This window comes from Ensifer sp. Root278 (assembly GCF_001429285.1).
In the GTDB taxonomy this organism is placed as follows: domain Bacteria; phylum Pseudomonadota; class Alphaproteobacteria; order Rhizobiales; family Rhizobiaceae; genus Ensifer.
Genome location: NZ_LMJJ01000010.1, coordinates 55073 through 112405 on the forward strand (window position 1 = coordinate 55073; position 57333 = coordinate 112405).

Annotated in this window: 52 protein-coding genes and 4 pseudogenes (2 of these 56 only partly in view); 24 read left to right on the top strand and 32 right to left on the bottom strand. The window is 59.4% G+C overall.

The genetic code is table 11. The annotated features are described in order from the left end of the window. The 4 genes from ASE60_RS10685 to ASE60_RS10700 form a co-directional block, all read right to left on the bottom strand. Positions 1–193 carry the 5' portion of a PepSY domain-containing protein gene (locus ASE60_RS10685; protein WP_057250042.1) on the bottom strand. The gene continues 128 nt to the left of window position 1, outside the view, so 193 of the gene's 321 nt are visible here — the first part of the coding sequence; the start codon lies at positions 191–193; the stop codon falls past the left edge of the window. A gap of 193 nt (positions 194–386) precedes the next feature. Next, positions 387–641: a hypothetical protein gene (locus ASE60_RS10690; protein ID WP_057250045.1), complete on the bottom strand. Its 255-nt coding sequence runs from the start codon at positions 639–641 to the stop codon at positions 387–389. Positions 642–952: 311 nt separating this feature from the next. Continuing rightward, complete coding sequence (locus ASE60_RS10695) at positions 953–1252, bottom strand: PRC-barrel domain-containing protein (RefSeq protein WP_057250048.1); 300 nt, start codon at positions 1250–1252, stop codon at positions 953–955. Between the two features lie 168 nt (positions 1253–1420). Then, the gene (locus tag ASE60_RS10700) at positions 1421–2641 is read right to left on the bottom strand and encodes an FAD-binding oxidoreductase (protein ID WP_057250050.1); all 1221 of its coding nucleotides are present in this window, start codon (positions 2639–2641) and stop codon (positions 1421–1423) included. A 298-nt stretch (positions 2642–2939) separates the two neighbouring features. Between ASE60_RS10700 and ASE60_RS10705 the strand changes: the two genes are divergently transcribed. Beyond that, a complete protein-coding gene (locus ASE60_RS10705; protein ID WP_057250052.1) occupies positions 2940–4022 on the top strand; it encodes a putative zinc-binding metallopeptidase in 1083 nt (360 codons plus the stop codon). An 85-nt stretch (positions 4023–4107) separates the two neighbouring features. Here ASE60_RS10705 and ASE60_RS36190 read toward each other — a convergent pair. From ASE60_RS36190 to ASE60_RS10715, 3 genes and pseudogenes are all read right to left on the bottom strand, one after another. Then, positions 4108–4306, bottom strand: a pseudogene (locus ASE60_RS36190) (pyridoxamine 5'-phosphate oxidase family protein); the annotation flags it as partial. A 35-nt stretch (positions 4307–4341) separates the two neighbouring features. Beyond that, positions 4342–4749, bottom strand: coding sequence for a hypothetical protein (locus ASE60_RS35145; protein ID WP_057250055.1), 408 nt, complete (start codon positions 4747–4749; stop codon positions 4342–4344). A gap of 7 nt (positions 4750–4756) precedes the next feature. Further along, positions 4757–5614: a TIGR02587 family membrane protein gene (locus tag ASE60_RS10715; protein ID WP_057250154.1), complete on the bottom strand. Its 858-nt coding sequence runs from the start codon at positions 5612–5614 to the stop codon at positions 4757–4759. A 528-nt stretch (positions 5615–6142) separates the two neighbouring features. Here ASE60_RS10715 and ASE60_RS10720 point away from each other — a divergent pair. Beyond that, the gene (locus ASE60_RS10720; protein ID WP_057250057.1) at positions 6143–6634 is read left to right on the top strand and encodes a ferritin-like domain-containing protein; all 492 of its coding nucleotides are present in this window, start codon (positions 6143–6145) and stop codon (positions 6632–6634) included. 130 nt (positions 6635–6764) lie between these two features. On the opposite strand, the gene ASE60_RS34520 is transcribed toward ASE60_RS10720, so the two are convergent. Together ASE60_RS34520 and ASE60_RS10730 are read right to left on the bottom strand one after the other, a co-directional pair. Next, the gene (locus tag ASE60_RS34520) at positions 6765–7097 is read right to left on the bottom strand and encodes a hypothetical protein (protein ID WP_156414625.1); all 333 of its coding nucleotides are present in this window, start codon (positions 7095–7097) and stop codon (positions 6765–6767) included. A 149-nt stretch (positions 7098–7246) separates the two neighbouring features. Continuing rightward, positions 7247–7765 (bottom strand): sigma-70 family RNA polymerase sigma factor, encoded by a 519-nt coding sequence (locus tag ASE60_RS10730; protein ID WP_057250062.1) that lies wholly within the window; start codon positions 7763–7765, stop codon positions 7247–7249. A gap of 305 nt (positions 7766–8070) precedes the next feature. Here ASE60_RS10730 and ASE60_RS10735 point away from each other — a divergent pair, with 305 nt between their 5' ends. Together ASE60_RS10735 and ASE60_RS10740 are read left to right on the top strand one after the other, a co-directional pair. Continuing rightward, on the top strand, positions 8071–12450 hold the full coding sequence (locus tag ASE60_RS10735) for a PAS domain-containing protein (protein WP_057250063.1): 4380 nt from the start codon (positions 8071–8073) through the stop codon (positions 12448–12450). Further along, complete coding sequence (locus ASE60_RS10740) at positions 12440–12778, top strand: response regulator (RefSeq protein WP_244495591.1); 339 nt, start codon at positions 12440–12442, stop codon at positions 12776–12778. The genes ASE60_RS10735 and ASE60_RS10740 overlap by 11 nt, the downstream gene beginning before the upstream one ends. A gap of 52 nt (positions 12779–12830) precedes the next feature. Here ASE60_RS10740 and ASE60_RS10745 read toward each other — a convergent pair whose 3' ends face one another. The 12 genes and pseudogenes from ASE60_RS10745 to ASE60_RS33650 all read right to left on the bottom strand — a co-directional run bounded on the left by ASE60_RS10745 (position 12831) and on the right by ASE60_RS33650 (position 25132). Further along, a complete protein-coding gene (locus ASE60_RS10745; protein ID WP_057250065.1) occupies positions 12831–13052 on the bottom strand; it encodes a helix-turn-helix transcriptional regulator in 222 nt (73 codons plus the stop codon). Between the two features lie 948 nt (positions 13053–14000). Continuing rightward, a pseudogene (locus tag ASE60_RS35610) lies at positions 14001–14145 on the bottom strand (short-chain dehydrogenase); the annotation flags it as partial. 85 nt (positions 14146–14230) lie between these two features. Further along, positions 14231–15328: a PHB depolymerase family esterase gene (locus ASE60_RS10760; RefSeq protein WP_057250071.1), complete on the bottom strand. Its 1098-nt coding sequence runs from the start codon at positions 15326–15328 to the stop codon at positions 14231–14233. 351 nt (positions 15329–15679) lie between these two features. Continuing rightward, positions 15680–17791, bottom strand: a complete 2112-nt coding sequence (locus tag ASE60_RS10765) for a catalase (protein ID WP_057250158.1) — start codon at positions 17789–17791, stop codon at positions 15680–15682. A 423-nt stretch (positions 17792–18214) separates the two neighbouring features. Next, a complete protein-coding gene (locus ASE60_RS10770) occupies positions 18215–18595 on the bottom strand; it encodes a hypothetical protein (RefSeq protein WP_057250072.1) in 381 nt (126 codons plus the stop codon). Positions 18596–20106: 1511 nt separating this feature from the next. Next, positions 20107–21195: a YihY/virulence factor BrkB family protein gene (locus tag ASE60_RS10780; RefSeq protein WP_057250076.1), complete on the bottom strand. Its 1089-nt coding sequence runs from the start codon at positions 21193–21195 to the stop codon at positions 20107–20109. Positions 21196–21287: 92 nt separating this feature from the next. After that, positions 21288–21620 (bottom strand): hypothetical protein, encoded by a 333-nt coding sequence (locus ASE60_RS10785; protein WP_156414626.1) that lies wholly within the window; start codon positions 21618–21620, stop codon positions 21288–21290. Positions 21621–21812: 192 nt separating this feature from the next. Beyond that, the gene (locus ASE60_RS10790) at positions 21813–22592 is read right to left on the bottom strand and encodes a hypothetical protein (protein ID WP_057250080.1); all 780 of its coding nucleotides are present in this window, start codon (positions 22590–22592) and stop codon (positions 21813–21815) included. Continuing rightward, complete coding sequence (locus tag ASE60_RS10795) at positions 22579–23886, bottom strand: hypothetical protein (protein WP_057250082.1); 1308 nt, start codon at positions 23884–23886, stop codon at positions 22579–22581. The genes ASE60_RS10790 and ASE60_RS10795 overlap by 14 nt, the downstream gene beginning before the upstream one ends. Positions 23887–24094: 208 nt before the next feature. Continuing rightward, positions 24095–24322, bottom strand: coding sequence for a hypothetical protein (locus ASE60_RS35615; protein WP_057250084.1), 228 nt, complete (start codon positions 24320–24322; stop codon positions 24095–24097). A 20-nt stretch (positions 24323–24342) separates the two neighbouring features. Further along, positions 24343–24684 (bottom strand): hypothetical protein, encoded by a 342-nt coding sequence (locus ASE60_RS34525; RefSeq protein WP_156414627.1) that lies wholly within the window; start codon positions 24682–24684, stop codon positions 24343–24345. A gap of 142 nt (positions 24685–24826) precedes the next feature. Beyond that, complete coding sequence (locus ASE60_RS33650) at positions 24827–25132, bottom strand: DUF982 domain-containing protein (RefSeq protein ID WP_082615807.1); 306 nt, start codon at positions 25130–25132, stop codon at positions 24827–24829. Between the two features lie 615 nt (positions 25133–25747). Between ASE60_RS33650 and panD the strand changes: the two genes are divergently transcribed. After that, a complete protein-coding gene (gene panD / locus ASE60_RS10810) occupies positions 25748–26200 on the top strand; it encodes an aspartate 1-decarboxylase (protein WP_057250088.1) in 453 nt (150 codons plus the stop codon). A 70-nt stretch (positions 26201–26270) separates the two neighbouring features. On the opposite strand, the gene dinB is transcribed toward panD, so the two are convergent. After that, on the bottom strand, positions 26271–27356 hold the full coding sequence (dinB, locus tag ASE60_RS10815; RefSeq protein WP_057250090.1) for a DNA polymerase IV: 1086 nt from the start codon (positions 27354–27356) through the stop codon (positions 26271–26273). Between the two features lie 7 nt (positions 27357–27363). Beyond that, entirely contained in the window at positions 27364–28035 is a 672-nt protein-coding gene (locus tag ASE60_RS10820; protein ID WP_057250092.1) for an SOS response-associated peptidase, read from the bottom strand. Positions 28036–28265: 230 nt separating this feature from the next. Here ASE60_RS10820 and ASE60_RS10825 point away from each other — a divergent pair, with 230 nt between their 5' ends. From ASE60_RS10825 to ASE60_RS10835, 3 genes are read left to right on the top strand one after another with little or no spacing between them, the layout of a single operon-like run. Then, a complete protein-coding gene (locus ASE60_RS10825; RefSeq protein ID WP_057250094.1) occupies positions 28266–29027 on the top strand; it encodes an ImuA family protein in 762 nt (253 codons plus the stop codon). Then, complete coding sequence (locus tag ASE60_RS10830) at positions 28942–30465, top strand: DNA polymerase Y family protein (protein WP_057250160.1); 1524 nt, start codon at positions 28942–28944, stop codon at positions 30463–30465. Before ASE60_RS10825 ends, ASE60_RS10830 begins: the two co-directional genes overlap by 86 nt. Next, on the top strand, positions 30462–33728 hold the full coding sequence (locus ASE60_RS10835) for an error-prone DNA polymerase (RefSeq protein ID WP_057250096.1): 3267 nt from the start codon (positions 30462–30464) through the stop codon (positions 33726–33728). The genes ASE60_RS10830 and ASE60_RS10835 overlap by 4 nt, the downstream gene beginning before the upstream one ends. A gap of 164 nt (positions 33729–33892) precedes the next feature. Here the strand turns inward: ASE60_RS10835 and ASE60_RS36195 are convergent, their stop codons facing one another. The 3 genes and pseudogenes from ASE60_RS36195 to ASE60_RS10840 form a co-directional block, all read right to left on the bottom strand. Next, positions 33893–33985 carry a PAN domain-containing protein gene (locus ASE60_RS36195; RefSeq protein WP_348272223.1) on the bottom strand — a complete coding sequence of 31 codons (93 nt, stop codon included), beginning with the start codon at positions 33983–33985 and terminating at the stop codon, positions 33893–33895. Beyond that, positions 33982–34113, bottom strand: a complete 132-nt coding sequence (locus ASE60_RS36030; protein WP_280137707.1) for a hypothetical protein — start codon at positions 34111–34113, stop codon at positions 33982–33984. The genes ASE60_RS36195 and ASE60_RS36030 overlap by 4 nt, the downstream gene beginning before the upstream one ends. Before the next feature lie 244 nt (positions 34114–34357). Next, a pseudogene (locus tag ASE60_RS10840) lies at positions 34358–34652 on the bottom strand (DUF982 domain-containing protein). Positions 34653–35002: 350 nt separating this feature from the next. Here ASE60_RS10840 and ASE60_RS10845 point away from each other — a divergent pair. Continuing rightward, the gene (locus tag ASE60_RS10845) at positions 35003–35479 is read left to right on the top strand and encodes an Hsp20 family protein (RefSeq protein WP_057250097.1); all 477 of its coding nucleotides are present in this window, start codon (positions 35003–35005) and stop codon (positions 35477–35479) included. A 485-nt stretch (positions 35480–35964) separates the two neighbouring features. Here ASE60_RS10845 and ASE60_RS33665 read toward each other — a convergent pair whose 3' ends face one another. The 4 genes and pseudogenes from ASE60_RS33665 to ASE60_RS35620 all read right to left on the bottom strand — a co-directional run bounded on the left by ASE60_RS33665 (position 35965) and on the right by ASE60_RS35620 (position 38605). Next, on the bottom strand, positions 35965–36213 hold the full coding sequence (locus ASE60_RS33665) for a hypothetical protein (RefSeq protein WP_082615809.1): 249 nt from the start codon (positions 36211–36213) through the stop codon (positions 35965–35967). A gap of 628 nt (positions 36214–36841) precedes the next feature. After that, positions 36842–37447 carry a general stress protein gene (locus ASE60_RS10850; RefSeq protein WP_057250099.1) on the bottom strand — a complete coding sequence of 202 codons (606 nt, stop codon included), beginning with the start codon at positions 37445–37447 and terminating at the stop codon, positions 36842–36844. Positions 37448–37476: 29 nt separating this feature from the next. After that, positions 37477–37766 (bottom strand): annotated as a pseudogene (locus tag ASE60_RS10855) (PepSY domain-containing protein). Between the two features lie 653 nt (positions 37767–38419). Beyond that, a complete protein-coding gene (locus ASE60_RS35620; RefSeq protein ID WP_082615811.1) occupies positions 38420–38605 on the bottom strand; it encodes a hypothetical protein in 186 nt (61 codons plus the stop codon). A 611-nt stretch (positions 38606–39216) separates the two neighbouring features. On the opposite strand from ASE60_RS35620, the gene ASE60_RS10860 reads away from it, so the two are divergent. The 7 genes from ASE60_RS10860 (at position 39217) to ASE60_RS10890 (ending at position 46374) form a co-directional block, all read left to right on the top strand. Then, on the top strand, positions 39217–39819 hold the full coding sequence (locus tag ASE60_RS10860; protein WP_348272224.1) for a hypothetical protein: 603 nt from the start codon (positions 39217–39219) through the stop codon (positions 39817–39819). 229 nt (positions 39820–40048) lie between these two features. Beyond that, a complete protein-coding gene (locus ASE60_RS10865) occupies positions 40049–40357 on the top strand; it encodes a DUF982 domain-containing protein (RefSeq protein ID WP_082615812.1) in 309 nt (102 codons plus the stop codon). 348 nt (positions 40358–40705) lie between these two features. Next, positions 40706–41629, top strand: coding sequence for an ArsR family transcriptional regulator (locus ASE60_RS10870; RefSeq protein WP_057250101.1), 924 nt, complete (start codon positions 40706–40708; stop codon positions 41627–41629). A gap of 102 nt (positions 41630–41731) precedes the next feature. After that, positions 41732–43240: an alpha-N-arabinofuranosidase gene (locus ASE60_RS10875; protein WP_057250103.1), complete on the top strand. Its 1509-nt coding sequence runs from the start codon at positions 41732–41734 to the stop codon at positions 43238–43240. Between the two features lie 48 nt (positions 43241–43288). Further along, positions 43289–44563 carry an extracellular solute-binding protein gene (locus ASE60_RS10880; protein ID WP_057250104.1) on the top strand — a complete coding sequence of 425 codons (1275 nt, stop codon included), beginning with the start codon at positions 43289–43291 and terminating at the stop codon, positions 44561–44563. 87 nt (positions 44564–44650) lie between these two features. Continuing rightward, the gene (locus tag ASE60_RS10885; RefSeq protein ID WP_057250106.1) at positions 44651–45535 is read left to right on the top strand and encodes a sugar ABC transporter permease; all 885 of its coding nucleotides are present in this window, start codon (positions 44651–44653) and stop codon (positions 45533–45535) included. After that, positions 45532–46374, top strand: a complete 843-nt coding sequence (locus ASE60_RS10890; protein WP_057250108.1) for a carbohydrate ABC transporter permease — start codon at positions 45532–45534, stop codon at positions 46372–46374. The genes ASE60_RS10885 and ASE60_RS10890 overlap by 4 nt, the downstream gene beginning before the upstream one ends. A 77-nt stretch (positions 46375–46451) precedes the next feature. Here ASE60_RS10890 and ugpC (ASE60_RS10895) read toward each other — a convergent pair whose 3' ends face one another. Continuing rightward, a complete protein-coding gene (ugpC, locus tag ASE60_RS10895; protein WP_057250110.1) occupies positions 46452–47537 on the bottom strand; it encodes a sn-glycerol-3-phosphate ABC transporter ATP-binding protein UgpC in 1086 nt (361 codons plus the stop codon). Positions 47538–47866: 329 nt separating this feature from the next. Between ugpC (ASE60_RS10895) and ASE60_RS10900 the strand changes: the two genes are divergently transcribed. Beyond that, positions 47867–48361, top strand: coding sequence for a ferritin-like domain-containing protein (locus ASE60_RS10900; protein ID WP_057250112.1), 495 nt, complete (start codon positions 47867–47869; stop codon positions 48359–48361). Positions 48362–49662: 1301 nt separating this feature from the next. Here ASE60_RS10900 and ASE60_RS10910 read toward each other — a convergent pair. Continuing rightward, positions 49663–49866: a hypothetical protein gene (locus tag ASE60_RS10910; RefSeq protein WP_057250116.1), complete on the bottom strand. Its 204-nt coding sequence runs from the start codon at positions 49864–49866 to the stop codon at positions 49663–49665. Positions 49867–50430: 564 nt separating this feature from the next. On the opposite strand from ASE60_RS10910, the gene ASE60_RS10915 reads away from it, so the two are divergent. The 7 genes from ASE60_RS10915 to ASE60_RS10945 all read left to right on the top strand — a co-directional run. Continuing rightward, the gene (locus ASE60_RS10915; RefSeq protein WP_057250165.1) at positions 50431–51207 is read left to right on the top strand and encodes a FadR/GntR family transcriptional regulator; all 777 of its coding nucleotides are present in this window, start codon (positions 50431–50433) and stop codon (positions 51205–51207) included. Between the two features lie 39 nt (positions 51208–51246). Next, positions 51247–52230: a D-erythronate dehydrogenase gene (gene denD, locus ASE60_RS10920; protein ID WP_057250118.1), complete on the top strand. Its 984-nt coding sequence runs from the start codon at positions 51247–51249 to the stop codon at positions 52228–52230. Position 52231: 1 nt separating this feature from the next. Further along, complete coding sequence (locus ASE60_RS10925; RefSeq protein ID WP_057250120.1) at positions 52232–53008, top strand: SDR family oxidoreductase; 777 nt, start codon at positions 52232–52234, stop codon at positions 53006–53008. A gap of 98 nt (positions 53009–53106) precedes the next feature. Next, positions 53107–54174, top strand: a complete 1068-nt coding sequence (gene ugpC, locus ASE60_RS10930; RefSeq protein ID WP_057250122.1) for a sn-glycerol-3-phosphate ABC transporter ATP-binding protein UgpC — start codon at positions 53107–53109, stop codon at positions 54172–54174. A gap of 151 nt (positions 54175–54325) precedes the next feature. Next, positions 54326–55642 carry an ABC transporter substrate-binding protein gene (locus tag ASE60_RS10935; protein ID WP_057250124.1) on the top strand — a complete coding sequence of 439 codons (1317 nt, stop codon included), beginning with the start codon at positions 54326–54328 and terminating at the stop codon, positions 55640–55642. A 95-nt stretch (positions 55643–55737) separates the two neighbouring features. Continuing rightward, positions 55738–56670 carry a sugar ABC transporter permease gene (locus ASE60_RS10940; protein ID WP_057250126.1) on the top strand — a complete coding sequence of 311 codons (933 nt, stop codon included), beginning with the start codon at positions 55738–55740 and terminating at the stop codon, positions 56668–56670. A gap of 15 nt (positions 56671–56685) precedes the next feature. Next, a protein-coding gene (locus ASE60_RS10945; RefSeq protein ID WP_057250127.1) for a carbohydrate ABC transporter permease crosses the window boundary here: on the top strand, positions 56686–57333 show its 5' portion. Its footprint extends 252 nt past the window's final position; the window shows 648 of its 900 coding nt (coding positions 1–648); its start codon is at positions 56686–56688; the stop codon falls past the right edge of the window.

Consider the following 57333-nt stretch of genomic DNA (forward strand, 5'->3'; position numbering starts at 1 on the left):
CAACGATGCGTTTCTTGGCCTGTTCTTCGGTGAAGCTATTTGCCCCGGCGACCGGGGCGGTGGGATTGGTGGAGTCCGGCGTCGCGACGGCCGGTGTGTCACCGTTGGTAGTGGCCGGAGGCGTCGAAGTCTGCGCGAGCGCGCCAAAGGTCGTTGCGCCGAGGAATACCGCGGCGAGCAGCAGTTTTTTCATGATGTCTACATCCTTGTTTTCAGCCCGTGGAAGGCACTCCTGGTCAAACTTTGCTCGAGTTTTTTGGTTCCCAAGTTCACGCAGTGATTTCGACTTCTCGAAAAATACGTGTCACCTCCTCGAATTCGGGGTAGGGAGGTTCCGAAATTGGCGTTGCAACGGGTGGCAACAGACGCCTCGAAGCCGCGCCGGCCTACATGGCATCCATGCCCTTAATCGCATTCTCGAGATGCGACTTGCATTTTTCCACGTCATTTGCAGTCATGGCTTCTTTCGCCATGGCCAGTTCCTTGGTGGATTCGATTTTCTTTGCGCCGTCGGAGATTTGCCCGATCTGCTGTTCGGCCTTGGCAACCGAGGCTTCGTCACAGATGACATTCGTCTGTGCAAGGGCGGGTGCAGTGAACGCCGCGATGGCGACGAGGGTAGCGACAGATTTCAAGATCATGGTTGTTTCTCCTATGGCCGGCAAAACACCGGCTTCCACGCTGACTGAACGGGACAACAACGGATCTGTTCCCTCAAACCGGCGCCCGAAATCGAAGTTTTTTCAAGGAACTTTCAGGTATTTGGCGCGTTTGAGGCGCGCGTATTCTGCGCTCTTATAATCGCTGGCCCGGTGGACGCGCCGCCAGCGCACTGACGAAACCAACCCGTCGTCTGCCTGGCGACGGGTAGGCCGTTTCTTTTTTGACGGTAGAAGCCATGTTCATGTTGCCGCCGCATGGCCACATTCCATGATGCAGCTCTGCGCTCGGGTCATGAGTCCAGGTGCTCTGGCATTTCTTTCAGCTGATCCTTCGTCCAGGTGGTGATGGCGTGAACGTCGCCGTCATCGTCACGCATGAAGTCGAGATCCGCCAATGGCACCGCGACCGGTTTCGCGCCAATCCCGAGGAAGCCGCCAACATCAATAATCGCAGTGCTGTTGGCGCCGACGCCGTGAAGGTGATCCACCGTTCCGACCTTGTCATCGTCTGCGCCGTAAACGGTCGCGCCTTCGAGGTTTGCTGGTATCAGTTCCGAAGGATCAAGGCGCACGTGATTGGTATGGTCCATCTCTTTAGTCTCCGGTTATGTCGGACTGAAAGAACCGGCTCAGCGGTAAACGGTTCCATTGATGAAGCAGCTTTCTGTTGGCCTTGGCCTGAGAGAAGCCTCCTCTGCTGCGATAAGTCACAAGACGATTGCGAAGGTGACCCGCGTCCAAGGCGAGGTCGCGCAACCTCAGCGAAACGCAAAAAGTTCGCTGTCCGGATCCTGGTGCCCCAATATTGCTGACGACACGATCTCCGCGGCGATTTGGCTGTAGGTGATGCCGTTTCCGCCATATCCCATCACAGCATAAACGTTGTTGAGTCCTGGAACCGGACCGATTATCGGCAGCCCGTCGGCGGTCACGCCGAAGGCCGCTGCCCATTGATAGGCGGGCTCGGCGATCGGTATTTTCAGGAGCGCCGACAGCTTCGCCCGCAAGGTCTTGGATTTGGACTTGAGTTTGACGGGGTCCTGAAATGCTGTGGGGCTTTCTTCGTCCTCACCTCCGACCATGAGGCGGCCATCAGCAGTCGAGCGAAAATAGAGGTAGGGATCCGATCCCTCCCATAGCACATAATCCTTGAGCCAACGGGGCCTCGGATGATGCGGCCTGGTTGCAAGCGCCCAGGTGGAGAAGATCCGATGCTCTTGGTTGGCCGCGACATCGAGGAACTCGTAGCCCGTGCAAAAGACGACATGCCTGGCCTGTATGATTTCTCCTTTTGATGTCGCGGCGGCGTTCCAGTCATCGAGGCTGCGAACGTCGGTGATCTCAGTATCTCCTACGATCGCCACACCGTCTGCCTGCACCTTGCGCCACACGCCGGCGGTTAATTGTGCGGGGTTTGCCGACGCGGAGATGGTGGACTCGATCGCAGCGGTCCGCTTCAGTCCAAACTTTTCGCGCAGTTGCGCGGCATTGAAAAACACTGCTGAAATGCCAGCCTTTTCGCGTGCTTCCGCCTCTGTGGCGAGCGCTCTTGCACCATAGGCATTTCCAGCGAGGTAGAGCGAATTCTTCCGCTCGAGATGGCAGTCGATCCCAAGATTATCGACAAGCGAAGTTAGCGTTTCCACGGCCTTGGCGGAGCGCTGCCAAGCGCGTCGAGCTTTTGCTTGCCCAAGCCTCGCCGTGAGCCTATGCAACGGCATGTCGATCTCATGCTGGATCATCGCGGTGCTGGCCAGAGTGCTACCTTGCACCGGTTGCCGTCGATCAACGACGAGGATTGTCATGTTTCGTTTGGCAAGGGACAGGGCCATCAGCGCCCCTCCAATGCCGGCGCCGACAATCAGCACGTCGACGACGTTGGCGGGGATGCGCTGTTGAGCCGCGACCTGGATCTTCCGAGTGGTTGCCCATAATGGCTGGAAGGACCGCAGTTTGCGCTTGCGCGTAATTGTCTCCAATTCGTACTCCCATACGCGTCGTACTATGGGCAACAAGCGGCCAAGATCGGCAATGAACTCTCCCCCGTGCCGCGTCAGATAGGGGAGACATGAGAAGGACATGGGTGGGGTGGTCGACTAGTCAAGGTGCTCGGTCAAACGCTCGCCGGTCGAACCCGGCAGAGCTCCGACTTAAGGCTCCCCACCCTGAGCCTTTGCAAATCGGGCGAGGCGCGCGGGAAAAATCTCATGAGTTGCCTCGCCGGATCTCGTTTCTCGCGCGTTAAGCGATGCGGCGACATTGCAAGAGGTGTTTGGCATGCGGCTCTACCAATGCGATATCAGCGGGTTTCCGCTCTATTTCGACAATCATTTCAGCGTCGGGGCCAACAATGCGCCGGTCGGGTTTGTTGCAGACACATTGACGCTGCACACTCTCTTGGAAGCAGGCGAGGGTTTGTGGAGCATTCCCTCACGGCCTGGCGAAACCTGGCGGTTCTGTGCCAACGCAGCCATAGACGGGAGCAACTGGTTGGTTGCGGCCGACGATCCAATTCTTCTGGCAATTCCTGCACGTTACAATCGGCTCATCCCCAACACCAATACCCCGGAGGGCCTCGCAAGGTTTCATAGAATAGGCGCGGCCCAGCGCCATCTGTTCTATTCCATTCTGCGCTTTGGCCTTCCGTGTCCCGGAAGAGACGTCGACCCGGAGGGCGGTCTGGTCTTCGACTTTCTGGAAGATGCGATCAATGAAGGCGGCGGTGTCAGCCCTGCAATGACCGGGCACCGGAGCGGTCTGATCAGTCTTCGAGCGGCCGAGGCCGATGACATCGTTCGCGAGACCGTTCGTGTTTCGATGGGAGAGCCCTACCGAACCCTGCTTGGACACTTTCGCCACGAGATCGGTCACTTTTATTTTCAGCAATTGGTGCGAAAGGGCGCTTTGCTTGAAGAGGCACGTGCTCTCTTTGGTGACGAGCGCGAAGACTACGCAGCAGCGCTCCAAAAAAGCTACGACAACGGGCCAGTTGCGGACTGGCAGGATACCTTCATTTCCGCTTACGCAAGCAGCCACCCGTCTGAAGATTTTGCCGAATGCTGGGCCCACCTGTTTCACATTGTCGATACGCTGGAGACGACCAGATCATTCGGGCTATCCATAGAGCCGTTAAGTCACCACGCCCTTGAGGTCGAGGTCGATTTCGACCCTTATCGGGCGGAGAATGCTCAGCAACTGGTGGACGCCTGGGTTCCGATCAGCCTGGCCCTTAACACCTTCCAGCGATCCATGGGCGAACGGGACATTTATCCGTTCGTTCTTTCGCCACCGGTCATAAACAAACTCGATTTTATCAATCGGCTGATTGCGGAAGCGCGCCTTCAAACAGGTCGCCTTTAACCCGGCTGCAAGGGCCGGGCGGCACGATGCGACGAAACGATATTGAGAGCCATGTTCCTGCGGGATCGGGATTTTTCTTGTCTCCGTCACCATCCCGATACCTGATCTGCTGCGCGCGGACTTTGATCAGCATGAGGCCAGGGTGTGTCCACCCCTTGCGGGAACCAGCGTTCGAGATCGCTCATCCAGTGCTTCTTGAACATCTCTTGGTCCTTGACGAGAGAGGCGTTCCCTTCAATTTCAATGAATGTGCCGGGCTTGCCGAGCAGGCTTGGACGGGGTGAGACCAACCTGGGTTCCCGAACAATGTCGCCATAGGCTACGGTTCGCTAAAGCCGGTGGCAAAAATCCGGGATCGCCCCGCAGGCTCGTTGCGAAAGATCAATCCAGCACGCGTCCTTGAATGCATCGGGACATAGTCGAGTGTAATCTCGACCGTTTCGACAACAGTGTTTCCGGCCGTGATCTCGCCACGCACGACGACGTCGGCGGCAGTCCGGTCGGCCGCGTTTTCGACGTCGAACATGACAAGATATCCGCCGTCCCGGCTTGCGCTGCTGATCGTCTTGACTGACAGGTCCGGCGCTCCATCGCTCTGCGTCGCAGCTTCAAAGCCGACCCACCCGATCAGGGCGATCACAGCGATGGCTGAGACCGACCCGGTAAGCCATTCGATCCAGTGACCTTCGCCACTTTCGATCGAGCGGGATTTCGACGGTTTTGCCATAGATCACCTAGAGAATGAGCCGCGCTGCCGCGGCGCCGATTGCGCTTGGAAATGCAAGCACCACCGTGCTCATGATCGCCTGGGTCAGTTCGATGCCGTCCAGCCGATGAAACGTCCAGAGACAGTAGAAGCTGATCGCAAAGGCGACGGCGTAGCCGGGGAGCGTGAAGCGGATAAGGGCATGCCAAACGGGTGTGCCTTCTTCCAGTTCGTGTCCGCCCGAAAACGACAGCGCGTAGACAAAACCATGCATCAGCACGATGGACGAAACGATGAGTGCGATTGCGTGCCAGGGTGACATCTTGAAGGAAATCAGGATCATTTCCTCGGTCGGGGCGACATTCAATCCGAGAAACAAGGCGCCGACGGCCATCATGAAGAGCTCGCCGCCGTAGCCACTTTGCGCATCATCGTCGAGGGGGTCCTGTGCGTCCTCGTCATCATCGTCGCGCCCGCCCAATTCGCTGCGACCAAGCAACGCACCGATGCTGGCCGGAACCGTCTGAATGGCGATCATGCCTGCCGCCTCGGGTAGAGCGTGCCCGACGCTCAGAACGCCTAGGGCAGACAGCACGAAGGCGCTGGCCAACAGACCCAGGAAATAGGCAATGCTGGCATCGCGCACTGCCTCATGCCAGGTCGAAATATTTTCAAACCCGATCCGGCGCGCCAGGAGGATGAGCAAGGGGATGTTGACGAGGAGCAACAGAAGGAGCCTTGATCGGTCGATATAGAGCCCGAGTTCCCACATCTCCATCGTCAGGAACATGGGCAGCGCAAAGAGCAGTGCGCCAGCCAATCCGCGCGCCAGGCCCTTGGAAAATCGACTGTGGTCGAAATTGACATGCGTTTGCTCGATCGCCATTCCGGTCCCCTTTTCGGCTGCCATCTCAAAACGTCGACAAGCTCCGCAAGTTCCTCGTTTTCCTGATCTGGACCTTGTTCTCCAGCGAATCCAGGATGTCTTCGCAGAAGTCGACATCACAAAGTTTCACGAATGGTCTGAAGCCCGCCGGGTGTAAACTGATCTCCAGCAAAACGAGCACAGCACCTCTCGCTAGTGCCATTGAGGCTCAGCTTGCCGCAATCGTGAAGTCATCGTTTGACGCAATCGTCAGCAGGGATTTTGGGCGGAACCGTGCGGACTTGGTACGGTTCTAAGGTAAGCCCCTTTCCAATCAGCCGACCCCGCAAAGCAAAACCGAATAGGCGCTCGGCTGCGTTGGTTCTCACTCATTTTTCCTCGGGCGCGATCGACGCTCCGCCTGAACCTGTGCCGAGCGAAGGTCGTGCGCCTACGAGCCAAGTCTCCAAACCGCATTTTGTTCCCGTTCGGAACCATTGCAGCTGGGCGATGTTGGAGCGACTCCACCACACCGTAAAGGAGGTTGCCATGCCAGAGAAGACGCTTGAAACGCTGTTTCATGATGGCCTGATGGACATCTACTACGCTGAACGGCAGATCCTGAAAGCGCTGCCGAAGATGGCACGCGCGGCGCAACTGCCGGACAGCAAGGCAGCGTTCGAAAAGCACCGGGACGAAACCGAAGTCCATGTGGAACGCTTGCAACAGGTCTTTGAAATTTTCGGCAAGCGCGCCCAGGGAAAGACCTGCGAGGCCATTCAGGGAATTATTGCAGAGAGCGAGGAGATCATGGAGGAATTCAAGGGGAGCCCCGCACTTGACGCTGGCCTCATCTCGTCGGCACAGGCGGTCGAGCACTATGAAATTTCTCGCTATGGCACTCTGAAGACCTGGGCCAAGCAGCTCGGGCTGCAAGAGGCGGTGTCGCTTCTCGATCAGACCCTGCAGGAAGAAGGCGCCACCGACAAGGCCCTTAGCAAGCTTGCGGTGACGGCGGCGAACATCAAGGCCGCTGCCTGATGGCGTTTGGACGCTTGAGGGCGCCGTCGCCTCCAAGCGTCCTTGCCGCTTCATCGAATATCAGTTTCAACTCTGTAGACCGCCTAAGGCGTAGTGATGAAGCGAGTGGTCCCAGGAGGTCCAGGTCTCGTCATCGAAAGTGACGAACGAGCGCGACCTCGCAACGAAATGTAGGACGAAGATGGCTTCCGGCAAGAATACGAGCGACCACCCCGCGAATAGGTTGGCGACGGACCCTCCGGGCGATCACGTTGGCGCCGGGTACGCGGAAATCGACGATATACCGGATCGTCTGCTGATACTCGCAAACAGGCTGCAAAAAGCCCTCGATTCGCGTCGAGTTGTGGCCAATGCCCAACGCCCAAGCTTCAAGGAGAATCGAGGCGACCAGTGAAGTGAAGCGGATCGAGGATGAGAAATGATACGGGACTTGCAGCAACTGCGGGTACTGGTTGCCGAGCATGAATTCATCGTCGCAAACGATATTGCGCCCCCGGGGCGACCCCACCGATTCCAGCCACCCACAAATCGGGGCGAAACGGTCATGCTGGATTCTGGTATCCTGATCCGAGGTGTTTGTCCGTTCTGTTTAAGGAAGCGGTGGAGGCAATTTCAGGGAAGCGGAACGCCGCTCATCCGGTAGGCAAGCTCCTCGCGCGCTCGGCTGAGCCTGCTCTTGATCGTGCCGACAGCACAGTCGCAGATGTCGGCGGCTTCCTTGTAGCTCAGCCCATATCCAGCAACGAGGATCAGCACCTCGCGATGGTCGGGTGCCATAGTGTCGAGAGCGCTGCACAGTTCCACGGTTAAGACGCACCAGTCCTGCGGTGCCGGCATCGGGATCGGTAGCTCGGCGCAGTTAACGAGGCCCGGGGACTCGCGCCGGCGCAGCTTGTACTGAGTCCGGAAAGCGTTGTGCATGATGGTGAAAAGCCAGGACTTAAGATTGGTTCCCGGTTGGAAACCGTCAATGCCGCGCAGTGCTCGAAAAAGCGTTTCCTGCAGCAGATCATCCGCTTCGAAGCTCGACGACACAAAGGTGCGCGCAAAGGCCCTAAGCGCCGGAATGAGGTCAACAACCTGGCTCTCCAGCGGCCGAGACCGCTGGACGGTTTCGTGGACAGAAGGCATTGTAACTGCCTTTCGCAATAGCTGAATTTGCTCTTTCTAACAATGCGCGGTCGGCACTTAAGTTCCCGCTACAATGCAGAGGGCAGAAGCGACAGGCGCCCTTGCCTCCCGCATTCAGCGGGACAGATCAAAGCCCGGCAAGACCGCGGGTGCTAGAACAAGGCAGCCTTGATCTTCACGCGGGCGACATTGATACACAGAGGTTTGAATAAGCTAGAATGGCATCTATGCAACGGTGGTGCCTGCGCGTGCGCACGCTTTCTCGTCGCGTTCGACCGCTCTGTGCATCATGAACAGGCGTACCCATGGCAAGCAATTCAATTGTAACTGGTCACACAGCGACAGCTGGACGAAGGCGCATCGACGATACGAGCGAGGCAGGTCCCGCCGCTATCGCGGGCATTCCCGTCGTCGGAATCGGCGCGTCTGCCGGCGGCATCGAGGCGTTGGGCAACTTCTTCGACGCCATGCCGGCCGACAGCGGTTGTGCCTTCGTCGTGGTGCTGCATCTCGATCCGAAGCGCGAAAGCGAAATGGCCCGCATTCTGAGCAGCCACACCAGGATGCCGGTGGTACAGGTCGAGGACGGAATGACGCTCGTGCCTGACCACGTTTACGTCATCGCCCCCGACACCGATCTCAATTTGGCGGAAGGGGCATTGAAAGTATCAAGGCCGGCGGAGCCTCGCGGGCAGCGGCATCCCGTCGACGTGCTGTTTGCCTCGATCGCCGCGGAGCAGCGCGAGCGTTCGGTCGCGATCGTGCTTTCCGGGACAGGGAGCGACGGCACCGAAGGCCTGAAGGACATCCGAGCCGAAGGCGGCATGAGCCTGATACAAGCGCCGGAGACGGCCAAATTCGATGGCATGCCGAGGAGCGCGATCGCTGCCGGTCTTGCCGACCACGTTCTTGCGCCGGACAGAATGCCCGCGACCCTGATCGCCTACGTCAACCATGGCTACGTTTCCGATCCCGCCGAGGTAGAGACCGACCGCGCGAACGGGGAAGCGACGATCGAACAGATTCTGAAGGTCGTGCACGCTCGAAACGGGCACGATTTCGGCAACTACAAGCGCAACACACTGAGGCGGCGTATCCATCGTCGCATGGGGTTGAGGAACATCGACACGACCGCGGACTATCTCAACGATCTGCGGGCCAATCCGGACGAGGCCGCCGCTTTGGTGGCGGACCTGATGATCAGCGTTAGCGGGTTTTTCCGCGATCCCGAGGCATGGGAGGCGCTCGCCAAACTTGTGATCGTCCCCCTCGTTGCAGGGCGCGAGAGCGGCGCACAGATTAGGGTCTGGGTTCCTGCCTGCGCCACGGGAGAAGAAGCCTACGCCGCCGCCATGCTGATAACCGAGCACGCCGAAGCTGCCGCAAAGCGCTTCGACCTGAAGGTCTTCGCCACGGACGCACAGGAGGACAATCTGCGCAAGGCGCGTGACGGCATCTATCCCGCCGCCGCCCTGGCAGGCTTTTCGCCCGAACGCCTCCGCCGCTTCTTCGAAAAGCTCGACGGCTCGTTCCAGGTCACCAAGGAGCTTCGCGATACGGTCGTGTTCGCCGCACAGAACCTGCTTCGCGATCCGCCGTTCTCGCGGCTCGACCTCATTTCCTGTCGCAATTTCCTGATTTATCTGGAGCCGGTGGCGCAGCAGCGCGTCATCGCCCAATGCCACTTCGCCTTGCGCCCGGACGGGCATCTGTTTTTAGGCAATGCCGAGACGATCGGGCGGCATGACGATCTCTTCGACACCATATCGAAGAAATGGCGCATCTATCGCCGCACTGGACCAACCCGGCACGATCTCATCGATTATCGGCCGCTGCGTGGATCCGCCAGCACCGGGGCCACGGGCGAGCCGCGCTCGGTACCATCGGAAACGGCGCCACTGGCTGAAATCGCACGCCGGGCCCTGCTGGAGCGCTACGCCCCTGCATCGGTGCTGATCGATCACAAGGGCCGCGTCGTCTATTTCCACGGAACGACACGCGACTACCTGGAGCAGCCCTCGGGACAGCCGACCAGAGATCTCATCGCCATGACGCGGGACGGACTGGGCCTCAAACTTCGCGGCGCGATACGCGAAGCCACGAGGGGCGACAAGACCGTCACGGCACATGCGCACGTACTTCAGAACGGATCTTCCCGTAGGATCGCCATGACCGTGATGCCGCTGCCCGTCTCGCCACAAGGCGGGAAACTGGCTCTGGTCAGCTTCGCGCCGGATGAGTCTGCTGCCGCATCCAACGACCCGCCTGTCCGCGATGCCATGGAAACGACGTCCGGCGAGCGAGCGCTTCAGGAGGAACTGATGTCGATGCGCGCCGAGCTGCGCGACACTATCGAGCACCTCGAGACCGCCAACGAGGAGCTGAAGGCTTCAAACGAGGAAGCGATCTCGATGAACGAGGAACTTCAGTCCACCAACGAGGAGCTCGAAACCTCCAAGGAAGAGTTGCAGTCCTTCAACGAGGAACTGAATACCGTCAACAGCCAGCTCCAGCACAAGATCGTGGAACTGGAGCGCACCACCAACGATTTGAACAACCTGCTGGCGGGCTCGGAGACGGCAACGCTGTTTCTCGACGACGAATTGGCGATTACTTGGTTTGCGCCGGCGATGAAGGAGCTCTTCAATCTCGTGAGTTCCGACATCGGGCGGCCAATTACCCACTTCGCGCGGAAGTTCTCGGACGAAAACCTGCTGTCCGACGCGAAGACGGTGTTGAAAAAGCTCACGACCATCGAGGCCGAGGTTCGTGGTGACACCGGACGCTGGTACCTCAGGCGCATGCTCCCCTACCGCACGCGCGACAACCACATCGCCGGCGTGGTGATCACCTTCAGCGACATCACCGCGCGACGCAAGGCAGCCCAGGCCGTCGACGAGGCGCGGCGCTATGCCGAAGCGATCGTCAGGACGGTAAGGCAGCCGTTGATCGTCCTCGACGCCGAACAGCGCGTGGTCTCGGCCAATCCCGCCTTTTACGAACTGTTCAGGGTTTTGCCGAAAGACACCGACGGCAGGCTGCTCTATGCGCTCGGCAATGGGCAATGGGACATTCCGGCCCTGCGGACGCTCCTCGCGGAAGTGCTATCGAAGGATAAATCGGTAACCGACTACGAGGTCGAGCACGAATTTCGCGACCTCGGCCGGCGCAGCATGATGCTGAACGCCCGCCAACTCTCTGAAGGCGACGGGCGCGACGCGCTGATCCTGCTCGCCATCGAGGACATTACCGAACGCAGGGAGGCGGATGGTACGATTCGCGCCAGCGAGCAGCGCCTGAGGGATCTTGTCGGGTCGCTGCCGGGCGCGGTCTACACCACCGACGCCGCGGGCCGGCTCACCTCCTACAATCCGGCTGCTGCCGAATTGTGGGGCCGCATTCCGGAGCTGGGCACGGATGAATGGTGCGGATCCTGGCGCTTGTATCGACCGGACGGCACGCCCTTGTCGCATGACGAGTGCCCCATGGCGGTCGCACTGAGGGAGAAGAGGCCGATACACGGTGCCGAAGCGGTGGCCGAGCGACCCGACGGCGTGCGCGTGCCTTTCCTGGCTTATCCGACGCCCTTGCGCGATGCTTCGGGCAAGGTCACCGGGGGCGTGAACATGCTGGTGGATATCACCGAGCGCAAGCAGGCCGAGGCGGTGGCGCAGCGCCTCGCCGCGATCGTCGAATCATCGGACGATGCGATCATCAGCAAGTCCCTCGACGGCATCGTCAAAAGTTGGAACAGCGGAGCGGCCCGGCTGTTCGGCTATGCTGCCGATGAAGTTGTCGGCCGATCGATCATGACCCTGGTGCCCCCGGGCCGCCACGACGAGGAGTTGGATATCCTGGAGCGCGTCCGAAGGGGCGAACACATTCAGCACTACGAGACGCTGCCCCAGCGGAAGGACGGGAGTGAAGTCTGGGTTTCGCTGACCATATCGCCGCTGAAGGATGCCGCAGGCATTGTCATCGGTGCCTCCACGATCGCGCGGGACATGACCGAGCGCCAGCGCGCCGACGAACACCGCAAAACGCTGATGGGGGAACTCAACCACCGCGTCAAGAACACGATGGCCGTTATTCAATCCATCGCGGCCCAGACGCTTGGCCACGCATCGACGCTGGAACAAGCCCGCGAGGCTTTCGGGTCGCGGCTGATCAATCTGTCCAAGGCGCACGACGTGCTGACGCGAGAGAGCTGGCAAAGCGCGGACCTGCGCGAAATCGTCGCCGATACCGTCAGGCCCCATGCCGGGGGAGAAAACCGCTTCGAGATCGAAGGGCCGAGGATCCGACTGTCGCCGAGTGCCGCGTTGGCGTTTGCCATGGCACTGCACGAGCTCAGCACAAATGCTGCGAAATACGGCGCGCTCACCTCGGAAAACGGTCACGTCCTGATCGCATGGCAACTCGAGGGCGACGGGGCCGAGCGGCAGCTCGTTCTGCGTTGGCAGGAGAGCGGCGGACCTCCGGTCGTTCAGCCAACACGCAAGGGCTTTGGCTCGCTCCTGATCGAACGGGCGCTGGCGTCGGAACTTCGAGGAGAGGTGCGCGTTCGGTACAAGTCCTCCGGCCTTGAGTGCACCATCGTTGCACCAGTGTCCGCTGGCGAAGAGTTGTTGGGAGGGCGAAGTGGCCAGAGCGGAGGCGAGGCGGATCCTGATCGTGGAGGATGAAGTTCTCGTCGCGCTAAACCTTGAGGACCTTCTCACGGGAATGGGACATTGTGTGGTGGCCTGCGCCACCCGGCTCGACAAAGCGATGCAACTCGCCACTCAAGCGGATATCGATCTTGCGTTTCTCGACATCAACCTGGGCGGCGAAACGTCCTTTTCCGCCGCCGCAATCTTGCGCCGGCGCAACATCCCGTTTGTCTTTGCCACCGGCTACGGCACAGATGGCCTTTCGGATGAATTTCGCGACACGCCCACGTTGCAGAAGCCCTATGAACCCCGAGAATTGAGGCGGGCACTTACGGAAGCTTGCGCGCGTGTGGCTGACTGACGTCGGCAATGCTATCGACACGCCTCTACGACGGATGATTGATCGGAAGTGCTCACTCATTGCGAGCGTCTGCCTTGCGCATGATCGCATGAGGATCGGCGTCGACAGCGCGGCTGACCGCCACGAACGCGGCAATATCCAACCGGCGCTTCCCAAACTCAGACTTGGAGATGAACGTTTGCGGTTGCCCAACGCCCTGCCCAAGCTCGACTTGAGTGATGTTCGCGCGTTTCGGGTTGGAAGCCTTGGAGCCGAATGATGCGATAACTGCCATCACATCCGAAGCCGGCTCGCCGTAGAAAGCCCCAAGTACAGGCCTATGCCGAATCCGAGCAAGCCGGCGGTACTTACAATTGCCGTTGCCGTACCGGGATTGTCGCGCGCGGCCCCTATCGCCCCTTGTCCCTGCTTGCGGACCGTTTGGACTGCGCTCCTGGCGAGTTCTGATGCCTCCTCGGTCGCTGAGCTGACTCGCGCACTGAAAGCTTGCCTCACCTCTTCGATCTGGGAACGCAAGTCGGCGATCTGATCTTCGATCGATTGCTGTGTATTACTAGCCATTATCCACCTGTTGGTTTGCAAACGCAAAATCGCTGGATGGCAGGTTTGTTCCCATCACAAATTCATTGTCCTGATCTTGGGTGTTTGCCGGGATGCCACGACATGGCAAAAACCGATCTTGTCCTAGCTATGATTTCACCCGCGAGCCCGCTAGTGAAATCGTCAAGGACGCAAGTCCGGTGCTGGCTCAACGCGGCGAAGCGCTACAACTCGATCAACCTACACCATTCCGCTTCTGCATTGTGGAGTCCGAATTGTGTTCCAAGGTTAGGTGCGACGCGGCGCCTTGCAGTGAAGAGCTCACGAGGTGCATAGGTAGCCATGTAGGCGGAGAGCCGACATCCAACGGCATCGTCGAGATCGTCTGCGGGTTATGCCCCAGGTTCAGCGTGGCGAGCGAGGACAAGGTGAGCGAAAACAGCATCTTCTTTTCCACGTTTGCAACGACGGTAGCCTACTCTCCGGCAAACCAGGTACCTTTGTCGCCGCGGTCTTCCTGGTTGTCGCCTGGGCCGTATGCGGACCGTTTTTTTTTTGGCTTCAGCGGTACTTGGGGAGATTTATGGCATCAACCAGCGGAACGCCGGCGAGAAAGTCCGGTTAAAGCCTGCGGCAACTAGGAGCTCTTCTACGAAGAGCATCCCGGATCAAACGGGGCAAGCTAAGGTGGGACCCAACCACCGATGATCGCCAAAATCTCACCGGTGATGCAGCTGGAGCATGGGAGAGCCAAAAAAGACGTAGGCAGGAGTAATCTCCTCGGGCTGGGCTGGACGTTTCATCGGCACGTTGGCACCGAACTTCGATCATCCTGCGCCTCCTTGTCGCTGGGGCGGACCCGGCCCGCCCGCGTTCACCCGAATACCCTTTCGGGGAGGGATGCGGGTGCGGCTAGCGCATCAGTCCCGCCGCACGCAGCGCGTCCTCGATGGTCCGCCGAATGCCGTCCGTCGGTCCTGCTTGACGCGGGCTGTCACCATTGCTGCTTGAGATGGGCGCAGGGACGTCAATGTTGGCGCCATGCGGTGCGTGGTTCAAAGCCGGTGCTAAAATTCCGAATGACCGCGCAATTTCCTCGGTCGACGAAATGCCAACGTCGAGCATATATGGCCCCGCCCGCCCGTAACCGCTTTTGACGTCGATTGGCGTGCCGTGGCCCATGCCCTTGACGCGATAGAGCTGAAGGCGTTCCGTCCCGTCAGCATCGACCCAGACCAGGCGTTCAAGCCGTGACCTTGGTTGGTCTGCCCGAGGGGACGCTCTTGTCTGGTGAATGCCCTGCCATTGCTCGACAATCGCGTCTGCGTTGGCGGAGTTGACGGTAGTGTCTTGGGTTCCCTGCCAGACCGATATTGAAGGCCAGGGACCCTTTGATTTGGACGCAGATCGAAGCAGGTTTTGAAGCGACTTTCCGTCGGGCATACCGTGCGCCCGCATACGGTCGAACGCCTGGGGTATCGTGTATGCAGTTCCATAGGGAAGGCCCGCTATGATTGCCCCGCCGGCAAAGACTTCGGGATAGGTCGCCAGCATCACATTCGCCATAGCGCCGCCTGCCGACAGGCCGGTGATATAGACCCGGCTGGCATCGATGCCGTAGCGCGCTTCGGCGGTCACGATCATCTGGTAGATTGAAAGGGCCTCGCCTCGGCCGCGCGCGATATCGTTCGGCTGGAACCAATTGAAGCAGAGATTGGCGTTGTTGCTGCGGGTCTGCTGAGGAAACAAAACGACAAAGCCGTGATCGTCGGCCAATTTGCTCCATCCAGATCCAGTATCATATGTCGCCGCCGTCTGGGTGCAGCCGTGCAACACCACGACAAGCGCCGGCCGCGGAACCACCGTGGATGGCACGTGAACTCTTGCCTCAAGCTCGCCGGGGTTCGATCCAAAGGCTTCGAATGGAGCCAGGAGGCTTTCACCCCGAGGGGCAGCTGGATTTGTGCGGAACTGCTTGAGCAAGGCGAGGGTGTTGGCCAGCGAGCGCATGACAAAATCTCCAGGCCGTAACGGCCAGGATGGCGATCATAGCGGCCTCAGGTAGCTTCAGGAATATATTGCTGCACTGCACAAGATAATGCTGCGGCGCAATGTTTCAATGGGAGATGCTTAAATTTGCAGGTGGCGACCCGGAACGGGGTGCTCAGAAAATGCATCAACCAAGCCAACGGTTGCTAAATGTGAGAGTGGCAACCGAGATCGGTTTCCCCTGCTCACCACCGAGACCGAAATCTCGGTACCATAGCCATCCGGCAGTTCGTCGCGTGCGTCGCACGATCTATTGTGAGGCACAGAGGTTTCCGTATTGATCACATAAGAAGCTCTCGTTGTTGGTTTCGGTTAAAGCTTGACCGCTGTCTCTCGGCCCCAGAGCCGGAGCTCGCGACAGGCCTGAATGAATGAATGAACTGCTTTCGGATCGCTGAGTGCAATCACTCCCTCGTCCAGTTCCGGGTCGACGCCTACGTGTTTCAGGAGCGGAAGCGCCTGGGGCGAGAATGCTATGAACTTGCAGTGGGCGAAGGCGTCGGAAACGAAATCGTGAGCCGCGGCTTCTTTTGTCAGCCGCTCAGCGCCGTTCTCGGAAAGGATCAGTGCTATTGCGTCGAAGAGGACGGACGGTCCGCCGTCGACCATGTGTTTGCCCTCTATCCAGCTGCCATCCGCTGCTTCTACGCCCCCAACCTTCGGTGCGACCACCTCCATGACGGCGCCCTCCTTTTCGATCGCCGACTGCAGTTTCTTAAGAAGTGCCGCGTCTGCGCCGGCAGTGACCAGCACGCCCACTTTCCGCCCGGCGAAGCTCTTGGGCCCGTTCCCAATGATACTGAGGGCCGGAGATGCCGGCAGGTCGTCGCGAGGCGGCACTGCCGCATCGGCAGGCTTAGGAAGCTTCTTGATACCAAGCTTGCCCGCGACCGTCGTGCCGAGCGTTTCATCGATATTGAGGAGATGGGCGACCATACGCTCGCGAATTACCGGATTCTCGCATTTGCTCAGCTCGAACGTAAGCGCCGTCACAATATGGCGTTGTTCCGTTGCGGTCTGACTGATGAAGAACTGCCGCGCTTGGCTATAATGGTCGGCGAAGCTTTGGGGACGGAGCCGGGCCTTCTGGCCTTCCTCTAACTTCGCGAATGTCGGGAATCCCTGTTGTGGACTTTCTCGCGGGCCCTCGCCCCACGAGTTCGGCTGGTAATTGACCCGTCCCACGGGATTGCGCGTGGCCATGTGGCCGTCCTGCTGGAAATGGTGGAACGGACACTTCGGCGCGTTGATCGGGATATGAGTAAAGTTCGGGCCGCCGAGACGCTTAAGCTGCGTGTCGAGGTAGGAAAAGTTGCGGCCCTGGAGCAGCGGGTCGTTTGAGAAGTCTATGCCGGGCGGTACGTTTTGTGTCATGAACGCCACCTGCTCGGTCTCGGCAAAGAAATTGTCGGGCATCCGGTCGAGCACTAGCCGGCCGACTGGTAGCGGCTCAACAATCTCCTCGGGGATGATCTTGGTCGGATCGAGCACGTCGAAGTCGAAGTTATCGGCAAAATTCTGGTCGAACAGCTGAAGGTTCAACTCCCATTCTGGGAAATCGCCGGAGCGGATCGCATTCCATAAGTCGCGTCGATGGAAATCCGGATCAGCCCCATTGATCTTGACCGCTTCATTCCAGACGACCGACTGCATGCCGAGTTTCGGCTTCCAAATGAACTTGACGAAGGTTGACTCGTCCTTCGCGTTGACCAGCCGGAAGGTATGAACCCCAAACCCCTGCATGAAACGGAAGGAACGGGGGATGGCGCGGTCCGACATCACCCACATGATCATGTGCATTGATTCCGGCGTCAGCGAAATGAAATCCCAGAAATTGTCATGGGCCGATTGCGCCTGCGGAAAGGCGCGGTCAGGCTCTGGCTTCACCGAGTGGATGACGTCGGGAAATTTGATTGCATCCTGAATGAAAAAGACTGGGATATTGTTGCCGACGAGGTCCCAGTTGCCTTCCTTCGTATAGAATTTAACTGCAAAGCCGCGCACGTCGCGCGCGAGATCGAACGAGCCTTTGGATCCTGCGACCGTCGAAAATCGCACAAAGACCGGCGTCTTCTCTCCGGCGCGTTGGAAGATGTCGGCGCGGGTGTGAGCCGCTAGCGATTCATAGGTCTCGAAGTATCCGTGGGCGCCGTAACCGCGCGCATGCACGACGCGCTCGGGAATGCGTTCGTGATCGAAATGGAAAATCTTCTCGCGGAAATGAAAATCCTCGATAAGCGCCGGTCCGCGCTCGCCGATTTTTAACGTATTCTGGTCATCGGAAACCGGTCCGCCCTGCGCTGTCGTCAGGATCTCCGCGTCGCCATCGGCGAACTGATGGAGTTCGCCGCCGTTTCCGCGTGCGAGCTTTTGATCATGGATCGTCGCGGGCTTGCCCGATGATTGCCTGGCAGATCTGGCCATCTCCATATTCCTTGAGAATGAGTGAAACGAATTCTGGACGTTCTCCCCAATCCCCAGAGAACGTGTAAGTTCCGAGCAGCCGTGCGTGTTGCGGCCGGCGCGACCTATTTCGCCCCCTACGCGGGTTAGATGGCGCGGGCAGACGATGTCTTTTCCGAACGAGGCCCGCCAGAAGGCCGGCGAGGGAGTCGCCACAGGCCACGAAGCAAGTTCTGGACGCGAAGGCGTGCGGAAGGTCCATCGGTACCGCTTTCTGTGTTTGTGGATTGCCGCCGTATCGCGATAGCCTTGGATCAAAACGACGCTGGTGATCACAATCGCTGCGACCGACAGCGCATAGGTGATGACTTGTGTGAAACCGAACGGCACCAGGTCGGTGCTGCCAGCCATCGACAGGCCGGTTAAGAGCGTTGGCACGCCGCCTCATGTGTCAGGGGCATGACCGCGCAAGTCATGGAACTGGAATGTGGATAGTTGGGATATATCGCTGCCCTCGCCGGCATTTCCGGCTGGAGAGCCCTTCGCCCGAATCTCCTGGATCTCCGTGGCGAGATGATCGAGGTATTCGAGCGCTTCGTGAGTGGTGATCAAAGACGTCATACTGTCGTCCGTGCCGGCACGTGTCAGATCGTTTCTAACTTTCTCCACGAGGTCATGGATGAACCGGTTTGGATCATCGCATTGGTCGGCAGCCCACCGCAACAATTCGCAAAGCAATCTTTCGTTAACGCGCATTGCCGTAACGGCCTGGCTCAACATGAGGTTAATTTTCTGTACCTTCTCATCTTTGATCCTGCGGGCCATCGGAATTCTTCCTGATCTACTTCTGCGCCTGCCTGCTGCCGTTCCAAAGTCCAACGGCGAGGCGAATGCATTTGTTCCGCACCAGAATGCTGCTTGAGCGGCGAAGCTGGTGCCCTCTTCTGCATGGCGGCAGAGCGCCAGGGCGTGTTCCCTAAGTTGCAATAGAATAGCCCCACCTCCGCTTGAACCTCGGAGTTCTACCTTGATCCGAAGGACTTTGGATCATTGGCGAGCCCAACGCGCATGTTCCTCGAAGAGAAATGGCCCCGACGGGGTGTCGGGGCCAACGAGGCTGCATCATGGCATTGATGGGCTCCTACGCGGGGAAAGGGATTACCCCATGAAGCCCGGCTGGATCCTTGGGGGAGGATCATCGCCGGTCCTCAAACCACAGTCTCTAAAAGTGGTTCCCATGCGGAAAAAGAAACGGCCCCGTCCGGGGAGAGCGGGGCCTCGGCACGGAGTAGTGCCAATGGGCTCCATTCTGGGCATAGTGGATGGAGCCTCAGCCTAGATCCGGGGGTAGTGGATCGTAGGCACGCAATGAACGCGCATCGTCAAAAAAGGTTCCGGATGTGGCGTCTAGGCCGGCGGCGGGCTGGATCCCATCTTCGCTCGAAGCGAGGCGGGGTCGCAAACGTCTTGATACAGTTGGATCAGCCGCGACGCGAGAAACTGCGCATCCTCGCAATCAGCCGGAAGTCTGTATTCTCTGAGAACCTCATCAAACACGGCCTGCAACTTTTCAAGGTCGCCAGGAAGCAGCATTCGAGAGTAGGCTGATAGCATTTTAACCCTCCAAGTTAGGGCGAGCGGCCAAACTCGCTCGCTAAGCCGTCCAGGCGGGACACTGCAGGATTGTACCTTTTTGGGTTAATCGCGCGAATCAAAGATCAATGGGCCCGGCTGCTAATTGCCGGCGGCTTGCGCCGTTGCTGGTGCCCGGCGCACCAGTCTAGGGGCCAGGGCATGAAAAGAAATGGCCCGCCGGGGTGACGAGGCCAGAGGCTACCTTCGGACTTCACTCGGGGGATTTGGTGAAGTCTGCCATGATCGCGAGCGGGGGTGGGATCACGACACGCCAAAAACGCACCTCCGACGCAAAGGTTCCTGCTGGCAGGGAGTGGACCGGCCCACAAGGACGACGATGGGGCCAAGCGAGTGCCTCGATGGACTTCGTTAGAGGAAAACGTACCGCTCTCGGAACGGCCACCGTCCCGGAATGTTCTCGTCTGGGACTGAAGTCCCATGGAAGAACCTGTTCCGCCGCGCCTAGGTTTGGGGATGCTCTCGATCCTCGACCCGATCGATCGAGGCGCCTCTGGGCCCCACTGTTGTCATCGGTGTCCCCGCTCGGTGTGGGGCCTATCGAGGTCGGATGCTCGCAGTTCGACCGGCTAGCGAAAGCCGGGCGCTGGTGTTTTTGCAAACCCACGGCCCGTCCACCGTCCCGAGCCTCAGGACTCGTCCCCGAAGTTCGAAGGACGGAGACATCCGCAGCGCACACGCCATCATCTTGCCGCTTTGCCGATAGTGTCGGCCATATGGGCTCCACGAAGGCCCATGGGAAGCGGCCTGCCGGTAGTTGAGTCCTTTGCGGTTTGATGCTCAAGTTCAGCATTGAGCTCCGCACCCACGATCAGCAGGGTCACTGACAACCAGAGCCATATGAGGAACCCGACAAGGCCGCCCAACGCACCGTAACTGGCTGCGTAGTTAGCAAGGTTGTTGAGATACCAGGCATAGCCCAGAGACATCACAATCCACGCGGATGTTGCGAAGACCGATCCCCACGTCAACCAGCGGAGTTTCGCCGGCTGGCGACTGGGACCGACACGATATACCACCGCCGCTCCCGTCAATGCGGCGACGACCACAAGGGACCAGCCAGCCAGGAGGACCACGGTTTCGTTCGTTGGATCAAGGAACGCAACTCGAAGCAGTGTGGATAGCGCGGCGGTGATGACTATCATCAGGATGAGGGCGATCATGGCGCAGAGCGTAAAGACGATGGCAATGAGGTTGAGTCTGACAAATCCTCGCTTTTCGACTTCCTGGTACGCAACATTCATTGCGTCGAACAGCGCGAGCGTACCGTTTCGGGCACTCAAAAGGGCAATGGCGAAGCCGATGAAAAAAGCAAGGCTCAAGGTCGCGTCACGTATCTGCACGAGTGCGCGAACCTGGGTGGCGAGAATGTCGAAGGCCCCCGGGGGGAGGACGTAAGCGAGCGTTCTCAAGTGCTCCGCAATATCGACGGGATCGGCGAGCAGTCCGTAAAGGGCCACGATCGCGCCCAATGCTGGAAACAGCGCAAGAAGCAGATAAAACGTGACTCCAGCCGCGACGAGCGCGACCCGGTCACCGGACACTTCGTGTACGACGCGCCAAAGCACGTCATAGAGCCCCTTTCGAGGGATGTCCTCGGGAACATCGGCGCTGCGGCCGCGACTTTGGTCTGTATCTTCACTCAGAGGATAGAGAGGCTCGTCCTGCCTGGCGCGCAGAGTTCGCCCGTTTGATCGGTTGAGGCAAAGTGCGATCACCGCGATCGCACAAATGCTGACGGCGATTTGACGATCGGTAAATTTCAGGACCATCGAAGGTTCCTCTCGCTTTTCCTTTCTAATGCGCGCCACGCGAAGTGGATGCGGCGAAAACGTCGTGGCCAGTGCCGTCGGACCCCAAGGGCTCAGCGAGGCCGCGCGAGCGCGGTCCAGAGGTACCCCACGACGCCAGCCACAACGATTGCCGGAACGATGTGGCGTCTGAGCTTGTTTTCTACCGCTTGGACGACGACGTTCGCCTCAAGCACGGCCAGCCTCGAGGTTCCGGCCGCGATGGCTGCGAGTTCCGTGCTAAGCCGGATCACGTCTGTTCGCAAAGCCTCTAGCTGCGCCTCTCGAGTAGGATAGTAGGATCGGACGTCAGCGCTGCCTGATGTCGCACGATCACTCTCGTCGCTTGGCGTGTCGGCTAACTGCGATGCTTGGGCAACGCTTTCATCATGTGTCTGATCCGTCATGGCCTGGCCCTCCTCTGGTTCCATTCAACCGAGGAGGATGACCGTTGTTCCACCATCGCGCTCCTGAGCCGCACCGAGCGCGCCGAAACCTGATGCTTTTGAGAGCCACTTTGACCTCGAAAGACCGGACGAGAGAACCCGTCGTTGCTGGCGGAGCCTGGCCGAACGCCCTCTTGGATCGCTTGCGTCGACCTAGTTCTTTTTCTTGGCGCGAGCCGCGGCCTTTGTCGTGAGCCGAAAATCGGCCATTTCCTGCGCCGTCAAATAATAGAGATGATCCGGAGGGGTTTCCAAAGCGTGGAACCAAAGGCCGGCAGAAATACCCATCGCGTCGAGATGGCGCGCGATCCGGGCAGTGGCGGACTGGGCTGCCGACATGGCTTCCTGTGGCGTCGGCCGATCATTGCTGTCGCTGAAGAGCTGATGCACGCCGACGACCGCGTCGGATTCCGCAAGGCGCTCGACTCCGCCTGACAGGATAATCGGGCATGAGGATGCGCACAGTGCTCTCGATGCCACTTTGGTGTTCAGCCGCTTTTCTCGGATCAGCCTGGAGATCGCCAATGCGTCGTCTACCGAGCCCCCCGGCGAGTTGAGCTCTACGGTTTTGATATATTCGCCGCGTTGTTCGACCTCGCGAGCAAATCGCAAGGCTGCGCCTAGGTCGAGCGTTCCTTCAGCAAGCAAGGAGCCCCCTGGACCAAGATTGAACGTCATGGGCTTGGCTAGATCTTCGATTGGGCTTGCCGGGTTTACCGTAGGCCGGTCCGGATCCGCCTTGGTTCCGGCAGGTGGTAAGAAGGGCATCGGGTGGGATGGATCGAAGGTTGGCAGCTGTCTCTTCGTTGCGATTTCGCGAACATCGATAAGGAGAAAGACCGTCGTCAACGCCAATAGCAGCAGGAAGGCCCCCCGCATTAAGGCGCCATCGTCCAGGCGGCTCAGCATCCTGATCGGTTCATCGATCCTCATTCGATCGATCCTTCGGACGTGTTCGTGGATCGAGACTGGTGATGTTGTTTGGTTCCTCTAGCCCTTTCTCCGGTTCCGGCTCCGCAACGGCCTGTTCGAGGTTTACCCCGTTATTCGTCAAGGCATGCCGCACTTCCAAAGCCTGCAAGAGTTCGGCCGCCGTGATGCGCTCCGCAAACGGCATGCTTTCCTCCTGTTTGCGGATTGCGCCATGGACGACGGCCAGAATGAAGACCAAGACGCCGGGCAGGAGATCGATGGAGACGGCGCCTGCCCAGGCGGGAATGAAGTCGGCGGCGTAGCGCAACACCGCTTCTGCAGATGACAATGGCACGAACCGGTGTTCCTTAACCGGTGTGCGCGCAAGGATCTCGTCGGCAGCCTCAGAAAGCACCTTCGACTGAGCCGCCACTGAAGCGCGCACGGTTGCCATTACTCTGTCCTGACGGTCGACAAGGTCTGCATCACCACCGTCAGCAACCGGAGCAATAAAGCCGAGAGAAAGATCGTCGGCCGCGCGACGGATCGAAGGTGCGATGGACGTCTGCCCGAGCGAGGCTATGACGCCTGTGAGCGCTACGACTTCCGAGGAGAATTGATCGGCGCGCGGCTCGATTGCACCGGGCGCGGAGACCAGGGTGCGCATAGCCTCCAGCCGCTTTTGTCCTTGATTGAACAAGGTCGTCACCTGTTCGCGTGAGGCGTTGATCCCGCTTTCGAGATCTTTCATCTGTGCTGACATTTGAGACAGCAGCTGCACGACGCTTCCTGAACCTGTTGTGCCGGTGAGGGCGCCCGATTGCCGTTCAGATTGAGCAAGCTGAGCAAACCGTTCGGATGCGCGCTGGATGTCGGGCAAAAGGCTTTGGGCGGCCAGCGCGTTCTGGTGGGCCTGGTCAAGGTCTGCCGTATAGTCTTCAACGGTTTCTGCAAGATGCTGCTCGAGCGCGGCAGAACCCGCGAGCGCCGCCGCATTCAGCCAGCTAGACATAGCCAGGATCATGGCCGCGCCAAGCGCCATGACGCCGAGCATGGAGGCGCGGCCCCTATGGGTGGTGATATGCGGATAGAAGCGGGCCATATAGGACCAAAAGGCGTAGATTCCGACCGAGACAGAAGCCGAGTAGATGACCGCAGCAAAGAACACCGCAGTCGGCGAGCCATCCAGGATGCTGCGTACACCGAGGTATGTGTAGACGCCTGAGGCAAGGGCAAGAACCGCTACGGCAAACCGCGTCATCGTCTCGACGGCAGCGACCCCGTCGTGCAAACGTTGGGATGCGCCGGTCGCCATGGTCAGCTCTCCGCAAAAGGAATGTATTCCTTAAAAGAGTATGAAGAAACGGGCGGAATAAAGGCCGGATTCTTCGCCGTGACGTCGGGGTTCGCATCAGACCATGAAGAATTGGATGCAGATCTCCTGTCCAAAAACAGGTTAGCAATGCGCGCGAACATTGGGTGAGGCGGTTATGGCCAAGCAGGAAGGGATCCTCGGCCGAAATTCAATCTGTCCATGCGTACACAACAAACAACGCCAACCCGATCAAGATCAGGCCGAGGCCGAGCGCGTTTCTGGGCAAGCCGAGAAAGCGCAAACCCTGCCCTTTGGGTTCAAGTGTCGGCTTTGTGTCCTGTGGATCGCTGAGAGGGCGTCGGCCAAGCGCCGCCCATGCCATACATACGACGCCAAATGTCACACACGCGGCTGCTATCAGGACCGTTATCGACATGTGTGTCGCCTCCCATCGGACTACTCGATCCCGACCGTCCGCCGTTGTTGGAGACTAGTCACCAGCAACGGGTGGCAGGAAGACAGCTTGCGGGGCGCCATCTCCCAGGAGCGCTCCGCCCACGGCCAAATAAACCAGAACAGCACAAAGCCCGAACAGGATGAGCCAAACAGGAAACATCCCGGATGCTCGTTCTTCAGGTGAACCATAGTCGTTTCGTCGCCACATCGCTCTTCCCATTCGTACTGAAGAAGAACGAGGCTGCCAGCGACATGTTCCACGATGCGCAGCGCGCCTTGGAACCAGGAAAACTCGCGAGGCACTCGTCCAGACCCTCTTTCTTCACCGAGATGGCTCGCCACGGGAACAAGGTTTCCAGTAGCTGAGTAACCGGGGCAGAGCGGCTATGTGGTGCAACGAACTCCAATGCCAGGTCTCGATGACTTGGAACCCGACTTTCCTGCTTGTCGGTGCGATGCGGTTTTCGTGCGCAAATTGGCGTTGTCAGGTCAATGGCTTGTTGCCGTGGGGTCCCGAGCGCGCATGGTAGTGGGCAGCAACCGCTGACGTTGCCATGCCAGCCTCCAAACACGCACCGATGAAGGCATCTCGGGCGACCGCTGCTGGAACGGAGCGATTCAACGCACAGCGGCACGTTATCATGGCTCGTTCATAGCCTTGTCCGTGCCGTATCGGCCATTCATGTTCCAGAAAATCCAGCGCGTCGTAGACCGATGCGAAAATGCGGTTCGATCCTGACTGCAAACGAACAGATAACGGGACCGCCCAAGGTATCTCAGGAAGGCGCATAATGTCCTCCTTCCGCAGGTTAACGGATTGAAAAATTAACATAAATTAGAAATGAAATTATATAGCGACAAGCCCCATCCTTCAACGTTGATACAGTAGTCATCTCGGGGGACAGGCCTAGTACATTCGCCGTACGGATTGCGAGAACGCGGTGAGGGAACCTAGTGCCGGCCTCCGGCCATGGGCTATCGCGAGATGTCCGCGGCGGACTACGGAAGGACGATGGAGCTTGTCTGATCGCTGCCGCGCAAACCGCCTCCGGATGCAGGTAAGCAGCGATCAGGAATACTCGGCGCTTTTGTGGCGGGCACCGAGTGTCACGAGATCCGGGGTCGTCATTTGAGCAGGTTGATATATTAGCAAAACCGTACCGGAATTGCCGAAAGCGACCTTCCTTGCGGGGACCTTTGTTCGTATCTGAGTGCATCGGCTCGGCCGATGGAGTTTTTCTTCCCCGCGTTCAGAGAGCCATCTGGGTGCGAACCTTGCCCCGCCTTCCCCGGCGGGGCTTTCTTTTCAATTTCCGCTTGGCGATTGTCGGAGCGCGAAGATCTCCGCGTCGGTCGGCAGCGCCAAGGCGCGAGGAACCTGATCAACCGCGAGGCGTGAAAAAGCATGAGAAAGCTGGTCGCAGGGAAGCTCCATGGCATTTATGTCACCGAGGCGAACCTCAACTATCATGGGTCGATAACTCTTGACCCGGACCACTGTGAGGAGGCCGGCATCTTGCCGATGGAGTTCGTCGAGATCTGGAACAAGAATTCCGGCGCGCGCATCTCCACTTACGTCATCCTCGGTGAGCGCGGATCCAGGTGCTGCATCCTCAATGGTGCGGCCGCAAGGACCTGCCAGCCCGGCGACCAGATCATCATATGCAACTCGGTCTACCTCGACGAAAGCCGGCTTACTTCCTTAAAGCCGAAAGTGCTGACCTTCGACGAGAACAACCACGTGCAGGATCGCCTCTGCTACTCGGTGGGGGTCGATGCATCGAGCAAATACACCTTCGAAATCCTCGACGAGGCTGAGACGGCGTTGCCCATACCGCTCATGGTGTCCGGTAGCTGATGGTTCGCTGAGAGTCCGCAAGCATGTCAGGCCCCGTGGTCTCTGGCGCGGCCGGCCTTTTGCGTCTTCCTCAAAGCGCTAATGAGAACTGCGGCGCGCTTTCGAGTTTGGCTGGTTCAAGCGACGACAGGGTCACGCCCAGCAACCGGATGCCTTTCGGAGCAGGGAAGAGCGGAGACAACAGCATCGTCATGACCGCGGCAAGCTCGGCGGCACTCGCGATCGGTGCTGCAGTTGTCTTGCTTCGCGTGATCTGCGTGAAATCCGCCCACTTTACCTTGAGCGTAGCGGTCTTGGCGCGAATGCCGCTCGCCTCGCAATAGCGCCAGACCTTTTCGATCAGCGGTTCGAGACCGGCTCGCGCGGTTTCAAAATCGTGGACGTCCACTAAGAACGTGTCTTCCGCACCGATGGACTTGCGCACCCGGTCGGCCTTCACCTGGCGCTCGTCGATACCGCGGGCGATCCAGTAGAAGTAAGGCCCTGATTTTCCGAAGTGTTGCTGCAGGAAGGCGATATCGTGAGCCTTCAGATCGGCGCCCGTTTCGATGCCGAGCTTGTGCATGCGCTCGGCGGTTGCCGGGCCGACGCCATGGAATTTCTTGACGGGCAGCGCCTCGACGAAAGCCGGACCGTTCTTCGGGGTGATGACGAAGAGGCCGTCCGGCTTCCTCTGGTCGGAAGCCATCTTGGCAAGGAACTTGTTGTAGGAAACGCCGGCCGAAGCGGTCAAGCCTGTCCTTGCCCTGATCTTTGCGCGGATCTCCTCGGCGATCTCGGTCGCAACCTCCATTCCCTTGAGGTTCTCGGTAACATCCAGATAGGCCTCGTCGAGCGAGAGCGGTTCGATCAATGGTGTGTATTCGGCAAAGACCGCGTGGATCTGCTGTGAGACTGCGCGGTAAGCATCGAACCGCGGCCTCACGAAAACCAGATCCGGGCATTTCCGCTTGGCCGTGACGGACGGCATGGCCGAATGGACGCCGTACTTGCGCGCCTCATAGCTCGCGGCTGCCACCACTCCGCGGGCCTCGCCAAAGCCGACGGCGATCGGAAGCCCGCGAAGCTCGGGATTGTCCCGCTGCTCCACCGAGGCGTAGAAGGCATCCATATCGACATGGATGATCTTGCGCGGCTGCCTGAAAGTATCTGTCACGGCTGGCTCACAGCAATAGTTCCTCGCCCGGCGATGGCGCAGGCGGCTCGACGACAACAAGCATGTTGCCCGGAAGCGGCCGCTGCAGGTGCTTCACCTCATCCCAGGATCCGGTGAGCCACAGGTCGACCTCTTCAGGTGTGGTCAGGATCACCGGCATGGCCTTTTGATGGATCGGCGCGACGATCTCGTTCGGGGATGTGGTGAGGAAGCCGAAAAGCTCATATTCGCGCTCACCATAGCGCACGCGCCTGACACCCTTCCACGGTGTCCAGAAGCCGGCGAAGAACATCAGCGGCCGCTCTTTGTTGCCGGCAAACCAGGCGTTCGGGATTTTCCCGCCGGGAACTAAGCTTGCCGGATCCGGCTCGGCAAAGGAGGTGAAGGGTACGACGCAGCGACTGGTCGGCCCGAGCCAGCGTCTCCAGTGCGGAGAGGTGACGTTTCGGATGTTGGTGACGCCTGGATCGTAGTTCTTCACGAAAGCCGGCGGCGAGGGCATGCCCCAGGTGACACGCGTGATCTCGCGTTGACCGTCGTCGCCGATGCGAACAACCGGCGCCTGGTAGTCGGGATAAACGTCATAGGATGGCTGGTTCCAGCCGGCCTTGTGGCGGAAGGCTTTGGTGAATGCGATCACGGCATCGCGTGTCGTCGTGATGTTGTAGAGATTGCACACGGGCTCTGATCCTCCGCTTTTCTCATCGTCCTTCATACCAGCGCCCGCGCGCCTCTGTCGCCGTTCCCGGCGGCCGACGCATCCGTCTGCGCGAGGCCGCGTCTCCGTGCGGATCGCAATCAACAGGCTCTTTTCTGAACTTCGTTGACTCGCAACCCAAATAGGAACAAATAGAGAACATATCAACAGGAAGCGCTAATGCATAGCCCTGAGGAGTTGTTCCTTCCAAAATGTCCCGTCCAGTCGACAATATCGTCGTCTCAGCACTTCGCGAGCGCATCCAGCGCCTCGAGGGCACGAGCGGCCGTGGACGGCAGGTCCTGCCGTTTGGTGTCGTCGAGATTGATCGGCGCTTGCCGGGCGGCGGGCTCACACTCGGTTCGTTGCATGAGGTCGCCGGCGGCGGCAACGGTGCAATCGACGGCGCTGCAGCCGCCCTCTTTTCGGCGGGCATTGCCGCCCGCTCGAAGGGCAAGGTGCTCTGGTGCGTGACGCGGCCGGATCTCTTCGCGCCGGCGCTGGCTCAAGTAGGTCTTTCGCCGAGCCGCGTCATCTATGTGGAGGCCGGCGACGAAAAGGCGCTTCTCGCCTGCATGGAAGAAGGGCTTCGCCACGGCGGACTTGGGGCCGTCGTCGGCGAACTCGCCCGCCTTTCGATGACCTCTTCACGCCGCTTGCAGCTTGCGGCCGAAAGCTCAGGCACGATGGGTATCGCGATCCGCCGCTGGCGACGACAGGCCGAGGCTTCGGATTTCGGGCAGCCGACGGCATCGGTCACGCGCTGGCGGGTGTCCGTCCTGCCGTCGGCCCCCTTGCCGGTTCCAGGCGTCGGCCGCGCGCGTTGGCTGGTCGAACTTATCCGCTGCCGCGCCGGCGAAAGTGCAGATTTCGAAGTGGAGGCCCCAGATGCCAAGGGTCGTATCGCTCTTCCTCCCGAGCTGGTCCACGGATCGCCTGAGGCGCAAGCTCGGCGACGCAGCGCCACCGGCTGAAACGCCTCTCGTCCTCGTCGGTCGCGAAAAACGCCGGCGCGTGGTGCTCTCGGCGAATGCTGCGGCGATAGCCGCTAACCTGAGGCCGGGCATGGCTGCCACGAAGGCCCAGGCGCTCGTCACAAATCTTGTCGTCATGGACGCCGATCCGGCGGCTGATGCAGAAGCGCTCGAACGCCTGGCGCTCTGGGCGCTGCAGCGCTACGCGCCGATCGTCGCTGCCGACCCGCCCGACGGCTTGGTGATCGACACGACCGGTGCCGATCACCTGCATGGCGGCGAAGACCTGATGCTTTCGGGCATGGTCAACCGATTCTTCGGATCCGGCATCGAAGCACGGGCTGCCGTTGCCGATACGTGGGGGGCGGCCCATGCCGGCGCCCGGTTTCTCGCTCATCCGACGCTTGTCATCGCGCCGTGCGCGCAGGAGGACATCATCCAGAACCTACCGATCGCAGCGCTGCGCCTCGATCCGGCAATCGTTCATGGCCTTCGCGTGCTTGGCTTCAACACGATCGGCGAGGTGGCCGGCGTGCCGCGGGCGCCGCTTGCTCTCCGATTTGGACCCGAGCTTGGCCGTCGTCTCGACCAGGCCCTGGGAAAGACTGTCGAACCGATCGACCCGGTGCGCACGCCCGATCTCATCGAGGTTCGCCGCTCCTTTGGTGAACCAATTGCGGCTGCCGAGACCATCGCGCGCTATACAGCCAAGCTGGTGCTCATGCTCTGTCGGGTACTGGAAGAAAAGGGTCTTGGCGCGCGTCGCGTCGATCTTCTCTTCCATCGCGTCGACAACACCTACCAGGCGATCCGCGCAGGTACCGCGACCCCTGTTCGCGACGCCAAGCGCTTGACGCGGCTTATTACCGATCGGATCGAAACGATCGACCCTGGCTTCGGGATCGAGATCATGTCGCTGACGGCAACCCACGCCGAACCGCTTGTGGCGAGCCAGATCATCTCTTCGCTGGTCGATGAGCCGGACGCCGATGTTTCCGGCCTGATCGACATCTTGGGAAACCGTATCGGCGCACGTCGGCTCTATCGCTTTGCACCGGTTGCAAGCGACGTGCCCGAGCGCTCCATCAACCGCATCGCGCCGATGGCGCCGGACGAAGGCCAGACCTGGCCCGGCCATTGGCCAAGGCCGGTGCGCCTGCTTGTCCATCCCGAACCGATCGAGACGATGGCGCTGCTTCCCGATCATCCGCCGGTCAGCTTCACCTGGCGCGGCGTGCGCCGGCGGGTGAGACGCGCCGATGGGCCGGAGCGCGTCTTCGGCGAGTGGTGGAAACGTGACGCCGAGCTCGTCGCCGTGCGCGACTATTTCCAGGTCGAGGACGACGCCGGCGAGCGCTACTGGATATATCGCGCAGGCGACGGCGAACACAGCGAGACCGGCAGCCACCAATGGTTCCTGCACGGGATCTTCGGATGACGACGCCGCGCTATGCCGAGCTGCAGGCTACCTCCCATTTCTCATTCCTGCGCGGTGCTTCCTCCTGTGAAGAGCTGTTTCAATGCGCAGCAGCGCTCGGCATCGAGGCGCTGGCGGTGGCCGACCGCAACAGTCTTGCCGGCATCGTGCGCGCCCATCAGGCGGCCAAGGATGCTGGCGTTCGGCTGGTCGTCGGCTGCCGCCTCGATCTTGAAGGCGACCTCTCGGTGCTCGTCTATCCGACAGACCGGCCGGCCTATGCGCGACTTTGCCGGCTGCTGTCGCTCGGCAAGAAGCGCCGCGGCAAGGCGAAATGCCGGCTCGACTGGTCCGATCTCGTTGCCTATGGCGAAGGACTGATCGCCGTCCTCATTCCCGATGCTGCTGATGAGGACTGCGCGTTGCGCCTACGGCGTCTGAAGGAAGCGTTTGGCGATCGTTCTTACTTGGCGCTGACGCTGCGCCGCCGGCCGAACGACCAGTTGCGGCTTCACCAGCTTTCCAACATGGCGATTTCGATCGGGGTGCCGACGGTCGTCACCAATGATGTGCTGTTTCATGTGCCCGAGCGCCGCATCCTGCAGGATGTCGTCACCTGCATTCGACACAACATCACAATCGACGAGGCCGGTTTCCGCCGCGAGCGGCACGCCGACCGCTACCTGAAGCCGCCCGAAGAAATGGCGCGCCTCTTTGCGCGCTACCCCGAAGCCCTGGGCCGCACCATCGAGATCATGGAGCGGTGCCGCTTTTCGCTCGACGAGCTCGCCTATCAATATCCAGAGGAGCGATCCAACCCGGAGCTGACGGCGCAACAGACGCTGGCGCAACTCACCTGGGAGGGCGCTGCCTGGCGCTATCCCGAAGGGTTGCCGGCCAAGGTCCGAAAGAACCTCGAGCACGAACTTCGACTAATCGAGAAGCTTCAATATGCGCCCTACTTCCTGACGGTGAACGCGATCGTACGTTTTGCCCGTTCAAGAGACATTCTCTGCCAGGGCAGGGGATCGGCTGCCAATTCGTCCGTCTGCTATGTGCTTGGCATTACTTCGATCGACCCTGACATAAACGACCTTCTCTTCGAGCGCTTTGTTTCCGAGGAGCGGCGCGAGCCGCCTGACATCGACGTCGACTTCGAGCACGAGCGCCGCGAGATCGTGATGCAATGGGTGTTCGAGACCTATGGCCGCGATCACGCGGCCCTTTGCTCGACGGTTATCCGCTACCGGTCGAAGGGCGCCATTCGGGATGTCGGCAAGGCGCTTGGGCTGCCTGAGGACATGACGAAGATGCTGTCGTCACAGGTCTGGGGCTGGGGCGAGGACGTCGGCGAGAAACATGCCGAGGAGCTCAATCTCAATCTTTCTGACCGGCGATTGCGCCTGACGCTGGACCTGGCACGGCAGCTGATGGGAGCACCTCGCCACCTGTCGCAGCATCCGGGCGGCTTCGTTTTGACCCATGACCGCCTCGACGAACTCGTCCCGATCGAGCCGGCCGCCATGGCCGACCGTCAGGTCATCGAATGGGACAAGGACGATATCGATATCCTCAAGTTCATGAAGGTCGATTGCCTGGCGCTCGGCATGCTCTCCTGCATGAAGCGCGGCTTTGATCTTCTCGCCCTGCACAAGGGCATCAATCTCGATCTCGCGAGCATCCCGGCCGAAGACCCGCGCACCTACGCGATGATCAGGCGTGCCGACACGCTCGGCACCTTCCAGATCGAGAGCCGCGCGCAGATGTCGATGCTGCCGAGGATTAAGCCGCGCACCTTCTATGACCTCGTTATCGAGGTGGCGATCGTGCGGCCCGGCCCGATCCAGGGCGACATGGTGCATCCCTATCTTCGTCGGCGCGAGGGAAAAGAGGCGGTTGTCTATCCGAAGCCGGAACTGGAGCAGGTTCTTGGCAAGACGCTCGGCGTGCCGCTCTTCCAGGAACAGGCGATGCGGGTCGCGATCGAGTGCGCCGGCTTCACGCCCGGAGAAGCCGATCAGCTCAGGCGCGCCATGGCGACCTTCAAGCATACAGGTGGTGTCTCGAAGTTCGGCGAGAAGCTTGTCCGGGGCATGGTCGCAAACGGCTATGAACCGGACTTTGCCGTGAAGACCTTCAAGCAGCTCGAAGGGTTCGGAAGCTACGGCTTTCCTGAAAGCCACGCCGCCTCCTTTGCGCTGATTGCCTATGCTTCTTCCTGGCTGAAATGCTGGCATCCGGACGTCTTCTGTGCGGCTCTCCTCAACGCTCAGCCGATGGGATTTTATGCCCCGGCCCAGATCGTGCGGGATGCGCGCGACCACAGTGTCGAAGTCCGCCCGGTTTGTGTGAACGCCAGCCGCTGGGATTGCACGCTCGAGGCAACGGCCGATGAAAGCCGTCTTGCCGTTCGTCTCGGCTTTCGCATGATCAAGGGGCTCGCGAACACCGATGCTGCGGCAATAGTTGCCGCGCGCGAGGAACGATCTTTCGAGAGCGTCGACGATCTCTGGCGCCGGGCAGGCGTGCCGGCTGCCTCGCTCATCGAGCTTGCCGAAGCGGACGCCTTCCAACCTTCGCTGGGGCTTGCGCGGCGCGAGGCGCTATGGGCGATCAAGGCATTGCGCGACGAGCCGCTGCCGCTCTTTGCCGCCGCTTCGGCCCGTGAAAGCCGGACTGTTGCCGAACTCGATGAACCCTTTGTGGCGCTGAGGCCCATGACTTCGGGTGCGGAGGTGGTGGAGGACTATGGGCATGTCGGGCTGACGCTGCGCAACCATCCGCTCTCGTTCCTGCGCGCTGATCTTTCGAAACGTCGCAACGTCACCTGCCGCGACGCGATGCTGACGCGCGACGGAAAATGGTTGGAAGCCGCGGGCTTGGTGCTCGTCCGCCAGCGGCCGGGCTCGGCCAAGGGTGTGATGTTCATCACCATCGAGGATGAGACCGGCATTGCCAACCTCGTCATCTGGGCAAAGACCTTCGAGAAGTATCGCCGCGTGGTGCTTGGTGCAGGCATGCTCGGCGTCTATGGCCGTATCCAGCGGGAAGGCGAGGTGGTGCATCTCGTCGCCCATCGGCTGACCGATCTATCCGCAGAGCTTGCCAGCGTCGGCGATCGGGATGCCGGCTTTCCGCTTCCGCATGGGCGAGGTGACGAGTTTCATCATGGGGCGCCGACGCCCGATCCGCGCGGGCTGCCGAAAGGGCCGCGGCCTCGCGACATCGTGGATCCCTATCTGCATCTCGATGCGATCAAGGTGAAGACGCGGGACTTTCGGTGAGGGGAAAGTCGACCCTTCGCAGGACGACGACTCGTATCCTTTCAAGTCGGGCGAAACGCGGCCGCGTCAGTCGAGGCCGACAATCTTCGCTGGCGCGAAGGTTTGGAAAGTTTTCATACCGGAAATCATGCCGGATTTGAAAAGAGGTGTGCCGACAGCGCCCTTCAGCATTCCCTCTTTTTCTTGATGTAGGTGAACGCAACACACCGGTCATTGTCGATGCAGGCCAGTAGGCACTGCAAAGGCGTTGCGTTCAAAATATACGCACGGACGCCCAGATCGCCTTCAGGTAGATCGAACCGCGCCTCTTCGGATCGATCAGCCCTTGGCAGCCCTCGATGTAGGCCTCCACGGCCGCCAACTTCTGCTTCTCCGAATCCTTCATATCAACTCAAAAAGTGGCATCCAACTTTTTGGGGTCAGTTCAACTATCCGGCTCCAGACCGTGCGCTTCTGCGCGCTCATTACGCCAAGCTTGCGCTAATTGCGCGCGGCGGCTTCTTGGTCTCGAGCGGTCATGTTCGGCGCACATCGCGAGATGTTCTCGTTTCATGCGTCCGAAGTCGCAGAATGTCGGGAACGAGGGGCAGAGAGGCCGCAAGCGCAGCCTCTCACTGTTGATGGTCAGTTTAGGGTGAAATCCTACCGCCACCGGACTTGGTCTTGACCATCCACGGCAGAACCGCGGGAGCTTTCGCGAGTATGCCCTTCTTCTTCGCGAAGGAGCGGAATGCGTCTCGCGCCACCCGAACGGGCTTGTGCCCGTCATGGGCCAGATAGCACGTCTTCAGGGTCGCGTCGTGGATGATGTCGCGATCTCCTTTGGACCACTCCTCAAGGAAATCGATCGCGTCGTCGAGATTGGTGATTTCGAGGACCAGATCCTTCCTTTCACGCAGGTAAATCAAACATCTTCGTGTGCATTTCTACCTCACTGAATTCGCGGGTTTTCAACAAGGAAGGCGCGTGATGCGCCCGTCAAAAATTTAATTTCGCAGCCTCTTGAGTTCAAGCGCTCTCAATGAATGTTCCGTGCCAAGCCCCTTGACCGATCTGACGGGCCCCTGCCACTTGTCTGGAGCAGCGTGCATCCGCTGAGCGGCCTGTCTTGAGCGACGCTTATGCCGCCCTCATTTTTTCTTTCCGAGCCCTTGAAACTGAACTTTTGCTAAACCAAATCGCTTGTCGCCAGCCGCTAGAATCAGGGCTGGACTTGCTGGAAGTGTCGTCTTTCGGCGCTTCCAATATCCATGTTGCTCAAGGAGGATATGGTTATGGCAACAACTTACGACTACGCACCGCTTTTCCGATCGACCGTCGGGTTCGACCGGCTCTTCAGTCTGCTCGAAAACGCCCAGCGGGCCCGTTCGATGAGCGATTGGCCGCCCTACGACATCGTCAAGACCGGTGACGATAGCTATCGGATCTCGATTGCGGTCGCCGGTTTTACGCGAGACGATCTCGACATCACGTTTCAAACCAACCTTCTGACGGTCGTCGGCAAGAAGCAGGAATCCTCGTCAGAAGCCTATTTGCACCGCGGGATCGCCGGGCGACCGTTTGAGCACCGGTTCGAGCTTGCCGACCACGTGCGGGTGATCGGCGCTGACCTGAACAACGGTCTCCTGGAGATCGATCTCGTGCGGGAAATCCCGGAGGAGATGAAGCCACGCAAAATCGCGATCGAAAGTGCTGCGGTGTTTGAACAGTCACAAGCTCCGACGCAAATCGAAGCATCAAATGCCGCATAGGTGATCTCGACGAACTGGGCGCCGTTCTCCTGGCGCCCATCTAGAACCCGGGTTGGAAAGGTAGGATGCCGTTCATGCACCCCCCGCTAGCGAAAATGGCGTCTTCGACATGGAGCCTCCAGATGGAACAACTGGGTAAACAAGTAGCTCCCGACACCACAATTCAAATCACACCACCCAAGCATTACAACTGGAGCGCGCCGGATATTGTCACCTGCCTCTGTTGTCGAAAGAAGCGCCCGGCCACGAGCATGGATGCAGATGGCTGTGGCATCTGTGAAGAGTGCCTGGCGCCCTGACGACGGTGCAACACGCGGTCGTCTCCATTGCAAGTCGTTCGCTCGACCGCTGGCTCAGCCGTCGTTCGCACGAAATCCCGACAAACAAAACCGCAGCCCCGGGGCCTTGGGCTGCGGTCCTGCGCGCCAGGATACGGGTTTTCATCCGTGACATCATTCAAAGCCGCACGCCGGTCGGGTCCTCTTTTATCGCCAGTAGCCCCGCCCGCTATCGACCGATGACCTTCCCAAAACATAGCCGATGGTGAAGGCGAGGGCGCCAATAAGCACTCCCAGAGTGGTGGCGGTGTGAGGATGTTCTGCTGCTGCGGTCGCTACCGCGCTTGTCTCTCGCCTCACTGCTTCAGTGGCTGTTTGGGCAGCCTTACGGACGCCGGCGAGAGGTTCATCGGGTGTGCCGGTGGAGCCCGCTTTTAAATCGTCGTCTTTGGCCATGCTTGTATCTCCTGTCGAGTGCGCAAGACAAACTGATGACGGCGCCATCGGTTCCGAAGCGGTGTTCTCGCGGAACCAAACTACAATTTGCCGGTTGTCAGCGGTCACATCGTGGAGGGTGTCATGGCTTAGAAGAGCAAGATCCCGAAGAAGCTTGCTGGCTACGAAGTCCCAAAACCTATCCGGAAGACGGGACTCGTAAAAGGGCTTCTGGCAAGCGATATCGGTAGGGGTGTGCTGCCAAAGTCCTGACGGCCGCCGTGGCCGCAGCGGCCGCAGTGCCTGTCGAGGAACGAGGCGACATAGCCGATGCGGCCGGCAAGGGCGCCCGCAGTAGCAAACGGGCACTGGGGATTACCGGTAATGCTGTCAGCCACGCGACGGAGGCGGCGATCGACGTTATCCGGAAGTCTGCGCGAGATGTACTTCCAGAGAAGCTGAGACCGGACGCCAAAGAAAGTCCTCGCCAAGTGGCGGTTCATTAGAAGCCGCGCCGGCCCACCAAGAAGCAAGCGACGCGGGACATCTGGAACGATATCTGACAGGTCGGCTCGGGCGGCACGGCATGGAAAAGGCGGCTGCGGCCGGAGTGGCCTCCGCGGCCCTCTCGGCTCGCCGCAAAAGTCGGTTAGGGCATCATGCTGCGATACCGCTCGCGCTCGCGTTCGACCTGATCCACGGTGTAAGGATCGGCGTCCTCGTCAAAATGCGACCATCCCTCCTCAGTGTAAGCGCTGCGACGAGCGGCGAGATCAACCCGATCCCGTTGTTGCAAGATTGTTTCGGCTTGGGCGACGAGATCATGCTCGACCCGCGCTGTCACCAGGGTTCCGCCGCGCCGAACGCCTTCGGCGTAAACGTGCGCGTCGTCTTCATCCACGCCGGTTTCGGTCAATCCGCCGATGATGCCACCTGCCGCACCGCCGGCAACAGCGCCAGCCGCGGCGCCTGCGGCGGTCGCTGCCAGCCAACCGGCCGCGACAACCGGTCCCACCCCAGGGATGGCCATAAGTCCAAGTCCAGTGAGAAGTCCAACAATGCCACCTCCCGCGGCACCAAGACCCGCTCCGGCGCTGGCGCCTCCGGCGGCGTCGGAGGTATCGTCGGAATACCAATCGCCGCTGTTGTTGGCGATAATGCTGATATCATCGGGCGGTATGCCCGCCGCCTCGAGATCACGCACCGCATCTCGCGCCGTTTCATAATCGTCAAAAAGACCTGTCACGGTTCTCATCTTCAGTCTCCCTAGCTTTGGGTTTTACCTTATTGGGCTGTCACATTGTCTTGGGTCGAGGGCGACGGTCACGGACTTACTGTCCTTTCTTCGCGTTTGCTTGCCACACACCCTTGTCATCGAGCTTGAGTGCGGTGACATCGGTGTAGCCGGCGGCCTCTATCCGCTCGGTGAAACTGTCAGCTCCCTCCACGGGCGCAGTGGGTGTTTGCGAGTCGGGCGTGGTGGCTGCCGGCGTGTTTCCGTTCGTCGAAGGCGTCGTTTGCGCAAACGCAGCGGCGGTTACAGCGCTCATCAGCGCCGCCGCAACGATAGTCATGGGGGTTCATGAACGTGGCCTCTGCTTGTAAATCGGATTGATCCGGCTCTCGAACCCCGTGGGTGCGATTTGGTTCCGGCGCAGAGGCACTCGGGGATCATTGAACGGGATTACCACTCAATCGCGCTTGAACGCGAATTTGGCCTTCGACCTCCAGTATGGGGCGCTGTAGCCTGTCTGAGCGTCACCCGATGTGCCGACTTGTTAACGAGAAATATAAGTATATTCTAATTAACGATCGTCTGCCGCAGTCTCGCCGGCTGCGGATGTCGCTTAGGCGATCAGCCGTCCTGACTGAGCCTCCGACCAATTTGGCGGAGGCTCTTTTCAGGGATCGAGGGCGGCACGCGTCTCGGGTGGCGCCTCGCCCGCGCGCGAACGTAATCTCGGACAGCGGGACGTCCACCGTCATATCATTCCAAACTCGCAGCCGTGTCGAACATAGTCTGGCCAGCCGGGACAGCCAACTCAACCAGCGGGCGTTCCAACAAGTCTCTCAGTGGTGGCGCGAACTCGAACGGCGCGAGTTTCGGTATTCGCCGGCGACCGTCAGCGGCCTTCCTTTTAGACACGAAACCCGAAACCAAAGCATCGCTGAGAATTTATCCTCAGGCGGGTCTTGGCGATCGCTTGGCAGGTGAGGTGTAAGATTTTCATCCTCCAGGATTTTGTTTCTCTCCCGCGCTTCTGCCGTCCGAGCTCCTCGATCGTTCCTCGAAGCGTTCTTCCCCCTTGGCCAAGGGACTTCCTTTCTGGCATTCGATCCGTCGCTCTTCTCTTTCAGCGCTCTCTTGCAAGCCCTGCGCTGACTCGCGGCCCTCAAACGCCGGTCCCTTCACTGTTTCAGTGGAGGCAGGATCGGAAGACAGCGTTTGCCTGGGGTCCGGGCTAAGTTCTGGCCCTTCTGCATTCGCGCTCGCGACCGCAATGCCCGACCGAATACCGTTTAAAGCCGCGCGTATCTCGTCTTCATCCCATCCGGCCTGGACCGCGGCAGTGATCAAATCGGTGTCGAAATCTCGCAAAGCACCTGTCGGGTCGTGAGTTGAAAGTGTGGACGAAACGCACTGGTAGCAGTCCGCAAGCCGCTCCGCAGTACCTTTCTGGGTTCTGGGGGATGCAACATATGTCATGATCTTGGCCTCGCCTCGGGCTCATTTCTGCAGGAGCGATCGCGCCGCTGAAGCACTAACGCCTGCTCTGTTGTTACTGCCGTGCAAACTTCCGGTCCTGCGAAATGTTCCTCAGCCGGCAGCTTCCCACCGGAGACCGAGGCGCGGGTTTTTCACTTGTTGCCCGCGGACAGCCGCTTCGACTACGCCGCCACGACAATCATGGCCGACCCTAACCCTTCATCATCTCTGTCGCGGTCTTAGCTCTGAGCCTGACTCTTCCGCTGCCCGCCTCTCGAAGGCGCTAAGCGATGTAGCGTCCGTGAACGGTGTTTGCCATGGACACATCCTCAACTCTTCCGATCCCTGTCGCGACGGGCGGAGCCGCGCTTGCCGCCGCGCCGATTTGCGAAAGGCCCTCAGGCCGGCCACTCGAGGGAAGGGAACTTTCCGTGCAAATTAATGTTTCTGACTCAACGACGAAAGAGATGACGATGTCAAACAATGCGCAATATGGTGACGAGGCGAAGTCCACCGGCGAAAGCCACACGGAATTTGGCAGATCGGTGGAAAGCAAGGCTCAAATTGCCGACGCATGCCGAGCCTCGAGCGATTCTGGTGTTGAAACACTGAACGTCTACCGCTTGGTGCCGATCGCCGCACAATCCGATCCTCGATGGCAGAGCGCACTTAACCAGGGCGAAGTCATGGTCGCTGCCCGCACGTCTGGGGACGCCCGCATCGTCGCGTCCGCGTGCGAACTCGACTATATGGAGGTCGACGCCGCCCCTGCCGAAGGTGTCAGCACCTCGGATGCGAGCGCCTTTCGGGACGAAAAACTATACACGGTCATCGAAGTCGAACATGCAAAAGCAGGACTGGTACGCGGCCTGTTGAAAGGTGAGATATCGGTCGGCACGATCAAGCCGGTGCAGATCTGAGTATAGCAAGGCTCGATCTTGTCACGTGTCTCTGGGCCAATTGCGGGATCACGCGCGTAGTGAGATGCAGATAACAGCAATGTCGACGTCGGCGGACAAAGGCGGTAACCGCGCTGCGAATATGCGCGCCCCCTGTTTCAGCGCTATTGGTGCAAGAGCCGGCGGCTGAACGATATCGGGAACACGATTCTGTTTTGGCGATTTGGAGACGTTCGAGAAGGAGAACGTCATGGCAGAGGATCGTTGGGAACGCGAGGAACGGTACGGACGCGATATAGAGAGGGCAGGGGGCAAACAACCGGCACCCTGGAATGAAAGTGTCGTGATCTGTCTGCCCGATGCATACCACCACTTGTTGGTTGGATCGGCCAGTCAAGCGGCAGCGGTTTTGCAGAACAATTGGTCTGGATCCAAGTCCGATCCCGCATATCAGGCGGCTTTGACCGCCTGTCTCGAAGCTGTCAATGGTGATGTGCCTAGTTACATGGCCCGGTTGGCGTTCGAGAAAGCCGCCCGTGATGCAGGGGTTTTGCGCTGAAGCCAGCAACGATTGGTGGAAATGGTCGTTAGCAGGCTTTCTAATGATGCTCTTGCACAGCCGCCGACGCCGCGGGAGGCCAGAGAAACCTGGGATCTTCCACGGTGGTTACTGTTTACATCGTTTTTTACGAAGCCTCCCGCAAAAACCGCCGGAGTGCGGCAAGCGAACGCCACATTGGGACGATGCCAAGGCGCACCCAAGTTTCACGCGTTAGCTATGGTTCCGTCTCGCCTGATCGCCGAGTGCGTGGTCGTTGACACATTTCCACGAATTTCCACGCTCCGTACAGCAGTTGCTTTCATATCGTAAAGCCTGATATGAAGCAAAGGAAAGCGTGGGGGCGATATGACTGGCAAAGTACTCGTGATTGATCCGATCGAGCGGCAAGACCTCATTAAAGGCCTCGCAAGCGACGTTCGCGTGATGATGTTGAAGTTGCTTCGATCGAGCGGTCCTAAAAATGTGAACGAGATCGCTGAAGAACTCAGCCTCCCACAGTCTACCGCATCGATCAATGTGAAGGTGCTCGAGGATTGCGGATTGATCTATACCGAGGGCCAGCGTGCCAAAAAGGGCAGCCAGAAAGTCTGCTATTCGGCGTTCCAGGAAATACTCATCTCGTTTGCGGAGCCAGTGGCCGACCGACTAGCGGACGCCATCGAAGTCTCCATGCCACTCGGTCTCTACACGCAGTTCGAAGTTACTGGACCGTGCGGGATGTGCTCGAAGGACGGTGTTATCGGCCTTCTTGATGTTCCCGATACTTTTCTCGATCCTGACCGCATGAAAGCGGGATTGCTCTGGTTCACGAGAGGCTTTGTCGAATATCAGTTTCCCAACAATACCTTGCTGAAAAAAGCGAAGCCGAAGGCAATAGAATTTTCGATGGAACTGAGTTCCGAAGTGCCCGGCACATCGGCGAACTGGCCGTCTGACATATTCCTGCAGATCAACGGTGTCGAAATCGGCACTTGGACGTCACCTAGCGATTATGGGGACAAACGGGGTACTTTCACGCCGGATTGGTGGAAGCTTTCGGGTTCACAGTACGGTATGCTCAAGAACTGGCGCATCAACGAACAGGGCAGTTTCGTCGATGGGGTCAAGATTTCCAACGTCACTCTTGATGACCTGGGTTTGGATAAGCATCGCTCCATCCGGATGCGCGTTGGCGTCAAGGAAGAGGCCGAGCATCCTGGTGGCATCAACATTTTCGGCAATGGCTTTGGCAACTACGGCCGGGACATCGTCCTTCACATTCAGGTTTGAAAAGTCATACTTTCGCTTGACGGAGCCCTCCTATTCAGTTTGATATACCAAAAATTCGGATACAAACCGATATTTTGGATATTTATTTTGGGGGGAGAGGCTTTGGAAGCTCGGGTCACCGCGCATGCGCGCTATACAATCGCGGACATCGACAAGAGGCTCTACGGGTCGTTCCTGGAACATCTGGGAAGGGCAGTTTACACAGGCATCTATGAGCCTGGCCACCCGACCGCGCTTCCCAACGGTATGCGCAAGGACGTGATCGATCTCGTCCGGGAACTCGACACACCAGTTTGCCGCTATCCCGGCGGTAATTTTGTATCGGCCTACAATTGGGAAGACGGGATCGGGGCAAAGGAGAGCCGTCCGACGCGCCTCGACCTCGCATGGCGGACGTCCGAATCCAACCAGGTCGGTATCCATGAGTTTGCGGAATGGGCCGAGGCTGCTGGCACCGACATGATGCTGGCGGTTAACCTGGGCTCGCGCGGCTTGGACTCCGCGAGGAATTTCGTCGAGTATGTGAACCATCCCGGCGGCAGCCAGTGGTCGGACCTTCGCCGCCAGAACGGCCGTGCCGACCCCTGGAACGTCAAGCTTTGGTGCCTCGGAAACGAGATGGATGGCCCATGGCAGGTCGGCCACAAGAGCGCCGCCGAATATGGCCACCTCGCAAACGAGACCGCCAAGGCTATACGGGCTTTTGACGATAAGCTTGAACTCATCGTCTGCGGGTCATCCCATTCCGACATGGCGACCTACCCTCAATGGGAGGCGACGGTTCTCGACGCGACCTACGACCAGGTCGATTATATCTCGCTTCACATGTATTTCGAGAATTACGAGAACAAGACGTCTGAGTTCCTGGCATTACCGGAGAAACTGGATCGGTACATCGGTACGGTGAGCGGCGTCATTGATTTTGTGAAGGGCAGCAAGCGTTCCAAGCGGGACGTCAAGATATCCTTCGACGAGTGGAACGTCTGGTATCACGAGCGCAAAAATGACGCTAAGCGGATGCGTGAATGGGATTGGCCCCATGCTCCGGTCCTGCTGGAAGACATCTATAACTTCGAGGATGTCCTGCAGGTCGGGTGCATCATCAACACCTTCATTCGCCGCTCTGACGTTGTCCGCGTGGCCTGCATTGCGCAGTTGGTCAACGTCATCGCGCCTATCATGACCGAGCCCGGTGGCAGTTCCTGGCGGCAGACAATCTATCATCCTTTCCATCTGGCATCTCGCTATGGCCGGGGCACCGCGCTTCACCTCGATGTGGATTGCGCCAGCTATGCCTCGAACGTCGCTGACGCGGTATCCTATCTTGACATCGCTGGCGTTCACGATGGTGACGCCGGAACGATCACCTTCTTCGCAGTCAATCGTCACGGGAGCGAACGGCTCAGCATCAAGCTTGCCATGGAGCGCTTCGGGAGCATCAAGACCGTCGAGCATATTCTGATCAAGCATGACGATCTCGAGGCGAGGAATACCAAGGACAATCCGCACAACGTCGCACCGCGCAAGTCGGACGACGCGGTCGTGGAGGGTAATGGCGTCAGTGTATCTGTGCCGCCGTATTCATACTCCGTGATCAGGGTCCGGCTTTAAGATCAATCGGTGGCGGCGCAACGCCGCCTGTCTAGGGAGGAAAGTGCCATGCCGAATTGGTTCAAATTTACAAAGGCGCTGCTGTTGGCAGGTGGTCTGATGACGTCTGCCGCCCATGCCGAGGAGATCGTCACGTGGTGGGACTTCTTCGGCGGCGGCGATGGCGTACGCATGAAGCAGATGGTCGCGGATTTCAACGAGGCGCACAAGGGCCAGATCAAGATCGATGCCACGACGCTGGAGTGGGGGACCCCGTTTTATTCGAAGGTCCAGACCTCAGCGGCGGTCGGCGAAGCGCCGGACATCATGACCTACCATGCGAGCCGTATCCCGCTCGCAGTGAAACAGGGCATTCTCCAGGAAATCACGGCCGACGACTGGAAGGCAATGGGTCTCGGCCAGTCTGATTATGCGCCGGCCACCTGGGATGCGGTAAGCATCGATGGCAAGCAATATGCCGTGCCCCTCGATACGCACCCGATCGTTCTCTACTACAACAAGGACTTGCTCAAGAAGGCCGGCGTGCTCGGTGATGATGCCAAGCCGAAGGGAATGGATTCGCGTGAAAACTTCACAGCGACCTTGAAGGCACTCAAGGCTGCAGGCGTCAAGTTCCCTCTGGGTTCAGTGACTGCGGACGGCAACTTCATGTTCCGTACCATCTATTCGCTCGTCGGCCAGCAGGACGGTGAGTTGATGACGAACGGCGAGTTCCTCTCCGGCGACAATGCCAAGAAGCTGGAGAATGCCCTGGCGGTTCTGCAGGAATGGACCCGGGACGGACTACAGTCTACCTACACGGACTATCCCGCAACGGTGGCACTGTTCACATCGGGTGAAGCCGCAATGATGATCAACGGCGTCTGGGAAATTCCCACGATGACGGACCTCAAGAAGAACGGCAAGCTTTTCGAATGGGGTGCCGTCGAGCTTCCGGTGATCTTCAATCATCCGTCGACTTATGCGGACAGCCACACTTTCGCAATCCCGGCCAACCAGGGCAAGGCATTGAGCCCGGAGAAGCGCGCAGCTGTGCTCGAGGTGATGAGCTGGATGTCCAAGCAATCGCTGTTCTGGGCCACCGCGGGTCATATCCCGGCATATGGACCGGTAACGGCTTCTCCTGAATATCAGGCAATGGAACCGAACCACACGTATTCGTCCCTGACCAAGCACATGATCTTTGACCCCAAGACGCCGCTGGCCGGCATTGCCGGCCCGATCTTCGACGTCATGTCGAACTACTTCGTGCCGACGCTCAATGGCGAAATGGAGCCTACAAAGGCAGTGGAAGAAATCAAGGCAGGCCTTGACGATCTCTGACGATTGCTGAGGCCCGGGCGGGCAGCGTCCGCCCGGGCATATTGAGTGCTGCCAGTCTTTGATGGCGACGGGAGGAACGGGAGGACAATGCTCAGGAACCGACGCAACGAAGCCTTTTTCGCATTGGTGCTCGTCGCGCCTTTTGTCGCCATCTATGGACTTGTGTTCGTCTACCCGACAATCAAGCTCTTCATGATAAGCTTCACGGACGCGCCGCTGATTGGTGACGGCAACTACGTGGGTCTTGAAAATTACCTGCGCCTGCCCTCCGATCGACGATTTGGTACCGCATTGTGGAATACAGCCTATTTCGTGCTCCTCACCGTCATCCCGGGAACCCTTGCGGCCTTTGCCATCGCCCTCGGAGTCAACAGGCTCGCCGGCCGGCTCCAGGCGGCGATACTGGCGCTGTTCTTTCTGCCTTATATCCTGCCTGTCTCGGTGGTTTATCTGTTGTGGGACTGGACGCTGAACTTCCAGTTCGGCATCGCCATGTATCTCTTCGACATGATCGGCCTCGCCCGGATTCCGGTGTTCAAATCAACGGCATGGTTCATGCCGGCTGTGGGCGTTATCACGATATGGTGGACCGCCGGCTTTTCAATTCTGTTGTTTCTCGCCGGATTGCGGGCGATCCCCATGGAAATCTACGAGGCAGCTGCCCTGGACAACGCCGGTCGCTGGTCGACATTTCGCCGGATCACCTGGCCGCTGATGTGGCCGATCACGGCGCTCGTCCTGACCATCCAGCTTATTTCGCAGCTCAAGATTTTCGACCAGGTCTATCTTTTCTCGACGGGCGGCCGGCCCAACGACAATGTGGTCATGGTGTATTACGTGTTCCAGCGGGCATTTCAGTCCGACCAGGGGGGAAGGGCGGCAGCCGTCGCGGTTGTCCTGTTCGTGATCGTCATTGTGGTATCGGTTCTTAATTTCCAGCTGACGCGACTTTCAGGAGGGCGAGGCCGATGACCGAGACAACAGCACGTCGCCTCAATATCATTGCCCTCATCACTACGGTCCTGACCATTCTGTGCGCTCTGATCTGGGCGTTTCCACTCTACTGGGCTGTGGTTTCTTCACTGAAGCCGGAGGACGAGGTCGTCAGGCCCTATATCGAACTCTGGCCGGAAACCTTTACCGTCTCGCACTACGTCTTCGCATTGACCCAGACAGAAATCGGCAGGTGGTACGTCAACTCCATCGTCACCGCCGCAGCGGTCACCGTGTTGACTGTCAGCTCGTCGCTTTTTTGCGGCTACGCCATCTCGCAGCTGAACTTTCCATTTCGCAACGTGCTGTGGTGGCTCATCCTTGCGAGTTTCATGGTGCCGATGCAGGCCCTGATCGTCAACCATTTCGAACTTGTCGCCGATCTGGGGCTGATCAACACCTGGAGCGGGATCGTGTTGCCGCAGCTCATCCATCCGGTGATCATCATCGTCTACAAGCAGTTCTTCGATGGCGTACCGAAGGATTTCCGAGAGGCAGCGGTCATGGACAGCGCGTCCGAATGGCGGATTTTGACCCGCGTATATATTCCGATGAACTGGGGGGTTACCACGGCACTGTCGATCGTGTGCTTTATCTGGTCTTGGAATTCGTTCCTGTGGCCGTTCCTCGCGGTAACCAAGACCAATATGATGACGATCACTGTTGGCATAACTCAGGTGAACGACGCATTCGGCGTCTATTACGCCAGGCAGCTGACGGCGGCGGTGCTTGCCGGCCTGCCGGTGGCGCTGGCTTATCTGATCTTCCAGCGCCGGGTGACTGAAGCAATTACGCTATCGGCGGGTATAAAGGGCTAGTTGTCTGTTCTCCCGCTGGCCCTTGCACGGACCTCCGATCTGACGATCGGAGGTTCGCTGCCATTTGGGAGATTGATTTAGAATGCTTGATAGGACTTGCCATCCGCATCGAAGAGATGGATGGCCGAAGGGTCGATTCCCACGCGCACACGATCACCGGGACGCACCTCCGACCGTCCCGTATCCTGGGCGATCAACTGTGAGCCGTCCTTCAGCGTGCAATAGGCCAGCGTTCGCTCGCCAAGCTGCTCTACCACCCCAACCTGCGCCTCGGTCGAGGGGCGAGACGGATCACTATCGCCTGTCATGATACGGACCGACTCGGGTCGTATCCCAAGATCGAATTTCCCGGGAGCGGGCACCGGAGCTTCAATCTCGAACTCGAAACCGTTTCCGAAGCGTACGGGCGTCCGGCCGGGCCGAATGACATCGACCGATAGAAAGTTCATGCCAGGGCTGCCGATAAAGCTCGCGACGAAGCGCGATGCCGGCTTCAAATAGACCTCCATCGGTGTTCCGATCTGCTCGATCTTGCATTGATTAAGCACGACAATTCGATCCGCGAGTGTCATAGCCTCAGTCTGGTCGTGGGTGACGTAGATCATCGTGGCCTTCATCCGGTGATGAAGCTGGGCAAGTTCCACGCGCGTGCGCACACGCAGCGCCGCATCGAGGTTTGACAGGGGCTCGTCAAAGAGGAACGCCTTTGGTTCCTTGACGATTGCGCGGCCGATCGCGACGCGCTGCCGTTGCCCGCCCGAGAGCTGGGCAGGTTTCCGGGAGAGAAGATGCTCCATTTCCAGCATGCGGGCCGCGGTTAGGACCCGCGCTTCTATTTCCACCTTGGGGAGGCCAATATTCTCAAGCCCGAACGCCATGTTGTCTCGCACGGACATGTGCGGGTAGAGCGCGTAGTTCTGAAATACCATCGCCACGTTGCGCTGACCGGGCGGGAGAGCCTCGCTCCGGACACCGTCAATCGTCAGAGAGCCGGAGTCGATGGTTTCCAGGCCTGCAATCATCCGCAGAAGCGTCGACTTGCCCGAGCCGGAAGGCCCGAGAAACACCATTAACTCGCCGGCGTTCACCGTCAGCGAAATATCGCTGATCACTGACACCGAGCCGAAGCTCTTCGAAACATGATCAAGCCGAATTTCAGCCATTCTTTCCTCCCATGCTTCTCATCATTCTTTCCGGTATGTATCGGAAGTCAAGATATCGTCTCACCAAACGGCCCGCGGCGAGCACATGAACGTGGACGCCGGCGTAAGCGAGAATTACGCTCGGCCAATGTCTCCTTCTGGCGCGCAAAGCGGACCCTTGCCTGGATCGCATAATGTTTCGACTGGCCCTGACCAGCTTCGAACGCGCGTCTTTTGTTGCCTGTGAGCGAGCAGTTTCGCAGTGCGCCCTGCGTTTAAGACATGCGAACTGGAACGATTCCATCGCTAGATGCTTTCTCCCCTGCATTTCATTGCGAAGGAGAAAGTTTATGAAATCGCTGGCTGATATTTTCGAACACACGCTGCAGGACCTCTACTTCGCCGAGAACGCTATCACGAAGGCGCTTCCAAAGGTCGCTAAGGCAGCGAATAGCGCCGAACTGAAGAAGGCGGCCGAGGAACACCTTTTGGAGACGAGAGACCAGATCAAGAAGCTGGAGCAGGTCTTCAAGTCGATCGGCAAAACGGCATCTGGCGAAAAATGCGACGCTATCGAGGGTCTGATCAAGGAGGCCGACGGTTTGATGAAAGAGGCTAAAGGGACCGCGTTGGACGTGGGTCTTCTGGCCGCTTGCCAAGCTGTCGAGCACTACGAGATCGCCCGCTATGGCTCGCTTCGGGAATGGGCCAAGGACCTCGGCCATGATGAGGCGCACAAGCTTCTGAGTGAGATCCTCGACCAAGAGAAGGCGACGAACAACAAGCTCACCAACTTGGCTGTAACGTCGATTAACAAAACCTCGGCGCGTTCAAGGGCGGCGTGACGAAACAAAGGGGCCCTGACCGTACTATCCGCTTCATATTTGCGGCTTGGTAGCAGCGACCTTTCCCAGCCGGAGAGCCGGCTGGATTTGGCAGGCGGTGATGGTTGTCAATTCCGCGTTCGAGAAGGTCGGCGTTTGCCGAACCCCGGACCAGCAGCGGAAACAACCCAACCGTCATCACTGGTAGACGCGACACTCAGAACTTTGATGCGTGGGCCGTCGTCGGCGGCGGTGTTCAGGTTGTCGGCAATCGTGTGCCGCGGACCACGTTGCCAGATCCTTACGACGAGGTGATAGTGCTCCTTGTCGAGTTCTGAGGCTCGATAAGCGCCGGCACTCAACGCGCGATGATACGCGACATCTTCACCGGCTGGAACCATTCCAGCGGTAGGCGATAGGTCATCTTGAAATTCCCTTTCAGTGGACCAGGTTGTGGGGGTAATTTGAAAGCAACGGGAGGCAGCAGTGGATGACTCCGGCAGCTTTGAAATTCAGTGCCAGAAGTGCGGGACGCGAGAGCGGCTTACGTTCTCCGAGATGGAGACGAGAGAATTGATCCAGTGCAGGCGCTGCGGCGAAATCCGCGGCATGGGAAAAGAGAACCTGCTGGAGTCGTGTCGCGAAGCAGCGAAAACGATGCGACAAAGGCTGTGATCCCCTACGTTGTCAGAGGCGCTTTGTCGGCGCATATTTTGCTCATCGCCGGACAGTGCTGCGGGCTCCGGCGGCTGAGAGATCATAAGCGCTTCGCCCCAATTGGAGGAGGTTGCGCCATGTTTGATCAACGGCAATCCGGATACATCCTTCCTGAAGGCTTTACTGTGATTTCAGAGGTCTTCGAGAGGGTCATGGATGGCAAAGCGGTGAAGGCGAGTGGCTGGCTCGGGAGGCGCTCTATCTATTCATGAGCGGCATACGAGACCCATGGGAGCTCGAACTTCGACTGAAGGAAGCTTGCTGCCCCATCGACGTTTCACCGCCCTCAAGCGGCGGTGGCACCAAAATCGTGGATCTGATGCCGGATCTGTCGGCATGGGCGCGCTGCTTGACGGCCTCACCGAACGCGGCAACTGCTCTCACTCGAATACGCCGTCGAACATATGGATGAGTTCGTGGCGACACCGGATGTCAGAGGATGGCTGGTCCGACTGATGCGGGACCTCCACCTTGGCCGGAGCCGCCGTCGACGCCGAACGTATGGCTATGATTGGAATGGCGCTCGCAGGCGCAGCTTGAGGATCGTGCGATATGGATTCGAAGTCCCGACGCCGAACTCCTGTAGGCACATCCCGATCAGATGCTCAGTGTCTTGCATCTGACCGCCAGTAACGAGCAAGCTCGGGATCGAGCGTCAGATGCTCCTGCCATGCGGCTTCTGGAACCTGTCCCGACCGATAAGCCTCGATCAGCAGCCGCTGATCGTCGCTCAGCCGCGGCTCATCGAAATGATGCAAATGGAACAGCCCGAGCACCGCTTCGCCGATATCTCGCGTATGAATAGACATTGGAAAACCTCGCCTCGTGGTCAAGGATATAACGTGTGACCGCCGATGATGTTCAAATCTTTTGATGTCTAAGCAAACCTGCCGTGCGGTTATGACGCTGATCGGTTTCACCTGATCATGGGTGGGGATGGCAGGCAACGACGCCTAGGCGACGGGAAGAGTGTCCCGAGCCATGTGCAGTACCTCCTTGTTAGAAAAACAGGCCACCAGTCCCGCACGGCATGACGCCGGCTGGGAGCATGATGGGCTACGACTGGAATGGTGGCACGCGGGCGCCGCATTAAAATCGCGCGATATGGAACGGCCGTCGCATTGGCGGCTTTGCTAACTGGGGACCTCCATGATCCTCGACGGCGAGGCCGTCGTGCTCGACGATAAGGGCCGCTGCGACTTCGGCTTCCCCTACCGCCGAAGCGCGAGGTGACCGGCAGCGACGCCGTTCCAGGGCCGATCTTTGATGCGATGCAGCAACGAACCTGTCTTGACTAGTCATACTTTTCGCGGCTCCATGGAGAAACTGATCTGCTGGTCCAACCAGTGGGTCAGTTGGAGGCGGTGACGGCGATGGACGGCAGCCCGATACTCACGCAAATGCCAAGGGTCGGGCAGAGTCTCGACCGGCGCACGGCCCGTGACCTCATCGCCGACAAGCTGATGGTCCTGATCGCCACCAACATGCTGCGCCCCGGCGACGTCTTGCCGGGGGAAAGGGAGCTCGCCAACGTGCTTCATGTCAGCCGTGAGACGGTGCGCGGTGCCATCCAGACGCTGGCTGCGCGCGGTATCGTCGAGGTGTCTCAGGGCAGTCGCACGCGGGTCTGCAATGTCGATCTCAGCCATCTCACCGTTACCATCGCTTCCCCCAACGCCATCGACAGCTACGATCTTGACGATGTTCATGCGGCCCGGCTGCATATCGAGCTGAAGGTCGTCGGCGATGCGGCTGACATGATTGACGAAGAGACGCTGGGCAAGCTCAAAAGCCTGCTCGAAGCGCAGAAGCTGTGTGGCGATGACGCCATGCGCTTTCTGATCTGCGACCGCGAATTCCACATGGCGATCTATCGGGCTTGCGGAAACCCGCTGCTCGCCGATTTCGTCACCGATCTCTACACCTACATGATGGACTATCGGCGCAGCGCCATGTCACGGCCAGGCGCGATCGATGCCAGCTATGACGACCACACCGAGATCGTGGAGGCACTGGAGCGGCGCGACCGGGACGCGGTGATCGCTGCATTTGGCCGGCATCTGACCCGGATCTACGACACGACGAAGGAATTGCTTGCGGGGAGCGGGCAGAAAAACCGGGAAAAGAGCAAGAGCAAGATGGCAGGCTGATCCGGCTGAGCCGGCGGCAGACGGGGAGGTTCGTCGAAAATGGATGTCATGGTGATTGGAGCGGCCGGGATGGTTGGTCGCAAGTTGGTGGAGAAGTTCGCCTCAGAGGAAGGCGTGCTTGGCTACGATATTTCTAGGCTGACGCTGGTGGATGTGATCGAGCCGCCTGTGCCTCAAGGGCTGTCGCCAATTGCAAAGGCACTCGTGCTTGATCTTTCGACCGATGACGCCGCGGAGAAAGTCGTCGGTTTGCGGCCCGACGTGATCTTCCATCTCGCGGCGATCGTTTCCGGTGAGGCCGAGACTGATTTCGACAAGGGCTACAAGGTCAATCTTGACGGAACGCGGGCGCTGTTCGAGGCCATCCGCCACGAGAGTTTGCGGGAGCCCTACGTTCCGCGGGTCATCTTCGCGTCGTCGATCGCCGTTTTCGGAAGGCCTTTCCCGGAAAAGATTGGCGACGAGTTCTTTACCACGCCACTGACGAGCTACGGCACGCAAAAGGCGATCTGCGAACTGCTTCTCGCCGACTATTCGAGGCGCGGCATTTTCGATGGCGTCGGCATCCGCCTGCCGACGATCTGCATCCGCCCCGGCAAACCCAACAAAGCGGCGTCCGGCTTCTTTTCCAATATTCTCCGCGAGCCGCTCACAGGTCAGGAGGCGGTGTTGCCGGTGGACGAGAACGTACGCCACTGGTTTGCAAGCCCGCGTTCGGCCGTCGGGTTCTTCATTCATGCCGCGCGGATGGATACATCCGCGATCGGCCCGAGACGCAATCTGACCATGCCCGGCCTTTCCGCCCTCGTTGGTGAAGAGATCCAGGCCCTTCGGCGTGTAGCCGGTGAGAAGGCCGTCAAGCTCGTCCGCCGTGAGCCCGACCCGGTTATCCGCTCGATTGTTTCAGGCTGGCCGACCGATTTCGACGCGCGGCGTGCTTGCGAACTGGGTTTCAAAGCCGAAACCAACTTCGATGAGATCATCAGGATCCATATCGAAGATGAACTCGGAGGACATATCTGAGATGGTTCGCGCTTTAAAATCCGGCGAAGGCAAGATCGCATTGGTGACTGGCGGCGGCACGGGCCTCGGACGCGGGATCGCCGAGGCCTTAAGTGCGGAGGGTTATACCATCGTCATCGCCGGCCGGCGCGCCGACGTGCTCGATAAAGCAGCTGGCGGCATAGCGGCGCAAACGGGAGGAACCGTGCGGGGTGTCAGGGCCGATATCGGCGATCCCAATGCGGTCGTCCGCCTTTTCGAGGCGATCCGCACCGAGTTCGGCCGGCTCGACCTCCTGGTCAACAACGCCGGCTCCAATGTGCCGGCCGTGCCGCTGGAAGAGGTGACCTTCGAGCAATGGAGCGGCATTCTTGCCGCAAACCTGACGGGTGCCTTTCTCTGCACGCAGCAGGCGTTCCGACTGATGAAGGCGCAGGCGCCGCGCGGCGGGCGGATCATCAACAACGGCTCGATTTCGGCCCAGACGCCGCGGCCGAACTCAGCACCTTACACGGCAACCAAGCATGCGATCACGGGGTTGACCAAGTCGACCGCACTCGACGGGCGCAAGTATGACATCGCCTGCGGCCAGATCGATATCGGCAATGCCGCGACCGACATGACGTCGAAGATGAATTCCGGGGTGTTGCAGGCGAATGGCGAGACCGCCAGTGAGCCGACGATCCCGGTCGCCCATATCGCCGCGGCTGTTGTCTACATGGCAAGCCTGCCACTGGAGGCGAATGTGCTGACGATGACGGTCATGGCGACGAAGATGCCGCTGGTGGGGCGGGGGTAAGGGCGGTCGAGAGGAAACTGGACGGGGTCTAAGAACGGCATGAGGCGGCCGCCGGACAGTCTGCCGATGTCAGATGAAATTCACAGGGAGGAAAGCATATGGCAGGCGTTGACTTCGTCGATGTCAGAAAATCATTCGGAGCCTTTCCCGTCATCAAGGGCGTGAACATCGAAATCGAGGATGGCGAATTCGTCATCCTTGTCGGCCCGTCGGGCTGCGGGAAATCGACGCTTCTGCGAATGTTGGCCGGGCTTGAAAACATTTCAGCGGGTGAGATCCGCATCGGCAACAAGGTGGTTAACGCCCTGCCGCCCAAGGATCGGGACATCGCCATGGTGTTCCAGAACTATGCGCTCTACCCGCATATGACGGTCGCCGACAATATGGCTTTCTCTCTTATGCTGAACGGCTCGCCGAAATCCGAGATCGAGAAGCGCGTCGGCACCGCGGCCGGAATTTTGGGACTTTCCAAGCTGCTCGACCGCTATCCGCGCCAGCTCTCCGGCGGCCAACGCCAGCGCGTGGCCATGGGCAGGGCGATCGTGCGCGATCCGCAGGTGTTTCTCTTCGACGAACCGCTGTCCAACCTCGATGCGAAACTGCGGGTAGCAATGCGCGCCGAGATCAAGGAACTGCACCAGCGGCTGAAGACGACCACCGTCTATGTCACGCATGACCAAATCGAGGCGATGACCATGGCCGACAAAATCGTCGTCATGCATGACGGTATTGTCGAACAGATCGGCGCGCCGCTTGACCTCTACGACAGCCCCGCCAATCTTTTCGTCGCGGGTTTTATCGGTTCGCCAGCGATGAACATGATCAAGGGCAGGCTCGACCCGCAAAATCCGAAGTGCTTTATCGCAACCGATGGCATGGCGCTGCCAGTCGCGCGGTCGCCATCGGCGGCAAGAGGGCGTGATCTGATCTACGGCTTGCGGCCGGAATATATGTCGCTCGACCCGAACGGGTTTCCCGTGACCGTCGCGGTTATCGAGCCCACCGGCTACGAGACGCAGTTGATCGTGCGCTTCGGCGGCACGGACGTCACCTGCGTTTTCCGTGAGCGCGTGACCGCCCGGCCGGGCGAGGCAATCCACCTATCTATCGATGCCGATCATGTGCACCTGTTCGACGCCGAAACCGGCGTGCGGCTGACCGACTGATACCGTCCCGTTTTGCGCTGCGCGAGGGAAGAGGAGCCCCTGACGCATCGGCCGGCATTCCGGCATTTCCAGAAGCCATTAACTCAGCATTCGCCAAACGGGACGGCGGGTGCCGGAAAGGATGATGTCCCGTGTCACCAGGAGGAGCATTATGACTTTCAAGAGACGTGATTTTCTCACTGCGTCCGCCGCGCTGGCGGGGATCGCCGGGCTTTCGCCTTTCGGCATCCGCCCGTCTTTCGCGCAAGGGGCGGAGCCGGCCTACAAGCCGGAGGAAGGGGCGAGCCTGAGGCTGTTGCGCTGGACGCCCTTCGTCAAGGGTGACGAGGATGCATGGCTTGCCAATACCGCGAAGTTCACCCAAGCGACCGGCGTCGAGGTCCGCATAGACAAGGAAAGCTGGGAAGACATTCGCCCGAAGGCAGCCGTCGCCGCCAATGTCGGTTCGGGGCCCGATCTGGTGATGTGCTGGTTTGACGACGCCCACCAATATCCCGACAAGCTCGTCGATCTGACCGAACTCGCCAACTACCTCGGCGGCAAATACGGCGGATGGTACGATGGCGTAAAGGGTTATGCTTCGCGCGGCGACAAGTTCATCGCCATGCCGCTGACGGCGATTGGCAACGCCGTCTGCTATCGTGACAGCCATGTTAAGGCGGCCGGCTTCAGCGAATTTCCGAAGGAAACCGACGGGTTCCTCGAACTCTGCAAGGCGATGAAGGCCAAGGGAACGCCAGCCGGCTTCCCGCACGGCAAGGCCGTCGGCGACGGCAACAACTATGCCCATTGGTTGCTCTGGAGCCATGGCGGCAAGATGGTCGATGAAGGCGGCAAGGTAGTCATCAACAGCCCCGAGACGCTCAAAGCGGTCAACTATGCCAAGGCGCTTTACGAGACCTTCATTCCGGGCACCGAGAGCTGGCTCGACATCAATAACAACCGGGCCTTCCTGGCGGGCCAGGTGTCGCTGACGGCGAACGGCGTCTCGCTCTACTATGCGTCGAAGAAGGACCCGGCGATGGCGGAACTTTCAGCCGACATCCGCACCACGAACTTCCCTGTCGGTCCGGTCGGCCAGAGCGTCGAGCTGCATCAGACCAGTTCGCTGCTGCTCTTCAGCCATACGAAATATCCGGAAGCTGCCAAGGCCTATATCAAATTCATGATGGAGGCCGACCAGATGAATGCCTGGATCACGGGCTCCAGCGCGTATTGCTGCCAGCCTCTCAAGGCTTTCGCCGACAATCCCGTCTGGACGTCCGATCCGATCCACGCGCCTTATGCGCGCGCCTCCGAAACGCTGCGCCCGAACGGTTATGCCGGCCCGCTCGGCTATGCGTCCGCCGGCGTCATGGCCGACTACGTGCTGGTCGACATGTTCGCCACCGCGGTTACGGGGCAGATGACGCCGGAAGAGGCAATTGTAGAGGCTGAGCGCCGGGCAAACCGCTACTACCGGGTCTAAATCCCAACATGGCCTGCATAGGCCGCTGAGACAAGGTATCGGCGGAAATGCCCCGCCGATACCCGTTCCCCAATCCGCTATACGGGAGATGTCCGATGTCCACAGCGTCATCCAGGAAGCCGCCATCCGCGATGGCCTCGCTCATGCAGAACAGGAACGTGATTGGTTTCCTCTTCATGCTTCCGGCCGCCGTCTTCCTTGTCTGCTTCCTCACCTATCCACTCGGTCTCGGCGTCTGGCTCGGCTTTACCGACACGCGCATCGGTCGTGACGGGGTGTTCATCGGGCTCGAAAACTACATCTTCCTTGCCGAGGACTCGGTCTTCTGGCTGTCGGTCTTCAACACGCTGCTCTACACGATTGTGGCGTCGATCCTGAAATTCGTCTTCGGGCTCTGGCTGGCGCTGCTGCTGAATGAAAATTTGCCATTCAAGTCCTTCTTCCGGGCAATCGTACTCTTACCCTGGGTCGTTCCCACCGTGCTCTCGGCGCTGGCCTTCTGGTGGATCTACGATGCGCAGTTCTCGATCATTTCATGGTCGCTGATGCAGCTCGGCGTGATCGATAGTCCGATCAACTTCCTGGGCGATCCGGAGAATGCCCGAGCCTCGGTGATCGCAGCCAATGTCTGGCGCGGCATTCCCTTTGTCGCCATTTCGTTGCTGGCTGGCCTGCAGACCATTCCGGCCTCGCTGCAGGAGGCGGCGTCGCTGGACGGTGCAACGAGCTGGCAACGCTTCCGCTATGTGACGTTGCCGATGCTGACGCCGATCATTGCCGTCGTCATGACCTTCTCGGTGCTGTTCACCTTCACCGATTTCCAGCTCATCTATGTGCTCACCAAGGGCGGGCCGGTAAACGCGACGCATCTGATGGCGACGCTTTCCTTCCAGCGCGGCATTCCGGGCGGACAGCTCGGGGAGGGGGCCGCGATCGCGGTGGCGATGATCCCGTTCCTCCTTGCCGCCATCATGTTCAGCTTCTTCGGCCTGCAGCGGCGCAAATGGCAGCAGGGCGGCCAGGATTGATTGGGGAGAATGACGATGACCACGACCGTGAAATCCGAAGACGCCGTTCTCACCGACGACGTGCAGGGCATGAGCTATCTCAACCGCCTGCCGCGCAGGATTGTGATGGTTTATCTGCCGATGGCAGTGTTCGTCTTCGTCCTGCTCTTTCCGTTCTACTGGATGGCGATCACGGCGATTAAGCCCAATTCGCAGTTGACCGACTACAACAACTACAGTCCCTTCTGGGTGGTCGGCCCGACGCTCGACCATATCAAGTACCTGCTGTTCGAGACGTCCTATCCGGGCTGGCTGTGGAACACGATGCTGGTGGCGACCTGCGCGACATTCCTGTCACTGGCGGCATCGGTCTTTGCGGCCTACGCGATCGAGCGGGTTCGGTTTTCGGGCTCGCGGCCGGTGGGGCTGCTGATCTTCCTCGCCTATCTCGTGCCGCCCTCGATCCTGTTCATTCCGCTGGCCTTCATTGTCTTCAAGTTCGGCATCTACGATTCCAGGCTGGCTCTGATCTTCACCTATCCGACCTTCCTCATTCCCTTCTGCACCTGGCTGTTGATGGGCTATTTCCGGTCGATCCCGTTCGAGCTCGAAGAGAGCGCGCTAGTGGATGGCGCGACGCGCTGGCAGATCCTGATCAAGATCATCCTGCCGCTTGCTGTCCCC

Excerpts from the sequence above, each read along its gene's own strand:
- ASE60_RS10690 (WP_057250045.1), bottom strand. The coding sequence starts at position 641 with ATGATCTTGAAATCTGTCGCTACCCTCGTCGCCATCGCGGCGTTCACT.
- ASE60_RS10695 (WP_057250048.1), bottom strand. The coding sequence starts at position 1,252 with ATGGACCATACCAATCACGTGCGCCTTGATCCTTCGGAACTGATACCA.
- ASE60_RS10705 (WP_057250052.1), top strand. The coding sequence starts at position 2,940 with ATGCGGCTCTACCAATGCGATATCAGCGGGTTTCCGCTCTATTTCGAC.
- ASE60_RS35145 (WP_057250055.1), bottom strand. The coding sequence starts at position 4,749 with ATGGCAAAACCGTCGAAATCCCGCTCGATCGAAAGTGGCGAAGGTCAC.
- ASE60_RS10715 (WP_057250154.1), bottom strand. The coding sequence starts at position 5,614 with ATGGCGATCGAGCAAACGCATGTCAATTTCGACCACAGTCGATTTTCC.
- ASE60_RS10720 (WP_057250057.1), top strand. The coding sequence starts at position 6,143 with ATGCCAGAGAAGACGCTTGAAACGCTGTTTCATGATGGCCTGATGGAC.
- ASE60_RS34520 (WP_156414625.1), bottom strand. The coding sequence starts at position 7,097 with ATGCTCGGCAACCAGTACCCGCAGTTGCTGCAAGTCCCGTATCATTTC.
- ASE60_RS10730 (WP_057250062.1), bottom strand. The coding sequence starts at position 7,765 with ATGCCTTCTGTCCACGAAACCGTCCAGCGGTCTCGGCCGCTGGAGAGC.
- ASE60_RS10735 (WP_057250063.1), top strand. The coding sequence starts at position 8,071 with ATGGCAAGCAATTCAATTGTAACTGGTCACACAGCGACAGCTGGACGA.
- ASE60_RS10745 (WP_057250065.1), bottom strand. The coding sequence starts at position 13,052 with ATGGCAGTTATCGCATCATTCGGCTCCAAGGCTTCCAACCCGAAACGC.
- ASE60_RS10760 (WP_057250071.1), bottom strand. The coding sequence starts at position 15,328 with ATGCGCTCGCTGGCCAACACCCTCGCCTTGCTCAAGCAGTTCCGCACA.
- ASE60_RS10765 (WP_057250158.1), bottom strand. The coding sequence starts at position 17,791 with ATGGCCAGATCTGCCAGGCAATCATCGGGCAAGCCCGCGACGATCCAT.
- ASE60_RS10770 (WP_057250072.1), bottom strand. The coding sequence starts at position 18,595 with ATGGCCCGCAGGATCAAAGATGAGAAGGTACAGAAAATTAACCTCATG.
- ASE60_RS10780 (WP_057250076.1), bottom strand. The coding sequence starts at position 21,195 with ATGGTCCTGAAATTTACCGATCGTCAAATCGCCGTCAGCATTTGTGCG.
- ASE60_RS10785 (WP_156414626.1), bottom strand. The coding sequence starts at position 21,620 with ATGACGGATCAGACACATGATGAAAGCGTTGCCCAAGCATCGCAGTTA.
- ASE60_RS10790 (WP_057250080.1), bottom strand. The coding sequence starts at position 22,592 with ATGAGGATCGATGAACCGATCAGGATGCTGAGCCGCCTGGACGATGGC.
- ASE60_RS10795 (WP_057250082.1), bottom strand. The coding sequence starts at position 23,886 with ATGGCGACCGGCGCATCCCAACGTTTGCACGACGGGGTCGCTGCCGTC.
- ASE60_RS35615 (WP_057250084.1), bottom strand. The coding sequence starts at position 24,322 with ATGTCGATAACGGTCCTGATAGCAGCCGCGTGTGTGACATTTGGCGTC.
- ASE60_RS33650 (WP_082615807.1), bottom strand. The coding sequence starts at position 25,132 with ATGCGCCTTCCTGAGATACCTTGGGCGGTCCCGTTATCTGTTCGTTTG.
- panD (WP_057250088.1), top strand. The coding sequence starts at position 25,748 with ATGAGAAAGCTGGTCGCAGGGAAGCTCCATGGCATTTATGTCACCGAG.
- ASE60_RS10825 (WP_057250094.1), top strand. The coding sequence starts at position 28,266 with ATGTCCCGTCCAGTCGACAATATCGTCGTCTCAGCACTTCGCGAGCGC.
- ASE60_RS10830 (WP_057250160.1), top strand. The coding sequence starts at position 28,942 with ATGCCAAGGGTCGTATCGCTCTTCCTCCCGAGCTGGTCCACGGATCGC.
- ASE60_RS10835 (WP_057250096.1), top strand. The coding sequence starts at position 30,462 with ATGACGACGCCGCGCTATGCCGAGCTGCAGGCTACCTCCCATTTCTCA.
- ASE60_RS36030 (WP_280137707.1), bottom strand. The coding sequence starts at position 34,113 with ATGAAGGATTCGGAGAAGCAGAAGTTGGCGGCCGTGGAGGCCTACATC.
- ASE60_RS10845 (WP_057250097.1), top strand. The coding sequence starts at position 35,003 with ATGGCAACAACTTACGACTACGCACCGCTTTTCCGATCGACCGTCGGG.
- ASE60_RS33665 (WP_082615809.1), bottom strand. The coding sequence starts at position 36,213 with ATGGCCAAAGACGACGATTTAAAAGCGGGCTCCACCGGCACACCCGAT.
- ASE60_RS10850 (WP_057250099.1), bottom strand. The coding sequence starts at position 37,447 with ATGAGAACCGTGACAGGTCTTTTTGACGATTATGAAACGGCGCGAGAT.
- ASE60_RS10860 (WP_348272224.1), top strand. The coding sequence starts at position 39,217 with ATGGACACATCCTCAACTCTTCCGATCCCTGTCGCGACGGGCGGAGCC.
- ASE60_RS10865 (WP_082615812.1), top strand. The coding sequence starts at position 40,049 with ATGGCAGAGGATCGTTGGGAACGCGAGGAACGGTACGGACGCGATATA.
- ASE60_RS10870 (WP_057250101.1), top strand. The coding sequence starts at position 40,706 with ATGACTGGCAAAGTACTCGTGATTGATCCGATCGAGCGGCAAGACCTC.
- ASE60_RS10880 (WP_057250104.1), top strand. The coding sequence starts at position 43,289 with ATGCCGAATTGGTTCAAATTTACAAAGGCGCTGCTGTTGGCAGGTGGT.
- ASE60_RS10885 (WP_057250106.1), top strand. The coding sequence starts at position 44,651 with ATGCTCAGGAACCGACGCAACGAAGCCTTTTTCGCATTGGTGCTCGTC.
- ASE60_RS10890 (WP_057250108.1), top strand. The coding sequence starts at position 45,532 with ATGACCGAGACAACAGCACGTCGCCTCAATATCATTGCCCTCATCACT.
- ugpC (WP_057250110.1), bottom strand. The coding sequence starts at position 47,537 with ATGGCTGAAATTCGGCTTGATCATGTTTCGAAGAGCTTCGGCTCGGTG.
- ASE60_RS10900 (WP_057250112.1), top strand. The coding sequence starts at position 47,867 with ATGAAATCGCTGGCTGATATTTTCGAACACACGCTGCAGGACCTCTAC.
- ASE60_RS10910 (WP_057250116.1), bottom strand. The coding sequence starts at position 49,866 with ATGTCTATTCATACGCGAGATATCGGCGAAGCGGTGCTCGGGCTGTTC.
- ASE60_RS10915 (WP_057250165.1), top strand. The coding sequence starts at position 50,431 with ATGGACGGCAGCCCGATACTCACGCAAATGCCAAGGGTCGGGCAGAGT.
- denD (WP_057250118.1), top strand. The coding sequence starts at position 51,247 with ATGGATGTCATGGTGATTGGAGCGGCCGGGATGGTTGGTCGCAAGTTG.
- ASE60_RS10925 (WP_057250120.1), top strand. The coding sequence starts at position 52,232 with ATGGTTCGCGCTTTAAAATCCGGCGAAGGCAAGATCGCATTGGTGACT.
- ugpC (WP_057250122.1), top strand. The coding sequence starts at position 53,107 with ATGGCAGGCGTTGACTTCGTCGATGTCAGAAAATCATTCGGAGCCTTT.
- ASE60_RS10935 (WP_057250124.1), top strand. The coding sequence starts at position 54,326 with ATGACTTTCAAGAGACGTGATTTTCTCACTGCGTCCGCCGCGCTGGCG.
- ASE60_RS10940 (WP_057250126.1), top strand. The coding sequence starts at position 55,738 with ATGTCCACAGCGTCATCCAGGAAGCCGCCATCCGCGATGGCCTCGCTC.